The organism is Thermobifida sp. (assembly GCF_017577275.1).
Taxonomy (GTDB): Bacteria; Actinomycetota; Actinomycetes; order Streptosporangiales; family Streptosporangiaceae; genus Thermobifida; species Thermobifida fusca.
Map to the genome: position 1 here is coordinate 57,672 of NZ_PITY01000012.1, position 54,429 is coordinate 112,100.

At 67.5% G+C, this 54,429-nt stretch carries 51 protein-coding genes (1 of these 51 cut by a window edge); 21 read left to right on the forward strand and 30 right to left on the reverse strand.

What is annotated here, in order from left to right:
• The 6 genes from gyrB to dnaA form a co-directional block, all read right to left on the reverse strand.
• Nucleotides 1-1,420: the 5' portion of a DNA topoisomerase (ATP-hydrolyzing) subunit B gene (gene gyrB / locus CW348_RS01460; RefSeq protein WP_016187959.1), read on the reverse strand. Its footprint begins 518 nt before the window's first position; only the first 1,420 of its 1,938 coding nucleotides appear in the window; the start codon lies at nt 1,418-1,420; its stop codon lies off the left edge, out of view.
• A 364-nt stretch (nt 1,421-1,784) separates the two neighbouring features.
• Nucleotides 1,785-2,306 (reverse strand): DUF721 domain-containing protein, encoded by a 522-nt coding sequence (locus CW348_RS01465; protein ID WP_011290454.1) that lies wholly within the window; start codon nt 2,304-2,306, stop codon nt 1,785-1,787.
• Nucleotides 2,296-3,429, reverse strand: coding sequence for a DNA replication/repair protein RecF (gene recF, locus CW348_RS01470; protein WP_011290453.1), 1,134 nt, complete (start codon nt 3,427-3,429; stop codon nt 2,296-2,298). The genes CW348_RS01465 and recF overlap by 11 nt, the downstream gene beginning before the upstream one ends.
• Before the next feature lie 101 nt (nt 3,430-3,530).
• A complete protein-coding gene (gnd, locus tag CW348_RS01475) occupies nt 3,531-4,415 on the reverse strand; it encodes a phosphogluconate dehydrogenase (NAD(+)-dependent, decarboxylating) (RefSeq protein WP_011290452.1) in 885 nt (294 codons plus the stop codon).
• Between the two features lie 59 nt (nt 4,416-4,474).
• Nucleotides 4,475-5,617, reverse strand: a complete 1,143-nt coding sequence (gene dnaN / locus CW348_RS01480) for a DNA polymerase III subunit beta (RefSeq protein WP_011290451.1) — start codon at nt 5,615-5,617, stop codon at nt 4,475-4,477.
• A gap of 757 nt (nt 5,618-6,374) precedes the next feature.
• Nucleotides 6,375-8,222 (reverse strand): chromosomal replication initiator protein DnaA, encoded by a 1,848-nt coding sequence (dnaA, locus tag CW348_RS01485; protein ID WP_016187958.1) that lies wholly within the window; start codon nt 8,220-8,222, stop codon nt 6,375-6,377.
• A 788-nt stretch (nt 8,223-9,010) separates the two neighbouring features.
• Here dnaA and rpmH point away from each other — a divergent pair.
• From rpmH to CW348_RS01525, 8 genes are all read left to right on the forward strand, one after another.
• Nucleotides 9,011-9,154 (forward strand): 50S ribosomal protein L34, encoded by a 144-nt coding sequence (gene rpmH, locus CW348_RS01490; RefSeq protein WP_011293534.1) that lies wholly within the window; start codon nt 9,011-9,013, stop codon nt 9,152-9,154.
• A gap of 85 nt (nt 9,155-9,239) precedes the next feature.
• Nucleotides 9,240-9,683, forward strand: coding sequence for a ribonuclease P protein component (gene rnpA / locus CW348_RS01495; protein ID WP_011293533.1), 444 nt, complete (start codon nt 9,240-9,242; stop codon nt 9,681-9,683).
• Nucleotides 9,680-9,997: a membrane protein insertion efficiency factor YidD gene (gene yidD / locus CW348_RS01500; protein WP_011293532.1), complete on the forward strand. Its 318-nt coding sequence runs from the start codon at nt 9,680-9,682 to the stop codon at nt 9,995-9,997. The genes rnpA and yidD overlap by 4 nt, the downstream gene beginning before the upstream one ends.
• A 25-nt stretch (nt 9,998-10,022) precedes the next feature.
• Entirely contained in the window at nt 10,023-10,949 is a 927-nt protein-coding gene (gene yidC / locus CW348_RS01505) for a membrane protein insertase YidC (RefSeq protein ID WP_104612772.1), read from the forward strand.
• 126 nt (nt 10,950-11,075) lie between these two features.
• The gene (locus tag CW348_RS01510) at nt 11,076-11,615 is read left to right on the forward strand and encodes a R3H domain-containing nucleic acid-binding protein (RefSeq protein WP_011293530.1); all 540 of its coding nucleotides are present in this window, start codon (nt 11,076-11,078) and stop codon (nt 11,613-11,615) included.
• A gap of 262 nt (nt 11,616-11,877) precedes the next feature.
• Entirely contained in the window at nt 11,878-12,591 is a 714-nt protein-coding gene (gene rsmG, locus CW348_RS01515; protein ID WP_011293529.1) for a 16S rRNA (guanine(527)-N(7))-methyltransferase RsmG, read from the forward strand.
• A 211-nt stretch (nt 12,592-12,802) separates the two neighbouring features.
• Entirely contained in the window at nt 12,803-13,636 is an 834-nt protein-coding gene (locus CW348_RS01520; protein ID WP_173668090.1) for a ParA family protein, read from the forward strand.
• Between the two features lie 34 nt (nt 13,637-13,670).
• Nucleotides 13,671-14,627 (forward strand): ParB/RepB/Spo0J family partition protein, encoded by a 957-nt coding sequence (locus CW348_RS01525; RefSeq protein ID WP_173668091.1) that lies wholly within the window; start codon nt 13,671-13,673, stop codon nt 14,625-14,627.
• A 136-nt stretch (nt 14,628-14,763) separates the two neighbouring features.
• Here CW348_RS01525 and trxA read toward each other — a convergent pair whose 3' ends face one another.
• The 7 genes from trxA to CW348_RS01560 all read right to left on the reverse strand — a co-directional run bounded on the left by trxA (nt 14,764) and on the right by CW348_RS01560 (nt 24,096).
• The gene (trxA, locus tag CW348_RS01530; RefSeq protein ID WP_011293526.1) at nt 14,764-15,087 is read right to left on the reverse strand and encodes a thioredoxin; all 324 of its coding nucleotides are present in this window, start codon (nt 15,085-15,087) and stop codon (nt 14,764-14,766) included.
• A gap of 65 nt (nt 15,088-15,152) precedes the next feature.
• On the reverse strand, nt 15,153-16,085 hold the full coding sequence (trxB, locus tag CW348_RS01535) for a thioredoxin-disulfide reductase (protein WP_011293525.1): 933 nt from the start codon (nt 16,083-16,085) through the stop codon (nt 15,153-15,155).
• Nucleotides 16,086-16,264: 179 nt separating this feature from the next.
• A complete protein-coding gene (locus tag CW348_RS01540) occupies nt 16,265-17,113 on the reverse strand; it encodes an anti-sigma factor (protein ID WP_011293524.1) in 849 nt (282 codons plus the stop codon).
• Entirely contained in the window at nt 17,110-17,739 is a 630-nt protein-coding gene (sigM, locus tag CW348_RS01545; RefSeq protein ID WP_016187955.1) for an RNA polymerase sigma factor SigM, read from the reverse strand. Before sigM ends, CW348_RS01540 begins: the two co-directional genes overlap by 4 nt.
• Nucleotides 17,736-19,253: a protein kinase family protein gene (locus tag CW348_RS01550; RefSeq protein ID WP_011293522.1), complete on the reverse strand. Its 1,518-nt coding sequence runs from the start codon at nt 19,251-19,253 to the stop codon at nt 17,736-17,738. Before CW348_RS01550 ends, sigM begins: the two co-directional genes overlap by 4 nt.
• A gap of 543 nt (nt 19,254-19,796) precedes the next feature.
• Nucleotides 19,797-21,539 (reverse strand): murein biosynthesis integral membrane protein MurJ, encoded by a 1,743-nt coding sequence (gene murJ / locus CW348_RS01555; RefSeq protein ID WP_016187953.1) that lies wholly within the window; start codon nt 21,537-21,539, stop codon nt 19,797-19,799.
• Nucleotides 21,540-21,648: 109 nt separating this feature from the next.
• Nucleotides 21,649-24,096: a DUF6049 family protein gene (locus CW348_RS01560; RefSeq protein ID WP_258076864.1), complete on the reverse strand. Its 2,448-nt coding sequence runs from the start codon at nt 24,094-24,096 to the stop codon at nt 21,649-21,651.
• A 358-nt stretch (nt 24,097-24,454) separates the two neighbouring features.
• On the opposite strand from CW348_RS01560, the gene CW348_RS01565 reads away from it, so the two are divergent.
• Entirely contained in the window at nt 24,455-25,963 is a 1,509-nt protein-coding gene (locus CW348_RS01565) for a CCA tRNA nucleotidyltransferase (RefSeq protein WP_169803315.1), read from the forward strand.
• A gap of 45 nt (nt 25,964-26,008) precedes the next feature.
• Here the strand turns inward: CW348_RS01565 and CW348_RS01570 are convergent, their stop codons facing one another.
• From CW348_RS01570 to CW348_RS01590, 5 genes are all read right to left on the reverse strand, one after another.
• Nucleotides 26,009-27,310, reverse strand: coding sequence for an MFS transporter (locus CW348_RS01570; RefSeq protein WP_287462507.1), 1,302 nt, complete (start codon nt 27,308-27,310; stop codon nt 26,009-26,011).
• Nucleotides 27,311-27,329: 19 nt separating this feature from the next.
• Nucleotides 27,330-28,016, reverse strand: coding sequence for a hypothetical protein (locus CW348_RS01575; RefSeq protein ID WP_016187949.1), 687 nt, complete (start codon nt 28,014-28,016; stop codon nt 27,330-27,332).
• Nucleotides 28,017-28,304: 288 nt separating this feature from the next.
• Nucleotides 28,305-29,384 carry an inositol-3-phosphate synthase gene (locus CW348_RS01580; RefSeq protein ID WP_011293516.1) on the reverse strand — a complete coding sequence of 360 codons (1,080 nt, stop codon included), beginning with the start codon at nt 29,382-29,384 and terminating at the stop codon, nt 28,305-28,307.
• 94 nt (nt 29,385-29,478) lie between these two features.
• Nucleotides 29,479-30,042: a PadR family transcriptional regulator gene (locus CW348_RS01585; RefSeq protein WP_011293515.1), complete on the reverse strand. Its 564-nt coding sequence runs from the start codon at nt 30,040-30,042 to the stop codon at nt 29,479-29,481.
• Nucleotides 30,043-30,765: 723 nt separating this feature from the next.
• Nucleotides 30,766-31,212 carry a hypothetical protein gene (locus tag CW348_RS01590; RefSeq protein ID WP_159055917.1) on the reverse strand — a complete coding sequence of 149 codons (447 nt, stop codon included), beginning with the start codon at nt 31,210-31,212 and terminating at the stop codon, nt 30,766-30,768.
• Between the two features lie 195 nt (nt 31,213-31,407).
• On the opposite strand from CW348_RS01590, the gene CW348_RS01595 reads away from it, so the two are divergent.
• From CW348_RS01595 to rplI, 6 genes are all read left to right on the forward strand, one after another.
• On the forward strand, nt 31,408-33,600 hold the full coding sequence (locus CW348_RS01595; RefSeq protein WP_016187948.1) for a transglycosylase domain-containing protein: 2,193 nt from the start codon (nt 31,408-31,410) through the stop codon (nt 33,598-33,600).
• Nucleotides 33,597-34,967, forward strand: coding sequence for a glycosyltransferase family 87 protein (locus CW348_RS01600; protein WP_011293513.1), 1,371 nt, complete (start codon nt 33,597-33,599; stop codon nt 34,965-34,967). Before CW348_RS01595 ends, CW348_RS01600 begins: the two co-directional genes overlap by 4 nt.
• Before the next feature lie 120 nt (nt 34,968-35,087).
• Nucleotides 35,088-35,378 carry a 30S ribosomal protein S6 gene (rpsF, locus tag CW348_RS01605; RefSeq protein ID WP_011293512.1) on the forward strand — a complete coding sequence of 97 codons (291 nt, stop codon included), beginning with the start codon at nt 35,088-35,090 and terminating at the stop codon, nt 35,376-35,378.
• Between the two features lie 49 nt (nt 35,379-35,427).
• The gene (locus CW348_RS01610) at nt 35,428-35,976 is read left to right on the forward strand and encodes a single-stranded DNA-binding protein (protein WP_011293511.1); all 549 of its coding nucleotides are present in this window, start codon (nt 35,428-35,430) and stop codon (nt 35,974-35,976) included.
• A gap of 61 nt (nt 35,977-36,037) precedes the next feature.
• A complete protein-coding gene (gene rpsR, locus CW348_RS01615) occupies nt 36,038-36,274 on the forward strand; it encodes a 30S ribosomal protein S18 (RefSeq protein WP_011293510.1) in 237 nt (78 codons plus the stop codon).
• A gap of 26 nt (nt 36,275-36,300) precedes the next feature.
• Complete coding sequence (gene rplI, locus CW348_RS01620) at nt 36,301-36,747, forward strand: 50S ribosomal protein L9 (RefSeq protein ID WP_011293509.1); 447 nt, start codon at nt 36,301-36,303, stop codon at nt 36,745-36,747.
• Nucleotides 36,748-36,903: 156 nt separating this feature from the next.
• Here rplI and CW348_RS01625 read toward each other — a convergent pair whose 3' ends face one another.
• Genes CW348_RS01625 through CW348_RS01635 form a run of 3 tightly spaced genes read right to left on the reverse strand, consistent with a single transcriptional unit; the run spans nt 36,904 to nt 40,604 of the window.
• Complete coding sequence (locus CW348_RS01625) at nt 36,904-38,259, reverse strand: MATE family efflux transporter (RefSeq protein ID WP_104612774.1); 1,356 nt, start codon at nt 38,257-38,259, stop codon at nt 36,904-36,906.
• A 60-nt stretch (nt 38,260-38,319) separates the two neighbouring features.
• Nucleotides 38,320-39,882, reverse strand: coding sequence for an NAD(P)/FAD-dependent oxidoreductase (locus tag CW348_RS01630; RefSeq protein ID WP_104612775.1), 1,563 nt, complete (start codon nt 39,880-39,882; stop codon nt 38,320-38,322).
• Entirely contained in the window at nt 39,879-40,604 is a 726-nt protein-coding gene (locus CW348_RS01635) for a class I SAM-dependent methyltransferase (protein ID WP_011293506.1), read from the reverse strand. The genes CW348_RS01630 and CW348_RS01635 overlap by 4 nt, the downstream gene beginning before the upstream one ends.
• A gap of 89 nt (nt 40,605-40,693) precedes the next feature.
• On the opposite strand from CW348_RS01635, the gene CW348_RS01640 reads away from it, so the two are divergent.
• Both CW348_RS01640 and CW348_RS01645 read left to right on the forward strand, forming a co-directional pair.
• Nucleotides 40,694-41,875, forward strand: a complete 1,182-nt coding sequence (locus tag CW348_RS01640) for a lycopene cyclase family protein (protein ID WP_011293505.1) — start codon at nt 40,694-40,696, stop codon at nt 41,873-41,875.
• A 115-nt stretch (nt 41,876-41,990) separates the two neighbouring features.
• A complete protein-coding gene (locus tag CW348_RS01645; RefSeq protein ID WP_011293504.1) occupies nt 41,991-42,209 on the forward strand; it encodes a hypothetical protein in 219 nt (72 codons plus the stop codon).
• A 58-nt stretch (nt 42,210-42,267) separates the two neighbouring features.
• Here the strand turns inward: CW348_RS01645 and CW348_RS01650 are convergent, their stop codons facing one another.
• The 5 genes from CW348_RS01650 to CW348_RS01670 all read right to left on the reverse strand — a co-directional run bounded on the left by CW348_RS01650 (nt 42,268) and on the right by CW348_RS01670 (nt 46,485).
• Entirely contained in the window at nt 42,268-42,849 is a 582-nt protein-coding gene (locus tag CW348_RS01650; protein ID WP_011293503.1) for a DUF4352 domain-containing protein, read from the reverse strand.
• 238 nt (nt 42,850-43,087) lie between these two features.
• Nucleotides 43,088-44,467, reverse strand: a complete 1,380-nt coding sequence (locus tag CW348_RS01655; RefSeq protein WP_011293502.1) for an MBL fold metallo-hydrolase — start codon at nt 44,465-44,467, stop codon at nt 43,088-43,090.
• Nucleotides 44,468-44,512: 45 nt separating this feature from the next.
• Nucleotides 44,513-45,298 (reverse strand): sulfite exporter TauE/SafE family protein, encoded by a 786-nt coding sequence (locus CW348_RS01660; protein WP_011293501.1) that lies wholly within the window; start codon nt 45,296-45,298, stop codon nt 44,513-44,515.
• 2 nt (nt 45,299-45,300) lie between these two features.
• The gene (locus CW348_RS01665) at nt 45,301-45,897 is read right to left on the reverse strand and encodes a rhodanese-like domain-containing protein (protein WP_011293500.1); all 597 of its coding nucleotides are present in this window, start codon (nt 45,895-45,897) and stop codon (nt 45,301-45,303) included.
• 312 nt (nt 45,898-46,209) lie between these two features.
• Nucleotides 46,210-46,485 carry a metal-sensitive transcriptional regulator gene (locus CW348_RS01670; RefSeq protein ID WP_011293499.1) on the reverse strand — a complete coding sequence of 92 codons (276 nt, stop codon included), beginning with the start codon at nt 46,483-46,485 and terminating at the stop codon, nt 46,210-46,212.
• Nucleotides 46,486-46,593: 108 nt separating this feature from the next.
• Here CW348_RS01670 and CW348_RS01675 point away from each other — a divergent pair, with 108 nt between their 5' ends.
• Complete coding sequence (locus tag CW348_RS01675; RefSeq protein ID WP_011293498.1) at nt 46,594-47,172, forward strand: hypothetical protein; 579 nt, start codon at nt 46,594-46,596, stop codon at nt 47,170-47,172.
• A 158-nt stretch (nt 47,173-47,330) separates the two neighbouring features.
• On the opposite strand, the gene CW348_RS15910 is transcribed toward CW348_RS01675, so the two are convergent.
• Complete coding sequence (locus CW348_RS15910) at nt 47,331-47,537, reverse strand: zf-HC2 domain-containing protein (protein WP_353801142.1); 207 nt, start codon at nt 47,535-47,537, stop codon at nt 47,331-47,333.
• A gap of 177 nt (nt 47,538-47,714) precedes the next feature.
• On the opposite strand from CW348_RS15910, the gene CW348_RS15915 reads away from it, so the two are divergent.
• From CW348_RS15915 to CW348_RS01690, 3 genes are read left to right on the forward strand one after another with little or no spacing between them, the layout of a single operon-like run.
• Nucleotides 47,715-48,203 (forward strand): SCO family protein, encoded by a 489-nt coding sequence (locus tag CW348_RS15915; protein ID WP_227480963.1) that lies wholly within the window; start codon nt 47,715-47,717, stop codon nt 48,201-48,203.
• Nucleotides 48,204-48,239: 36 nt separating this feature from the next.
• Entirely contained in the window at nt 48,240-48,797 is a 558-nt protein-coding gene (locus CW348_RS01685; protein ID WP_011293496.1) for a copper chaperone PCu(A)C, read from the forward strand.
• A gap of 18 nt (nt 48,798-48,815) precedes the next feature.
• Entirely contained in the window at nt 48,816-50,108 is a 1,293-nt protein-coding gene (locus CW348_RS01690; protein ID WP_011293495.1) for a Dyp-type peroxidase, read from the forward strand.
• A 64-nt stretch (nt 50,109-50,172) separates the two neighbouring features.
• Here the strand turns inward: CW348_RS01690 and CW348_RS01695 are convergent, their stop codons facing one another.
• From CW348_RS01695 to crtI, 3 genes are read right to left on the reverse strand one after another with little or no spacing between them, the layout of a single operon-like run.
• Entirely contained in the window at nt 50,173-51,177 is a 1,005-nt protein-coding gene (locus tag CW348_RS01695) for a DUF5914 domain-containing protein (RefSeq protein WP_104612776.1), read from the reverse strand.
• 2 nt (nt 51,178-51,179) lie between these two features.
• Nucleotides 51,180-52,220 carry a phytoene/squalene synthase family protein gene (locus CW348_RS01700; RefSeq protein ID WP_016187944.1) on the reverse strand — a complete coding sequence of 347 codons (1,041 nt, stop codon included), beginning with the start codon at nt 52,218-52,220 and terminating at the stop codon, nt 51,180-51,182.
• Nucleotides 52,169-53,689 (reverse strand): phytoene desaturase family protein, encoded by a 1,521-nt coding sequence (gene crtI / locus CW348_RS01705; RefSeq protein WP_104612777.1) that lies wholly within the window; start codon nt 53,687-53,689, stop codon nt 52,169-52,171. The genes CW348_RS01700 and crtI overlap by 52 nt, the downstream gene beginning before the upstream one ends.
• Between the last annotated feature and the right edge of the window lie 740 nt (nt 53,690-54,429).

Genomic DNA, 54,429 nt, shown 5'->3' on the forward strand with positions numbered 1-54,429 from the left:
TGATGATCGCCTGGACCTCGTTGTTTTTGAGGATCCGGTCGATGCGGGCTTTCTCGACGTTGAGGATCTTGCCGCGGATGGGGAGGATCGCCTGGTAGTAGGGGTCACGCCCGCCTTTGGCGGAGCCGCCGGCGGAGTCTCCCTCGACGATGTAGACCTCGCAGCGTTCCGGGTCGGTGGACTGGCAGTCTGCGAGCTTGCCGGGCAGTGAGGTGGACTCCAGCAGGGTCTTGCGCCGGGTGAGTTCCCGGGCTTGGCGGGCGGCGATCCGGGCGCGGGCGGCCTGGGTCGCCTTGGTGACGATGTCTTTGGCTTCTCCCGGGTTGCGGTCGAGCCAGTCCCGCAGGTATTCGTGGCAGACCTTTTGGACGAAGGACTTGGCTTCGGTGTTGCCGAGTTTGGTTTTGGTCTGGCCTTCGAACTGGGGGTCGGCGAGTTTCACCGAGACGATGGCGGTGAGGCCTTCCCGGATGTCGTCGCCGGTGAGGTTCTCGTCCTTGTCCCGCAGCAGTTTCTGGTCGCGGGCGTACCGGTTGACGATGGAGGTGAGTGCGGCGCGGAAGCCCTCTTCGTGGGTGCCGCCTTCAGCCGTGTTGATGGTGTTGGCGAAGGTGTGCACCGAGGAGGTGTAGGACTGGTTCCACTGCATCGCGATCTCGACGGCGATCCCGTCGCCGGCTTCTTCGAACGCGATGATGGAGGAGTGGACGGGCTCCTTGGTGGCGTTGAGGTGGCGGACGAAGTCCGACAGCCCGCCTTCGTAGTAGTAGGTCTGGGTGACCGGGGAGTCGCCGACGAATTCGGGACGCTCGTCTCGGATGGTGATGGACAGTCCCTTGTTGAGGAACGCCATCTCCTGGAGCCGCCGGGAGAGCGTCTCGAAGTTGAAGGTGGTGGTTTCGAAGATGGAGCCGTCCGGCCAGAACGTGATCTGGGTGCCGGTCTCGTCGGTGGGCTCCCGCCTGATGAGCTCGGTGACCGGTTTGGTCATCTCGTAGCTCTGGGTCCACAGGTAGCCGTCCCGGCGGACTTCGACTTCGAGCCGGGTGGACAAGGCGTTGACGACGGAGACGCCGACGCCGTGCAGGCCGCCGGAGACCGCGTAGGACTTGCTGTCGAATTTGCCACCCGCGTGCAGGGTGGTGAGGACAAGCTCTACTGCGGGCTTCTTTTCTACTGGGTGCGGGTCGACCGGGATACCCCGTCCGTTGTCGGTGACCCGGACCCCGCCGTCAGCGAGCAATGTGACCTCGATAGCGGTCGCGTATCCGGCGAGCGCCTCGTCCACAGAGTTGTCCACAACCTCTTGGACAAGGTGGTGCAGTCCGCGCTCGCCCGTGGATCCGATGTACATACCGGGGCGTTTGCGTACCGCTTCGAGGCCTTCCAGAACCGTGATTGAACGCGCGTCGTAGGCCAAAGTTGGAAACACCCTCCTGCCCGGGGACGCCGACCATCCGCATGACAACCGGCGGACACACGGCGATCCAGGCGAAACGCGATGCTACGCCCCCGCCAAGACGCTGCTGCGACCCCGATTCCCGGTATCCGCTCCTAGGTGCGGTCTCTGCCGGTGGAGGCGTCCAAGAGAACTGCCTTCATGATACCTTGCGCGAAACCTAAAAGTCGCATCTAAGGCGTCTGGAACGGCCCTGAACGAACGAACGGTGTAGGAGACGAGTCCCCACACATGACCTACCCCGGCGTGAACGCCCCGGTTGAATCAGTGCTGTTGGTTGATGGGTAGGCACGGGTCGTGGCCCGGTGCTGGCGTGGGCGCCGGTTCACCGGACCCGCCACTGGCCTCGTGAGGTCCGGTATCCGCCGGGGCCGTTGACTTTGATGACCCGGACGGCACCGTGGCCGAGCTCTTCGTTGAGCTTGCGTACTAGTTGGGGGGCCATGGCACGGATCTGGGTGGCCCAGGCGGGTGAGTCGACGGCGACGACGAGTTCCCCGTCAGCGTAGCTGCAGGGTCGGACGTGTTCGGCGAGGCGTTCGCCGACGATCCGGGACCAGCGTCCGAAGATGCCGCCGATAGCGACCTGCTCCTGCCAGCCGTGTTCGATGAGCCAGGCGCGGATGGCGTCGCCGAACTGTTGGGGTTCGCCGCGGCTGCGGACCAGGCTGCGCTGGGGTTTGCGGTCCTGTCCTTGGGGGGCGGCGCCGCGGGCTTTGGCTTCGGCGCGGGCTTTAGCGAGGGCTTGGCGGGCGAGTTCCACACCTCGCAGGGGGGTGGGAGGTGTGATGTTCTCCTCAGTCTGGGGAGAGTCGGTGCGTTCCGGGGCGGGGTGCTCACCGTTCACGTTCCACGCTCCCTCCTGTGACCCGGAATCGTGCCCCGGAGAGTTCTTGGGGGACATCGTCGGGTACGGCAGCGGTGACGAGGACTTGTTCCGCGGTGCGGACGTAAGAGGCGAGGCGGCGCCGCCGCTCAGCGTCGAGTTCCGCGAAAACGTCGTCGAGGAGGAGGACGGGGTCGTCGCCGTCGGCGCGGAGCAGTTCGAAGCCGGCGAGCCGCAGCGCGAGGGCGTACGACCAGGATTCGCCTTGGCTGGCATAGCCCTTGGCTGGCAGGTCGTTGAGCCACAGCTGCAGGTCGTCGCGGTGGGGGCCGACGAGGCTGACACCGCGCCGCAGTTCGTCGGGGCGGGCGCGCAGCAGTGCAGCGCGCAGGATTTCCACAAGCTGTGGACGGTTGGTGGTGTCGAGCTCCTCGTCAGTGGCCGAGCAGCGGTAGCGCAGGCTGATCGGGTCTTGGGTGGCGGTGAGTTCGCCGTAGGCTTTCGCGGCCAAGGGCTGGAGTTCCGCAACCAGGGCGAGCCGTGCCGCGAGGAGTTCCGCGCCGATCTGGGCGAGGTGCTCGTCCCACACGTCCAGCGTGGGCAGGTCGCGGCCGCCCCGGTGGTGGAGGTTTTGGGCGGCTGCGGATTTGAGGAGCGCGTTGCGCTGTTTGAGGACGCGTTCGTAGTCGGAGCGCACCCCCGCGTACCGGGGGGCGCGGGCGGTCAGCAGCTCGTCGAGGAAGCGGCGGCGCTCCCCCGGGTCTCCTTTGACCAGGGCCAGGTCTTCGGGGGCGAACAGGACGGTGTGGAGGATGCCGAGGACGTCGCGCATCCGGGTGTTGGGGGAGCGGTTCAGGCGGGCGCGGTTGGCCCGCCCAGGGTTGATCTCCAGCTCGATGAGGGCAGTTTGGCCGTGGCGGACCACGGCCGCGCGGATGACGGCTCGTTGGGCTCCTCGGCGGACGAGGGGAGCGTCGTGGGCCACGCGGTGGCTGCTATGGGTGGCGACGTAGCCGATCGCTTCGACCAGGTTGGTCTTGCCCTGCCCGTTCGGGCCTATGAAGGTGCTGACTCCCGGCTCCAGCTCCAGGTACGCGGCCTCGTAGGACCGGTAGTCGGCCAACTGAAGGTGGGAGACGTGCATGGGGCGGCTCCTGGGGACGCAGACCGGGGTCGCGCGGGCGTGGGCGCGAACCCGGGAGGTGTGGGGCGGCCGTGTCGTCCACAGGCTGTGGACCGCGCAGCCTAGTCGGTGTTCTTCTTGACGACCGCGTGCCCGCCGAACTGGTTGCGGAGTGCGGCGATGACTTTCATCGCCGGGCTGTCCTCCTGCCGGGAGGCGAACCGGGCGTACAGGGCGGCGGTGATAACTGGGGCGGGCACCGCGTGGTCAACGGCGGCTTGCACGGTCCAGCGTCCTTCACCGGAGTCTTCAGCGTATCCGCGCAACTGCTCCAGCTCGGGGTCTTCTTCCAGGGCGCGGACCAGCAGGTCCAGCAGCCAGGAGCGCACCACGGTGCCTTGGCGCCAACTGGCGAGCGTGCCGGGGACGTCTTTGACGATCCCAGAGGCGGCCATGAGCTCGTAGCCTTCGGCGAAGGCCTGCATCATGCCGTATTCGATGCCGTTGTGGACCATCTTGACGAAGTGCCCGGCACCGATTTCCCCGGCGTGGACGAACCCGCTCCCGGCCTCGGGGGTGAGGGCGTCGAAGATCGGCTTGGCGCGGGCCACGTTCTCGGCGCTGCCGCCGACCATGATGCCGTAGCCGTTTTCGCGTCCCCAGATTCCGCCGCTGACTCCCGCATCAAGGTATTCGATGCCGCGGCGGGCGAGTTCGTCGGCGTGCACGCGGTCGTCCCGGTAGTGGGAGTTGCCGCCTTCGATGACGAGGTCGCCCTCGTCGAGGAGGTCGGCGAGCTCCCGGATCGTGTTCCGGGTGGGCTCCCCGGCCGGCACCATCAGCCACACGGTCCGCGGGGCGGACAGTCGTTCCACGAGTTCGGCGATGGAGTCCACGTCGCGCAGCTCGGGGTTGACGTCGTAGCCGATGACCTCGTGCCCCTTGTCGCGCAGCCGTGCGGCCATGTTGCCGCCCATCTTGCCGAGGCCGATCATGCCGAGTTGCATGCTCGTCTTCCCTTACTCGTAGCCAGGTGGGTGGTGTGCGGGTGGCCGGCGCGGGTGGGTCAGTTGGAGATCCGCACAGGCATGATCAGGTACCGGTAGTCCGAGGCGGTGCCGTCGTCTGCGGGCTTGCCGGTGATGATGGCCGGTTTGGTGGAGGTCGTGAACTGCAGGTGGGCCACGTCTGATTCGATCGCGTTGAGCCCGTCGAGCAGGAAGGTGGAGTTGAAGGCGATCTGGATGTCGTCGCCTTCCAGGGTGGCGCTGAGTTCCTCCACAGCCTGGGCTTCTTCTCCGGTGCCGGCTTCGAGCACCAGGCGGTCGCTGGTGAAGGACAGCCGCAGCGGCGTGTTGCGTTCCGCGACCAGCGAGACGCGTTTGACGGCTTCGATGAACTCGTTCTTCTGGACTTCTGCCACCGAGTTGAAGGACTCCGGGAGGAGTTTCCGGTACTTGGGGAACTCCCCTTCCAGGAGCCGGGTGGTGGTGCGTCGGCCGCCGCCTTCGAAGCCGATCATGCCTTCGCCGCCGTTCTCCGCGGTGGACAGGGCGATGGAGATCTGGGCGCCGCCGGTGAGCGACTTGGCGGTGTCGGCGAGGGTTTTGGCGGGGACGAGGGCGACCGCGGACACGTTGGGGTCCTCGGGGGTCCAGGTGAGTTCCCGGACCGCCAGCCGGTAGCGGTCGGTGGAGACGAGGGTCACGGTGGAGCCTTCGATCTCGATGCGCACCCCGGTGAGCATGGGCAGGGTGTCGTCGCGTCCGGCGGCGACGGCCACCTGGCTGACGGCAGCAGCGAAGGTGTCGCTGAGCACGGATCCGGTCAGCGCCGGCATGGCGGGGAGGGTCGGGTAGTCCTCCACAGGGAGGGTGAGGATCGTGAACTTCGCGCTGCCGCAGGAGACGACGACTTTGGCCCCGTCAGTGCTGACTTCCACAGTCTGTGGAGGAAGGTTGCGCACGATCTCGGCGAGCAGCTTGCCCGACACGAGGATCCGTCCCGGTTCGTCGATATCGACGTCGACCGATACCTGGGCGGAGACCTCGTAGTCGAAGCTGGACAGGGTGAGCCGCTGGTGTCCGTCCACGTCGTCGGCGTCCAGCAGCATTCCAGCGAGGACGGGCACCGACGGACGGACCGGCAGAGTACGAGCGGTCCAGGCGACGGCGTCTGCGAGCACGTCGCGTTCGACCCGGAACTTCACGATCGGTCTCTCTTTCCTCGACGACTATGAACCGCCGACCGACGCCCTGGGTCGCACGTGTCGGCGCTTGCGGGTCAACGGACGGGACCGTCCGCGTCGGGATGTCGGTCAGGACATCGGGGGTGAGTTCACCACGGTACCCCTATTCGGGCGCGAGTGTACGACGGTCGAGGCGTCGAGTCGGAGGGGACTCTCCGAGAAGGAGAGTTGTGGACAGAAGTTGGGGCAGCGGGGAGCGTTGTCCACAGAAATCGGCCGAGCCCGTTTACTAAGCCACGAAGATCTCTCTTTGTGGCGCAGTAGTAATAGGGGCTGTGGATACTGTGGACAAACCCTGTTTTCGCAGGTCAGCTCGGTGATTTTTGTCCACAGGAGATGTGGATGGCGGGTGTGGAAAACTCGGCGTCCTGTGGACAGAGCGCGGTTGTCCCCAAGTCATCCCCAGGTTGTCCACAGCTTGTCCACGACTTTACCCACAGATCCCCTCATGGGATGACTGGATGTCGTGGCGGGTTATACACAGCGTATCCCCAGGCTGTCCACAGAAAATTGGGAGTTATCCCCAGAGTTATCCACGGCTTATCCACAGCTTGGGATGTGGTATAGGGCCGCGGGAGGGGCATGGGGAAAACAGGGGGAAAGTCCGGGGCGAACCGCCGCGAAGTGAGTGGTTTCACACCCCTGGGGAGTGCAGTGACCTCCCCCTGACCAGCCCGTGAACGGGCGTCGGGGGTGGCGGTCCACCCCCGACGCCCGTTCACAGATGGTGGTGGTTGTGGTGGGCCTGCTGCTTGATGCGGTTGGTGAGCTCGGTGACCTGGTTGTAGATCGAGCGCCGCTCCGCCATGAGCGAGCGGATCTTGCGGTCCGCGTGCATCACTGTGGTGTGGTCCCGACCGAACTGCTGCCCGATCTTGGGCAGGGACAGGTCGGTCAGCTCCCGGCACAGGTACATGGCGATCTGCCGCGCGGTGACCAGCACCCGTGAGCGGGAAGTGCCGCACAGGTCCTCGGGGGTCAACCCGAAATATGAAGCGGTCTGGGCCATGATTTCGGCGGCCGTAATCTCTGGGACTTCGTCGTTGGGGATCAGGTCCCGCAGCACGATGCTGGTCAGGTGCAGGTCGACCGACTGCCGGTTCAGGCTCGCGAACGCGGTGACCCGGATGAGCGCCCCCTCCAGCTCCCGGATGTTGGTGGAGATCTTGCTGGCGATGAACTCCAGCACCTCCGGGGGAGCGTTGAGTCCCTCCTGGGCGGCCTTCTTCCGCAGGATCGCGATCCGGGTCTCCAACTCCGGGGGCTGGACGTCGGTGATCAGCCCCCATTCGAACCGGTTGCGCAGCCGGTCCTCCAAGGTAACGAGCTGCTTGGGCGGCCGGTCCGAGGAGATGACGATCTGCTTGTTGGAGTTGTGCAGGGTGTTGAAGGTGTGGAAGAACTCCTCCTGCGTCTGCTCCTTGTTCTCCAGGAACTGGATGTCGTCGACCAGGAGGACGTCGATGTCCCGGTAGCGGCGGCGGAACCCGTCCGCTTTGCCGTCCCGGATGGAGTTGATGAATTCGTTGGTGAACTCTTCCGAGCTGACGTAGCGGACCCGCGCGCCCTCGTAGAGCCGCTGGGTGTAGTGGCCGATCGCGTGGAGCAGGTGGGTCTTGCCCAGCCCGGAGCCGCCGTAGACGAACAGCGGGTTGTAGGCCTTGGCGGGGGCCTCGGCTACGGCGACCGCGGCGGCATGCGCGAAGCGGTTGCTGGAGCCGATGACGAACGTGTCGAAGGTGTACTTGGGGTTGAGCTGGTCCGGGCCGCCTGACGTGGGGTTGGTCGACCCGTCCCCCCGCTCGGTCACGCTCAGCGGCGGAGTGACCGGCGGCTGCTCTGCGGAAGGCACGCCAGAGTCGCCGCCGACGTCGTGCGGACGGTTTCCGGCACCGGGGTGGGGGCCGCCTTCCCACGGGCGCGGCGTCTCCCAGCGGTTGGGTTGGTCCCAGTGGGGAGCCGACGTGTCCCAGCTCTGGTAGCGCGGGCCGGTGTCGGACTCGGCGACCGGGGCAGGGGATGCAGGACTGCCGGGGTCGGCCGAGGAGGGGTTCCACCCCGAGGACAGCAGGTCTGGGCCGCGGGAGAACGGCTCGCCCGGCAGCGGGCCCGGCCGTCCCGACGGGGTGAACTGGGGCGCGGTGGGCTGTGGATCAGGCAGCACAGGCTGCTGGGACCACGCCTGCTGCCGCGCCGTGTCGCGAGGCCCGGAGTAGCTGGCCGAGCCCTGGTCGGGAGCCGGGTGCGAGCTGTCTGGGCTGCTGGTGCTCGATGCTTCCTCGGTGGGCGCGGACGGCGGCACCGCGCTGGGATCCACGGTGACAGCGACCCGGATCTCCCGGCCGAGTTCGGCGGAGAGCGCCTGGCTGATGACCGTCCGCAGCCGGGTTTCCAGGATTTCCTTGGCGAATTCGTTGGGGGCGGCGAGCAGTGCGGTGTCCTCGATGAGCCCCAGGGGCCGGGTCTGCGGCAGCCAGGCCCGGTGCTGGGGAGGAAGGCTGTTGTTGTCGAGGTTGTCCAGCACTCTCGACCACACCATCGCGAGGTTGATCTGTCCCTCAGACACGGCGGCCTTCCATGTTTCGCCCCTTCCAGCGGTGTCCTACCGGCCGCGTCCTCGTCCCGTGGCGGGCGGCACGAGTGACACGGCACCCCATTGTGTCGTTCACCACGACGGCTCCCGTCTGTCCACAGCGTCAAGGAGCGACGTGATCAAACTGTGATAGCGAATGGTGTTCTGTGGGTAACTCGGTGTTTTCTGTGGACTCGGTTGTGCATGAGATTCCGTCCTCCCCGCGCCATGCGAACCTTGTCGGGGAACGACAGTCCACAGGATTGGCGAGTTTTCCACAAGTTATCCACTGCGTTATCCACAACCTTTCGCGACGTTGTCCACAGCCTGTGGTTATCCACATTTCCCAGTTGAGACCCTGTGGGTAACGTCGGTGATCATGGCTTTCCCCGTGGGCTGGGAGGGGTGAGACGGCTCTCACGCAGGGACGAGGTTATCCACAGCTTAGGTCCCTGTGTGGGTTATTCGCAGCCTGTGGACAGAGGTTTTCCACAGACCGCGTGGTTCGTGGAAAACTCCGGCGTGGGCGTGTCGCAGCGGCATAGTCGATTTGACCTGCGGAAGCTCAACCCGTATCTTCTTTGTGCTTACGTCGGTATCCGTCCGTGCCGTGGTGCAGAGAAACCGGATCTCCGCCCGTGACTCGCACCACACAGTGCGCGGCGGAGCGGCCGAGCGGGCGATGTTCCAGCTCGTCCCCGCAGCAGCAGGAACACACGGACCGCCGCACGGTCGGCTGGTTCGCGTCGTATGTACTTCCGGAACGCCCCTGGAGTTAAGCAGTGAGCAAGCGTACGTACCAGCCGAACAATCGGCGTCGCGCCAGGACCCACGGTTTCCGGCTGCGCATGCGTACCCGTGCCGGCCGCGCGATCATCGCTGCGCGTCGGCGCAAGGGGCGCAAAGCGCTGACCGTCAGCCACTAGGCGTCAGCAGTCAAACGTGCAACGGACCGGTCTGCCCGCTTAGGCAACCGGTCCGATTGCTGTTGTTCGAGGGTGTTCTGAACCGATGCTGTCTCCACGCAACCGCATGCGGCGTCGCGCCGATTTCGACACCGCCCTGCGTCACGGGCGGCGGGCCGGCCGGAACGCTCTCAGCGTCGCTCTCTTCGTTCCGCAGGACACTCCAGACCAGCCAGGTGGAGACGCACCTCCTCGCGTCGGGTTCAGCGTCAGCAAGGCGGTGGGGAAAGCCGTCGTCCGCAAACGGGTCCAGCGGCGGCTGCGTCACCTCATGCGGGAGCGGGTCGGCTCCCTCCCCGCAGGTAGCCTGCTAGTGGTACGGGCTAAACCCCAAGCCGCGCTTCTCGACTACAGCGAACTGGCCGCCCAGTTGGACAGTGCGCTGCGCGCGGTGACCCGCCCCCGCGGACAGTCGTCACACCGTACCCGCGCTTCGCGCGAGGCCACGTCCGCACACACCACGGCAGTGGGAGAACAGCCGACCCAATGACACGCGACAGACCCACCTTGCTCGCCCGGGTGTTGATTCTGCCGATCCGGGGCTACCAGCGTTGGATCAGTCCGCTCTTTCCACCGGTCTGTCGTTTCTACCCCTCGTGCAGCAGTTACGCGGTCGAGGCACTCCGGGTTCATGGGGCCGGACGAGGACTGTGGTTGACCATCCGCAGACTTGGCAAATGTCATCCGTTCCATCCCGGCGGGCTTGATCCAGTCCCGCCGCGGAGAAACGAGAGTGGCACAGAGATCAGTGACGCGAGGCCTGGCAGCGACGGGGAAGCCTCCCCCGGCGCACCGGGTCTGTGAAGTCAGCGAACAAGGGAGATAGCCGGTGCTGGACTGGCTCTACAACATCGTCGGCCAGGTGCTGGTCTGGATCCATTCCGGTCTCAGCATCTTCCTCGACCCCGACAGCGGGTTGGCGTGGGGACTGTCGATCGTCCTCCTCACCATCCTTGTGCGTGTCCTGATGATTCCGCTGTTCGTCAAACAGATGAACACGCAGCGGAAGCTTCAGGAACTCCAGCCCAAGCTCCTCAAGGTGCGCGAGCGGTACAAGAACGACAAGCAGCGCCTCCAGCAGGAGCAGATCAAGATCTACCAGGAGAGCGGAACCAACCCGCTCATGGGGTGTCTGCCGCTGCTGCTGCAGATGCCGGTCTTCTTCGCCCTGTTCAACGTCCTCCGCCAGATCGCTGAGGGGGAGGCCAAGTTCGGCTTCACCCAGGAGCTGGCGAACAGTGCGCAGAGCGCGCTGATCTTCGGCGCTCCGATCGCCGCGCACTTCACGTCCTCGGCTGACGAGCTGGCCGCCTTCGGGGCTGACCCGATCATGGCCAAGGCGATCATCGCAGTCGCCTGCGTGATCATGGGCACCACGACCTTCCTGACCATGCGCCAGAGCATGAGCCGGACGCTCAAGCAGCCGGGGATGGAAGACAACCCGATGGTGCAGTCGCAGAAGATCATGATGTACATCGCGCCGGCGTTCGGGCTGTTCGGTCTGGCGATGCCGGTCGGTGTCCTGATCTACTGGGTCACCTCCAACCTCTGGACCATGGGCCAGCAGCACTTCCTCTACCGCAAGTTCCCTCCGGTTGCGTCGGACGGTGGGGAGAAGAACAAGGCCGGAGTCTCTGCGACGGGCAAACCCGGATCGACTAAGCGTGGTCAGCAGTCTGAGAAACCGGAACAGCCTAAGATCGAACGTAAGCAGCCGAAGAGGCAGCCAAGGTCCAAGAGGACCGGCGGGAAGTAGATCCGGCGGATCCCCAAGAGATCCTTGTACTTCACTTCCGCTGCGTGGGTGCGTAGGCGAGAGCCCCTGACGCGTATCCGCGCAGCGCACTGCGTACAGGGCCGCGATATAAGGAGAAAGCTTGTCGTGAGCGACAGCAACACCGGAGGCGGGGCGAACTCTGCGGTAGCGGTGGCCGAGAAAGCAGAAGAGACCGCCCCTATTGACATCGAGGCACTCGAGCGGGAAACCGATATTGCCGCCGACTACATCGAGGGCCTCCTCGACATCGCCGATTTCGATGGTGACATCGATATGGATGTCGAAGGAGACCGTCCCCTGGTCTCCGTGGTAGGGGTGACCATCAAGGAACTGGTGGGAGAGCGTGGTGAGGTTCTGGAGGCGCTCCAGGAGCTCACTCGTCTTGCTGTGCACCGGGTCACCGGCACCCGGAGCCGGCTCATGCTCGACATCGGCGGCTATCGCGAATCTCGGCGCAAGGTCCTTCGGAAACTGGGCGCCGAGGTGGCCAGAGAAGTCAAGCGGACCGGCAAACCCAAGAAGCTCACTCCGATGACTCCTTTTGAACGGAAAGTGGTGCACGACGCCGTGGCGGCGGCGGGTCTGCACAGTGAGTCTGAGGGTGAGGAGCCCAACCGTTGCGTGGTGGTTTACCCGGTGGATTGAGCCATAGCACCTCCAGATCGGGTGCTGCATGTTTCACGTGAAACATGCAGCACCCGATTTTTTTTAGGGGAGGATAGAGCAGTACCTGGAGCTGCGGAGACGTCGCCGTGTCAGCGCAGGTGCAGGGGGCGGCCCCAAGAACAGGGCAGAAACCCACATAAGATCAGGTGGGGTGGTCGTTTCGCGGTGGTCAATCCCAGAGACCTTCGGTCGCCACTCCGCTCGTAGCTGCTGACCCGGCTGAAAGCCAAGGTGGTGACTGATGACCGAACATGTCGTCCCGTCCGACGCGGCTCGGGAGTTGTTCGGTGAGACCTTGCCGGTGGCGCAGCGGTACGCCGAGCTGCTCGCAGACGTGGGGGTCGCTCGGGGCCTGATCGGTCCCCGTGAGGTTCCCCGGCTGTGGGAGCGCCACCTGATGAACTGTGCTGTCGTCGAAGAGCTCATCCCCAAGGGCGCCGATGTCATCGACCTTGGTTCCGGTGCTGGACTCCCCGGGGTGGTACTGGCGATCCTGCGCCCTGACCTGTCGGTGACTCTGCTGGAGCCGCTGCTGCGGAGGACCGTCTTCCTCAACGAATGCGTGGAACTCCTCCGCTTGGACAACGTCAGGGTTTACCGTGGACGTGCAGAAGAAGTCCACGCCAAGTTGAGAGCGGATATCGTCACGGCGCGCGCGGTGGCTCCACTGCCCAAACTCATCGGCTGGGCACTGCCGCTCCTCCGGAAGGGGGGAAGCCTGCTCGCGTTGAAGGGGGAGCGAGCCGAGGCTGAACTGGAGGAAGCCCGCCACGAATTGGCTCGACAGCGCCCTAACATCGCAGACGTCATTCGGGTGGGGGGCGGTAAAGTCGATCCAGCTACCACGGTCGTTCGCGTCACGGTCACGACTGCTCTCGAGACCGGAACCAAGGCGGCCCCGTCCAGGTCCCCACGCAAGCCGGGCGGTAGGAAGAAGCGCGGACGAAAGAGGTGAACTCTTCGTGCCCCACAACCAATCCGATGGCGCCCACGTTTCACGTGAAACCTTCTACTACCAGACGAGTGGCGCCGTCTCAGCAGACATCTCCATGTCCGGTGCGCATGTTTCACGTGAAACCGCGCTTGACCGAAGCTCCTCCCCCGCAGTCGACGAAAGTCTCGCTGCGGACTTCGACACCCCGATCGCCCGTGCTGCCCAAGCTGCGATGAGTGTGCGTGGACGTATGGGTGAGACGTGGCCGCGTCCCGAGCGGTGCCGCATCATCAGCGTGGCCAACCAGAAGGGCGGTGTCGGCAAGACGACCACCACGGTGAACCTCGCGGTGGCGCTTGCGATGCACAACAACCGGGTGCTGGTCGTCGACCTCGACCCTCAAGGGAACGCATCCACAGCCCTGGGAATGGAACGTTCCCCCGAGTCCCGTTCCATCTACCATTGCCTGGTTGAGGACGAAGAACTCCGGGCGTTGGAGCGCCCTGTGCCTGGGGTGCCGAATCTGCGGTGCGTTCCAGCCACGATCGACCTGGCTGGCGCGGAGATCGAACTGGTCTCCCTCGTCGCGCGGGAGTCCCGGCTGAAGCGGGCCTTTGAAGCGTACGACGTCAGCGAACTCGACTACATCCTGATCGACTGCCCGCCGTCGCTGGGACTGTTGACCGTCAACGCCATGGTCGCCTGCGAAGAGGTGTTGATCCCCATCCAGTGCGAGTACTACGCGTTGGAAGGGGTGGGGCAGCTGCTGAAGAACATCGAGCTGGTGAAGTCGCACCTCAACCCGGGGCTCTTCATCTCGACGGTTCTCCTCACGATGTACGACGGCCGTACCCGGCTGGCAGCGCAGGTGGCAGAAGAGGTGCGGAGCCACTTCGGGGACGTGGTGCTGCGGACGATGATCCCGCGGAGTGTCCGGGTGTCCGAGGCCCCCAGCTACGGCCAGTCGGTGATGACCTACGACCCGGGATCGTCCGGCGCCATGGCGTACCTGGATGCAGCTCGTGAACTGGCTTTCCGAGCACAGAGCCGGGTGGAGAACCAGTGAAGCGAACCGCTCAGGGAGCTGAAGGGAGACGGCGTTGAGCCAACAGCGGCGCGGTCTTGGCAAGGGGCTGGGAGCGCTCATCCCGCAGGGACCGCCCACATCGGTGCTCGGAGGAGCTGCCCGGCCTGGCGCTCCCGGAGCAGCCCACGAACCCCGGACCATCGACGGAGCCTATCTGGAGGAGATCCCCGTCGACGCGGTGATGCCCAACCCTCGGCAACCGCGACAGTACTTTGACGAGGAGGCACTAGAGGAACTCACCGCGTCCATCGCCGAAGTCGGACTGCTCCAACCCATTGTCGTCCGCAAACTGGACGGGAGCCAGAGCGACAGCACCGCCAAATACCAATTGATCATGGGAGAACGGCGGTGGCGGGCAAGCCAGCGGGCCGGACTGGAGAAGATTCCGGCGATCGTCCGGGAGACCTCCGACGACGATATGCTCCGGGACGCGCTGTTGGAGAACCTGCACCGCCAGGAGCTCAACCCGCTGGAAGAAGCCGCCGCCTACCAGCAGCTCCTCGACGACTTCGGGGTAACCCACGAGGAGCTCGCCAAGCGGCTCGGACGCTCCCGCCCCCACATCAGCAATACGCTCCGGCTGCTCAACCTCTCCCCGGCCGTGCAGCGCAAGGTGGCCGCCCGGGTGATCAGCGCGGGCCACGCCCGGGCACTGCTCGCGGTGGAGGACCCCGAGCTCCAGGACCACCTCGCGCACCGCATCATCACGGAAGGGCTCTCCGTGCGCGCGCTGGAGGAGATCATCGCGCTCGGCGAGATCAAAGCCCCGACGAAGCAGCGCCGGGCGACAGTGCGGCAGCCCTCTCCGGAACTCGAGGAAGTGGCCAACCGGCTCTCTGACGTTTTCGACACCCGGGTGAAGGTCAACATGGGCCGGAACAAGGGGAAGATCGTCGTGGAGTTTGCGACCAAGGAAGACTTGGAGCGGATCCTCGCCACGATGGCCCCCGGGCTGCTCGCCGAGAAGTAATCCGGGCTCAGGAGAGAGACAAGCGGGCCGCGGGAGACAGTGGTGTCGGGTTGCAGCAGCAACCGCGCACCTGCTCTCCCGCGGCCCGCTTGGTGTTTCGTGTTTCACGTGAAACACGGAGCGGAGTGCTGTGGGGTTACAGGAACTCCTCGAGCTCCTTCTCGATGACGCGCTTGGGCTTAGCGCCAACGAGCTGCTTGACCACTTCGCCGTTCTTGTAGAGGTTGAGGGTGGGCAGGCCCATCACCCCGTACTGGCGCACGGTGTCCGGGTTCTGGTCGGCGTTGATCTTGACGACAGTGAGCTTGCCCTCCTGCTCTTCAGCGATCTGCTCCAGCACCGGGGCGATCATCTTGCAGGGAGCGCACCACTCGGCCCAGAAGTCGACCAGGACCGGCAGCTTGCTCTTGAGGACGACCTCCTCGAAGGTGTCGTCGGTGACATTCTGAATGGTGGCCATTCAGCTAGCTCCTCATCGTCGGGGTGGAAAAAGACAATTCGTCACACGGGGCGGATCGCTCGTGCTTATCCGGCCTCTTCGGTCAGGTAGCGTTCCGCGTCCAAGGCCGCAGCACATCCGCTTCCCGCCGCGGTAATAGCTTGACGGTAACGGTGGTCGACCACGTCGCCGCAGGCGAACACACCGGGGATGTTGGTATGGGTGGTGGGCGAGTCGACCTTCAGGTAGCCCTGTTCGTCGAGTTCGAGTTGGCCCTTGAAGAGCTCCACGCGGGGGTCGTGACCGATCGCGATGAACAGTCCGCTGATGTTGAGGGTGCTCTCCTCACCCGTCACCCGGTTGCGCAGTCGAACCGCGTGGACGCGGGTGTCGCCGAGGATCTCAACGACTTCGGTGTTCCAGAGGAACGAGATCTTCTCGTTGGCGAAGGCGCGCTCCTGCATGATCTTGCTGGCGCGCAACTGGTCACGGCGGTGGATCACCGTCACCGAGCGGGCAAACCGGGTGAGGAAGATTGCTTCCTCCATGGCGCTGTCGCCGCCGCCGACCACGGCAATGTCCTGGTCGCGGAAGAAGAATCCGTCGCAGGTAGCGCACCAGGAGGTACCGCGGCCAGAGAACTCCTCTTCACCTGGAACGCCGAGCTTGCGGTAGCCGGAGCCGGTCGCGACGATCACCGCGCGAGCGTAGAAGGTCTGGTCGCCGGCCTTGACCACTTTCGGGTTGGCGGTGAGGTCCACCTCGGTGACGTCTTCCGGAACGAGCTCGGCTCCGAACCGCTCAGCCTGCTTACGCATGTTGTCCATGAGCTCGGGGCCCATGATCCCGTCCGGAAAACCGGGGAAGTTCTCCACCTCGGTGGTGTTCATGAGAGCGCCACCCGCGGTGATGGCGCCTTCAAAGACCAGAGGCTTCAGTTCGGCACGGGCCGCATAGATGGCCGCGGTGTACCCCGCAGGCCCGGAGCCGATGATGATCACATTACGGACGTCACTCACAGTGGTCAGACCCCTTGCGCACTCGTGCTTGTGTTGGACAGGACGCTGTTCACTTCAACCGATGGTAGGCGTCGGCGATTCCCTGGGAGCACGGTGATGCAAGGAGGCCGACCGTCGCCTGTTCCGGTTTCCTCAGCGCAGGGTGGTGCGGCGCAGAAACCGGGTGAGCCACATCACTCTCAGTGATTGGGGAGCGATGCGGTATCCCGTACCGCGGACGTGGGGTCATCCTCTTCCGCGCACCCCGGCTCAACCACGCGGACCGTATAACCGTCCGTCTCGCTGTCAAGAGCCGCCGGAAAGAACATAATCCATGCCGGTTGGCCCTCATACGAGGCGAGGTCCACGAGAGCCGGAGCGCCGTAGGTGTCGCTGAGCGTGTGCGCGCACGACGCAACGTCAGCGGGTACCGCGCTGTCCGGTTCTAGGGAGAGGCTTTCCTCGCCCTCTCCCGTGGTTAGGCTGGCGCGCTCGAGGACCGAGGCCCCCTGGGTGGCGAGATTGTCCGCGGTGTAGTCGGTGCCGCTGGACACCACGGAGATCCGGTAGGGCAGCGCGGCGTGCGGAGAGGAGGCAGGAGGCGGCTCCGCCGCGGTTCCGGGGTCGGCGGGCGGGTCAGCGGTGAAGAGGCCACTGACCGCCGCGGCACCCGCGCCGAGCACGAAGACGGCTGCTGACGCGGCGACCAGGAACGGCATCCAGCGGGCAGGACCGCGTGGCCGGGGCAGCGGCCGCACTTTCGCGGTCTCGTCGATCGACGCCTCGGGGGCGACCGCAGGGCGGGAACGAGCGGCATGCTTCTTCGCCTCGGCCCGCAACGCTTCATCGATGCGGTCGACGAGCCCTTCAGGCATGGGCGGTACCGGGGCGGAGGCCAGGATCTGCGAGACCTCACGCAGCGCGGAGAGCTGAGCGCGAGCCTCCTCCGACTCGGCAAGCCAGGCGCGTACCTGCTCCTCCTTGGCTTTGTCGTTCAGCTCTCCCTCAGCGAAGAGCGCGAGGGTCTCGGGGTCTACGTGAGACGTCACGATCTCCTGCCACCTCCTTTCGGAGATGGGACGTTTGACGAGTCGCTGGGGTTCCTGAGATGGGCGAGATATGGGAGAAGCCTAGCGCGGCCTCGCGCACACCGGCTCTTCACGGTACCCGGAGCGACGTCGAGGATTTTTGCGGCATCCTCGACCCGGTAGCCGAGCATGTCGACGAGGACCAGGGCGAGGCGCTGCTCCACGGGAAGGTACCCCAGGGCAGCGTGGACGTCGAGGGAGGTGTCGCTGCGGCCGGTGGGGTCGGGCGCGGACCGGCCCCGCTCGTTGGAGAGAAGGTCGAGCGCAGTGTCCTCGGTGGGCACGGCGGGGCGGACCATTTTGCGGCGCAGCCGGTCGTGGCAGGCGTTGATGACGATCCGGTGCAGCCACGTGCTGACCATCGCCTCCCCCCGGAAGCGGTGTGCGCTGCGGAAAGCAGAAAGGAAAGCATCCTGCAGCGCGTCGGCGGCCTCTTCCTGGTCGCCTAGAACCCGGATCGCTACTGCCCACAGCCGAGCGTGGTGCCGTTTGACCAGTTCGCTGAAGGCGTGCTCGTCACCCTGATTGTGCCTGAACAGTAGCTCGTTGTCGGGGATCTCCTGAACTGCGTCGGTCACCGTGTTCACTGAATTCCGCGTAGTTCGACCTCGTTGATGGTGCCCCGGTATTTGCCACCGTCCTGGGAAAGAGGGGAGACGAACCAGACCACCACGTACTGTCCGGTAGCGGGTTCGTCCAGCTTAATCGGCACCTTTCCGGTTACTCCAGCGCCCTGCCACACAGGTTTCTCGTCCTCTCCCGGGGCCCCACCGGAGTCGTTGCGCACATACAGCTCGGCGCTGTAGGTGCCGCTGCCGAAGGTGATGTCCACCTCGTGGATCTCCACTTCGGTGCCCATGTCGATAAGCAGGCCGACACCGTCCTTGTAGTTCCCGAAAGCGGCACTGTTGTAGCCCTCGGTGTTCCAGTGGGTTGAGGGATCCCCGTCGATGGTGTTGGGGGCTTTGTCGTCGTGTTCGCTGTTGTCACCCGCGGGAGGCGGGTCAAAACCTGTCGCGCCCACCGGGGTGAGCACAACGAGCTCGGTCTCTTCGCTTTTGTCGCCAGGGACGTCGGCGGTCTGCGTCCCGGAAGTGTCCCGCATCGAGCTGCCGAGCATCCAGGCGCCCATCACCACGGCGACGAAGACCAGGAGTGCCACAGCACCGATGAGGATCCGGTTGGTGAGGGAGCCCTCAGTGGCCTGGGGGGTGCGGTGGCGGGAGGAACGGGAAGTCCGAGGTGTGGACGACGCGGCCGCGGCCACGTCGAGCTGGCCGGAAATGCGGGAGGTGCCCCTGGGCGGTGGCGGCGGAGAGGCCACTTGGGCCATGGGGATAGGAACCACTCGGGGCACGTCGGCCAGGGCGTCGACGAGCTCTTGCGGGGTGCGCAGCGGCGGGTATCCGCTCTCGGGGAAGGCCGCGCGACAGACGATGGTGTTGAGGACGTCGGGAATGCCCGCAACCACTTGGGCGGGTTCGCACGGCCGTCCGGAGACGATCGGGGCGGGACGCAGCGCGGTGGCTTCTGGCCCAGGCCAGTAGCCGGTGAGCGCGGCGTACAGCAGTCGGCCCAGTCCTTGGGCGTCGGTGCCCTGCGGGTCGTCGACGGTGATGTTGTGCAGGGCAGCGTCGAGGCCGAGACCGATCACCTTGACGGCGCCGCCGACGCTCCACACCAGTTTGTCCGGGGTTAACCGCAGGTGGTGGATGCCGACTTGGGCGGCCGCGGCGAGGGCTTCGGCTGCCTCGGCGATGAGGCCCGCGGCGCGTTCAGGTTCCAGGGGCCCGTTGCGCAACAGGTCCGACAGGGTGGTTCCGGAGATCCACTCTTGGACGACATACGGGGTGGGGCCGGACTCGTCGGCGTCGAACACCTGGGTGACGCGGGCGTCGGAGACACGGCTGGCCGCGCGGGCAGCACGGACCACCTCACTGGTACGGCTGAAGCCGTCAGCGAACGTCCAAGCCCCGACGGGGCGCGCGAGTGTTTCGTCGGTCGCCTTCCACAGTGAGGCTCCGCTAGTCTCGCTCACCAATTCGTCCAGTCGATAACGATTGGCGAGCCTCGCGCCGGGCTCAATCATGAAGGTGCTCATACCGGGAGTGACGGACGGGAGGGGTGACGTGAGGCTGACCTCCCTGCTGCCGGGCCATAGCGCCTGTCCCCGACCTCCCTCCGGGCAGCTGAGAAGAAACCGAACTTTAGGGCAGAGTCACGCCGTCCCATGCTAAGACGCTTGACCGTGCCTGTTGGAGGACACGGTCGGGGAACATTGGGAAATATCGTGTGCAAACTGGGACCTCCGTGGGGTGGGGAGGGGCGCGGGGTTTCGGCGATCAGCGCTCGCAACGACGAGCACACACCGTTTCCCCAGCTTGGGTGACTTGCATCACTCTAGTGTGGAGTGGTGGTGGACAAGAGGGGCGGACCGAACCAGCCGGTCTGCGACCACGGTAGAGCCAGACCTGCTGGGAGGGAATAGCCCATCGGTCCGGATCCCGCGAACACCACCACACCGAACACTACGCCGGGAACCGCCCTCGCGCGCAACCACCAAGATCCGCAGTGTGGCGCGTCGCCCGCCCCGGTGCAGCCGGCGGAGGAACTGTCCGCGAAAAATCCCCGTCCACCGCGGCCGTTACCGGCGCAACCGGGACTTGACGAGCTCCATCACCGCGCTCAGCTCATCGATCCGCAGCAGCTTGGCCGCTACCAGGAACACGGGGAGCCCTGCCAGGCAGCCCACCACGGGCGCACCGATGTTGACGGCCAGCCCTGAGACGAACCACGACTGGAACAGAACCAGCACGCCCCAGCCCACAACCACGCTGGGTGCGGTCGCCAGGTAGAGCCGGACCAGCGTGCTGGCGATACGGCGCCCGTCCAAACCGCCCAGCCGGCGGCGGAGGATGAGCCCGCCGAGGAACACTCCCACCAGGAACGAGGACATGAACCCGCCGGCCACGCCAACCACCACGAAGTGCGGCGGCAGCAGCCAGGACGCGGTCAGCGCCAGCACGCCGTGCACGGCGATGTTGGCGATCCCCAGGAACGCGGGGGTGCGGGTGTCGCCCAGCGCGTAGAACACACGCAGCATCAACTGGAAGACGCTGAACGGCAGCAGGCCGAGCGACATCACCATGAGGATGTAACCGATGTTGGCAGCGTCGCTGTCGCCGGTGTTGCCGTGGGCGAACAGCAGCACCGTGATCTCCGTGGCGTACAGCGAGATCGCCAGCGACAGCGGCACCAGGATCAGCGCGGAAACTCGCAGCGTACGGGAGAACCCGGCACGCACCTCGTCCCAACGCTGGTCGGCAGCGAACGCGCTCATCTGCGGCAGCAGCACCGTGATCAACGAGACCGCGATGATCGCGTACGGCAGTTGGAAAAGCTGGTAGGCGTAGCTGTAGGCGGTGAGACCGGCGCCCGCGTCCGCTGACCCGTGCGCATTCGCGGCCACGTTGGCCCCGGTGGCGATCTGGGAGGTGATCACGAAACCCAACTGGGTGGTGAGCGTGTACAGGAACATCCACCCGGCCGTGCGCAGGGCCTCCCCCAGCCCGGAGCCGCGCAGGTCCAGCCGGGGCCGCCACCGGTATCCCGACCGCCACAGCGAGCCCAGCAGCACCACCGTCTGCAGCACCATGCCGCAGCTCGTGCCCGCGCCCAACAGGATCTTGTCGGCGGTGGTCACCGTCTCCACTGTGCTTCCGGTGCCCACCATGAGGAACAGCACCCCGACGGCGATGATCACCAGGTTGTTGAGCACAGGGGCCCATACCGGAGCGCCGAACTTGCCCCGGGTGTTGAGCATGGCGCTGATGAGACCGCTCATCCCGACGAAGAACACCTGGGCGAGCAGGAAACGCGCCAGGTAGACCGACACCTCGGCCTGCGCAGGCAGGAAGTCGCTCGCGTAAAGCTGGATCAGCGGCCGCGCGAGCAGGATCGCCGCCACTGTCACCACCAGCAGCACCAGGACAGCACTGGTGAACAGGCGGTCCTCCGTGGCCTTGCCGCCGTCGGCGTCCCGTTTGCGCCGCCGCACCAGGAACGGCACGATCACGCTCGCCATCAGACCGCCGATGAGCAGGTCGTTGATGATGAACGGGATCGTGTTGGCGACGTTGTAGGCGTCACCGAGCAGCTGTGTGCCCAGCGCTGCAGCGAGCACGACGGTACGGAAGAACCCGGTGACCCGAGACACCATCGTCCCGACCGCCATGACCATGCTGGAGCGCATCATGCCGCCCGGCGTGGCGGTGGAGTCCTGCTCCGCCTGCGGGGCAGCCGAATCGGCGTGGGGGGAAGGGGACCCCGCGTCCTTGGCAGGGCCGCCCGTGTGGTCGTCGCTGGCGCTGCTGATGTCGGTCGCCACCGGCGTGGCTCCTTTCGATAGCGCCGACGGCACGCCCGTCGGCGCCGAGATGTCGTGTGGGAAGGTCTCGTCGAAACAGAAGTTCAGGGTAGAAGACCGCGGCCTCTGGTCAGGAACGGGCCTCTTCAGCGCTCTCCCCATCCTGGTCTGGTTTGACCGGGCCGGGCGGGGAGTGGCTGTCCGTGTCGTCGGCACGCTCCCCGGTGACCGCAGCCAGAGAGTCCTCCTGCGCGGCAGCAGTAGCGTCAATGGCCGCCTGGGTTTTCCGCGCCTGGTCCCGCCGCCATTTACGGACCGCGCGCGGGGCCAACGCAACCACCAGGACCAGGGCGGCGATCCCGCTGATGAGGAGTGCGCCGCTGCCGAGCCCGGTGGCGTTGACCGGGATAGTGGTCGGCTCGTCGGTGATCGGTTCCCCATCAGCATTGTGCAGGCTCAAGTGCAGCACGGTGCGGCCGTTGACCGTGGCGGAGAGCGGCACGTACACGGTGGTCTTGCCGCCGGGGCCGATCTCCATCGACTTGGTGTAGTCGCCGATCGACAGGCGTTCGGAGTTCTCCGAGAAGATCGACAAGTGGACGGTCACCGAATGGTCGCTGAGATCGTTGGCGACCATCACTCCGAGCGTGCCGTTCTTGCTGGCCAGCGTGATGGGGTCGCCGGGGATCACGTGGATTTTGGCTTTGTGCTCCTGAACCGCCTGGTCCACTCGGTCCAGGATGGCCTCGGCGACTTCCGTGTCCTCACGCCACCACGCCGACTCCAACCGCAGCACCGCGGGACGGAACGGGTCCGCGTCCTCGGTGAGCACGCTGTTGAACAGCCGCACTTGGCGGCGGATCTTCCGGATCCGCTCCACATGGTCCGCGGAGAGTTCCGCTTCCGCGGCTTTCTTCGGGTAGGTGAGCCCCTGCCGGTCTTCGGCATCGGCAGCGTCGGCGTCGACGCTGGTGAGAGGCACCGCGGACAGCCACGGCGCCTGCTCGGTGGCGTCGAGCAGGCCGGTGGCGTACGCGGGGTCGGGGTCCCAGTCCTGCGGCGGCGCCAGGATGAGGGTGCGCCGCTTGTCTGGCGCCTCAGCCGCAATCATCGCTGTTTCCGCGACGAACCGCTGCGTGGCCAGCGTGCTGGCCCCGGGCGTGTGGGTGTTGGCGCCGAGGATCCGGGTGAGCCCGCGGTCGACGACGAGCGCAGTGCCTTCCTCCCCGCCGGCGAGCGGCAGCGGGGCTACGCCTCCCGGCGTGTGGCCGAGCCAGTTCTTCGCGGGCATTGCCGACTCGTCGAGGAGGAACGTGGTGGCCCCGTGCGAGTTCAGGAAGTCGCGGGTGGCTTCGTCCATCACCCCGTTGGCGGGCCAGGCGAGTTCAGTGTCGGCTTCGCGGCCCAAGAGCTCCGCTACCGTGGAGCGCCCCAATTCGACCGCGGTCTCCGCGTCCCCGCTCAGGTCGGCGTCGAGCAGGGCGGGCAGGTCGGGGTTGGCATAGGGGACGGCGAGCAGCGGGTCTTCCGCCAGCCACAGGCGGGCGTGCGCGAGCCACACTTGGGCGTCCACGCTGGCCTCGTGCTCTTCGAGGACAGGGCCCGACTCGGTGGCGTTCGTCAGGGACCAGTAGCTGCCCTCCCCGAGCCGGTGGATGTCGTCGAGGAGGGCCGGATCCACCGCCCAGGTGATGGGGACGGGGTCGGCGGGTGAAGGAGTGTCCTCCGGGGTGGGGCCGGGCTGGGTTTCGGTTTCCACGGCCGTGGCGGGGGACGCGGACGGGTCTCCCAGCGGGGAGGCGGTGGCGTCGGCAAGGTCCGTGACCGCGTCCTCCTCCTCGGGCTGGGGAGTGGGCCCGGTGTAGGTGGAGTCGATTTCTCCGTCTTGGGCGCCGATGGTGAGCAGGCGGCCCAGCCGACCGTCTTTGGTGATCTCAGCGGCGAGGTCTGCGGTGAGATAGGTGTCGTCGTCGGCGCGCTGCGGGCGGTCCATCAGCGGCCACACCCAAGCGACCTGGAGCTTCGTCATTTTCTCCGCACCGGTGTAGACGACGAACGTGCGGAGGGTGCCGAGGTCGTCCCCGGATTCGGTGGCGGCGCTGATGGTGAGCGGGTACACCCCGAATCCGCCTTGGAAGTCCAGGTCTTTGACGGTGGTGCGCAGGGTGAAGGAGATCGCGGAGCCGGGCGGCAGGGGCGTGTCGATGGTAGTGGAGGGGCCGGACGCGTACGGTTCGGGGCCTGCGCCGTCGGCGTGCCGGTCCAGGGCGTCCCGCCCGGTCAGCGGGTAGGGGTTGTAGCGCAGGCGGACGGTGATCCCGTCGAGGGTGGCGTCGGTGGTGTTGGTCACCAGTCCTTTGACGGTGACGGTGTCTTTCTTCTTGGCTACCACCGAGGTGATGTCGGAGAGAGCCAGGGAAGGCAGCTCTCGCACGTCGTCGACAGGGAGGATCGTCGCTGTCCCCGGCATCGACTCGGTTACGGCCTGGGCTGGCGGACTGGGCTGGAGCGGGGTCAGTGCCGGAAGCACCGCGAAGGCGGTGGCCACGACCACGCCCAGATGAGCAATTCGACGCACGCCTCTGGGTCTTCCGAATCGTTGGACGGTCGGCTGAAGTCGCCGTACGGGTGGCTCCACAGAATAGAAGAGTCCCCACGGGAGCGCGATGACTCCGGGACAGTACCCGTCAAAGGCGCCGCTGCCGACCGTTGCGGGCCTTGTGGATCAGGGCGGACGCGGCACGCCGCGCGTCACGTCCGAAAACGACGATACCTGTTGTCCCCAAATGGGAACAGTGGGCGCAAGCGTCAGGCCACGAGGCATACGGCATCCTGAGAAGCAAGGGGACGGGCGACAGGGCCGTGGGATACGCCACTGGTGCCCGGTCCGGAAGCAGAGTCGATTCGCCATGGTGGAGTCTGGCCACATAGTCTCTGTGCCTGTGTCGAACAGTGAGTTTCCCGATCGGATCTCGAACTCCCCGACCGTTGAGGCCACGCTGACGGACGAACAGCGCTCGTCAGTCGACCGACTGCTGCGCACGGTCGACCCGGTAGTGACCGAACTGGGTGAGCGGTTCGCCGCGGCGGGGCACGAGTTGGCGATCGTCGGCGGTCCCGTACGCGATGCGCTCCTGGGACGTCCGGTTCACGACATCGACTTGACCACCGACGCGGTGCCCGAACGCGTCCTGGAACTCGTGGACGGCTGGGCCGACGCGGTGTGGACCATCGGTATCGAGTTCGGCACGGTAGGACTGCGCAAGAACGGGCGGCAGGTGGAGATCACCACCTACCGGAGCGAGTCGTACCAGGTCAAGTCGCGTAAGCCGGAAGTCAGCTACGGCACGTCGCTCTACGAGGACCTGGTCCGGCGGGACTTCACGGTCAACGCCATGGCGGTGCGCGTGCCCGGCGGGGAGTTCGTGGACCCGTTCGGAGGCCTCCGGGACCTGGCGGACCGCACGCTGCGCACTCCCGGCAAACCCGAAGACTCCTTCAACGACGACCCCCTGCGGATCATGCGGGGAATCCGGTTCGCCGCCCAGTTGGGGTTCTCAGTCGACGAGAAGGTCGCTGCCGCGATGACCGCGATGGCGGAACGGCTGCGCATCGTCTCCGCTGAGCGGATCCGCGACGAGCTCACCAAACTGATCCTGAGCCCCAACCCGCGGCTCGGCGTGTCCCTGATGACGGACCTGGGGGTGGCCAACTATGTGCTCCCCGAGATCCCGAAACTCAAGCTCACGGTGGACGAGCACCACCGGCACAAGGACGTCTACGAGCACTCGCTGACCGTGCTCGACCAGGCCGTGGACTTGGAACGGGCCCGCGGCATGGAGCCCGACCTGGTGCTGCGGCTGGCCGCACTCCTGCACGACATCGGCAAACCCAAGACCCGGGCTTTCCAGCCGGGCGGCAAGGTCACGTTCCACCACCACGAGGTGGTGGGCGCGTCGATGAGCAAGAACCGGCTGACGGCGCTGCGATTCCCCAAGGACGTGGTCAACGACGTCAGCAAGCTGGTCTCCCTGCACCTGCGGTTCTACGGCTACGGCAAGGGGGAGTGGACCGATTCCGCGGTGCGCCGCTATGCGCGGGACGCCGGCCACCTGCTGTCCCGGCTGCACATCCTGACCCGGGCCGACTGCACGACGCGCAACCGCCGCAAGGCTGCGGCGCTGGCCCGCGCCTACGACGACATTGAACGGCGGATCGAACGGCTGGCGAAGGAAGAGGAGCTGTCGAAGATCCGTCCGGACTTGGACGGCCACGAGATCCAGGAAGTGCTGGGAATCCGGCCGGGCCCGCTGGTCGGGCAAGCATGGCGGTACCTCCTGGAGCTGCGGCTGGAGCACGGCCCGCTCGGCAAGGAGGAGGCGACGAAGGCGCTCCTCCGCTGGGCTGAAGAGCAGGGAATCACCCCGGGCAAGCCGGAGGAGTGACCTGCGGCGGGCATCCCCTGCCCGCGATGCTCCGAGTCGGGTGGGTCAGCCGGCAGTGGCCGGGGACTCTTGCGCCACGGCGCTCCGCCGGGTCACGGCACCCCAGTACAGGGCCATGGCCGCGTAGCTGACGGCCATGGCTGTCACGACCGGGACCGACACCCCTGACGGCGGCACGGTGAGCGCGGCAACCGCCGCAGCAGCGACGAACGCCGCGTTGAAGAGCATGTCGTAGACGGAGAACACCCGGCCCCGGTAGGCGTCGTCGACATACCGCTGTACGAGGGTGTCCACGGTGACCTTGACCCCTTGGGAGACCACCCCCAGGGCGAAGCCCGCCACGGGGAACACGGACGCGTGGAAAGGCAGCCCGAACACGAGCAGAGCCGCGGCCCCGCCGACCAGCAGCACGGCGATCCACGTTCCTGCGCGCATCCGTTCCCGCGCCCACGGGGTGATGACCGCGCCGACCAGGAAGCCGACAGCGGAAGCCGCCATCGTCACGCTGAACGAGGCGACCCCGGCCGTGCCGCCCGCCGTGAACGTGTTGTTGTACAGCAGCAGCGTCATGATCGTGGCAATGCCGTACAGGAACCGGTGGCCAGCGATCGTGGCCAGCCCGTCGCGGGCCCAGCGGCGCTCCCCGATGTGCCGCGCCCCGTCCACCAGTCCGGCTACGACTGTGCGCAGCGCCTCCCGTACGCGAGGAGAGGCGGCTGCCAAGTCGGGGCCCAGCTCGGTACGGCCCAGGGTGAGGGACACCAGCCCGGCCACGGCGAAACCGCAGCCTGCCCCCGCGAGGATCAGCGCAGTGCCCAGCAGGCCGTCCCCACCGACCAGGCGCAGGCCAGCCCCCGCCCCTGCGCCGAGGAACGCGGCCGCTGTGCCGCACGTCGGCGTGACCGCGTTCGCCATGACCAGCCGGTCGTGCGGCACCACGTGGGGCAGGGCAGCGGACAGGGCGGCGAGGAAGAACCGGTTGATGCTGAGGAGCAGCAGCGCCGCGAGCAGGAACGGCGCTCCGTCCCACCCCAACGCGACGAGGACAGCGGTCGCCGCTGCCAGTCCCGCTTTGACCAGTGCGGAGTACAAGAGGACTTGGCGGCGCGCCCAGCGGTCGATGAACACCCCCGCCCACGGTCCCACGATGGAGAACGGGAGGAGCAGCACAGCGAAAGCCGCGGCGACCTCTCCCGCGGTCGTGTGCTGCTCCGGGGAGAAGAAGACGTATCCGGCCAGGCCGGCCTGGTAGACGCCGTCGGAGAACTGCGACGCCAGCCGAGTAGCGAAGAGCCGGCGGAATCGGGGACCGCGCAGCACTTCGCGGAGATCGCCGTGGAAGGACATCCGAACAGGGTAGGCCGGATCAGGACGGGTTCAGTACGCCGTCGGCGGTGCTGATCGACCCGTCGGGCTGCTCGGTGGCCACGCCGACAAGCAACTGGCCGTCTTTCACCACGATGTGCACGTGGCCGGAGGGCGTGCAGGTGCCGTTGCCGTCGTTGGTCGTGGTGTACTGCAGGTCAACGCTGTCGTCGCCGCTGCCGGTCACGAGGAGGCCCCAGGTGCAGGTCCGGCCGTTCGACATGGACAGCTCGGCTTCTGCGGTGCTCTCCCCGCCTTCGATGTGGAGCTCCAGATCCCACCGGGACTCCAGGTTGCCGGACATGTCGTACTGGCTCATGGTGCCCTGCCAGTCCCCGTCCATAGCGTCGGGGAATACGGGGGACGACCCGCTGCCGGTGTCGTCAGCAACCTGGTCGGAGTCCCCGGTGCGGGTGTCCGAGGTGGCGGTGGGACGGTCGTCTGCGGTCCTCGCGGCCGTGCTGTCCGGTGAAGCGTGGGCGGCCGGAGGGTCCGCTGTGTTGTTGTTCAACGCGATGACCGCCACGATCGCCACGATCAGCGCGACAATGGCGACGCCGCTGACGGCGAGCATGATGATGCCCGCAGTGTTCCGGCGTGGCGGTGGAGAAGGAGCAGGGTACTGCGGCGGGTAGGCGCTGTTCTGCCAGTGCGTCCCCTGGCCCTGGGGGTGGTGGGGGTAGTTCACGGACGTGCCGTCCCTTCCAGTCAACTCGGTGGGTGGCGCCTGGTGCCCGGAGTGCTGACGGCACAACGGGAAGGCAGCACGGTCGCGGACGTGTCTTCCGGAACCTGGATAGCAGCGGAGGGTGACGGTCGGCTGCTGTTCTGCTTCTTCCTTCTCTTATGTCGAATGAGATGGTCCCGGAATGTTTTTGGTTCCCTCAGGGCGGGACCGGTGCGCCTACGACAAGCCCATACACGAAAGAACGCCGGGGCAGGCGTCCGCCCCGGCGTGTGCGGTAGGCCGTCGGAGTTAGCGTTCGATCTCTCCGGCGATGAACTTCTCCACTGCTTCGTGCGCTTCGGCGTCCGAGTACTGCACCGGCGGGGACTTCATGAAGTACGAGGACGCTGCCAGGAGCGGGCCGCCGATTCCGCGGTCCTTAGCGATCTTGGCGGCGCGCACGGCGTCGATGATGATGCCCGCGGAGTTCGGAGAGTCCCACACTTCCAGCTTGTATTCCAGGTTCAGCGGGACGTCGCCGAAGGCGCGGCCTTCCAGGCGCACGTACGCCCACTTGCGGTCGTCCAGCCACGGCACGTGGTCGGAGGGGCCGATGTGCACCGAGCGGGCGTTGAGTTCGTGCGGAATCTGCGAGGTGACCGACTGGGTCTTGGAGATCTTCTTGGACTCCAGCCGCTCCCTCTCCAGCATGTTGAGGAAGTCCATGTTGCCGCCGAAGTTGAGCTGGTAGGTGCGGTCGATGATGACACCGCGGTCCTCGAACAGCTTCGACAGCACTCGGTGAGTGATGGTCGCGCCCACCTGCGACTTGATGTCGTCTCCCACGATGGGCACACCCGCGTCGGTGAACTTCTGGGCCCACACCGGGTCCGAAGCGATGAAGACCGGAAGGGCGTTGACGAACGCCACACCCGCGTCGATCGCGCACTGGGCGTAGAAGCGGTTGGCTTCTTCAGAACCGACCGGAAGATAGGAGACCAGCACGTCGGCTTGAGCGGCCTTGAGCGTGGCGACCACGTCGACGGCGTCTTCGGTGGACTCCTCGATGGTCTCCCGGTAGTACTTGCCCAGTCCGTCGAGGGTCGGGCCGCGCTGCACCGTCACCCCGGTCGGCGGGACGTCGCAGATCTTGATCGTGTTGTTCTCGCTAGCGGTGATCGCGTCCGCGAGGTCCTGGCCGACTTTCTTGGCGTCGACGTCGAACGCGGCGACGAACTCGATGTCCCGGATGTGGTACGGACCGAACTCCACGTGCATGAGGCCGGGCACGCGGGATGCCGGATCGGCGTCGCGATAGTAATGGACGCCTTGGACGAGTGAGGCGGCACAGTTGCCCACGCCCACGACGGCTACGCGTACCGAACCCATGGCAGTGGTCTCCTTCTGTCGATTCCGAAATCTTTGAGTGCGTGGGACATGCTTGTCGCGGCGTTGCCGCAGGGCTGGGGTGGTTCGGAAGGAGTCATCCCAATGGTCCCGGCTGAGACGGGGAGAGTGCAGCGAGGCGCTGTTCCCGCGCGATAAGCCCGTCAAGCCAATGGATCTCCCGCTCCACGGACTCGGCTCCGTGGCGGCGCAGTTCCCGCAGATAGTCGTCAGCGGTGTGGGCCAGGCGGGAGCGCAACTCCTTCAGCCGGGTGAGAAGCCGATCGCGGCGACCGTGCAGAATGCGCAGCCGAAGGTCCGATCTGGCGTGCCCGAAGAGGGCGAAGTACACGCCGAAGGACTCGTCGTCGCAGGCCGCTGGGGTGACCTCGTCGAGCATCCCGTGCAGGTGCTGGTGTCCAGCCTCGGTGAGGCGGTACACGATCCGGGTCCGCCCGAATCCGGTCTCCTCGGGGTGCTGGGAGATATGCCCCCGACGCAGCATCCTCTTCAGGCAGGGGTACAGCGACCCGTAGGAGAAGGCCCGGAAGAACCCCAGTTCGGAGTTGAGGCGCTTGCGCAGTCCGTACCCGTGCAACGGGGACTCGTATAACAGGCCGAGGACGGCTAGCTCCAGCACCCTGGCCCGGCGTGCGCTCATCCCTCACCTCCACCCCGGCTGTGTCTTGGACATGGTGAACGCCTCTACCCCGAGCCGGGGAGAGGCACACCTGTCGGCACCCTTTGAGGCGTTCCTGAGTGTATCTGGTTGATATATCGAGCCGATAGGTGAACCCCCCGAGTACCGGATTGAGGAGTGGTGGGGCGAGGCGTCGATAGGTGAGGCGGAAAACCCGATGCTGTCGGGTTTTTCGGCGATTCGCCGCACTCACAGCCGTTTCGTTCTCCGATTGTGGAAAACAGTGCGCGTCCCCGGTGTGGCCAGGTACTCTCAGCCGTGGGTTGTGCTATAGGGCGTTACCGTCCTAACGTAACTTTCGCCCCGATAGGACCATCGCATGCCGTTTGCCGTGGTATCGGTGTTCGCTATGCGTCGGTGGTGCGGCTGGTCCACCGTTCACTGGCAACGCGTGAACGGCCGTAGCAGGGAAAGACCACGTGGTCGTCACGGGCCCCACCCGTGGTGTCATCCACGTGCAGCCGATACAGAGAGGTTCGGGGTTCGGGACGTTCCGAGGTCTTCCCCCGATCAGCCAGTGACGAGGAGGTCAGGCAGCAACCGGTTCAATTCCGCCTCACGAGCGCCTTCGGTCACGCGCCGATCCCCCAGGCGACACCGAGAGCGGGAGAAACGGAACGAGGCTTTCCCGCATGGTCCGGGGGCTGCACTGCCTCTCCCAGAAGTCGACAGGCCGGTCGGCCTTCAATAGACGAACGAGGACGCGTGAGTACCGAAAGACGACGGAGTGCTGGCGGTCGCCGCCGGGCCGATGGCCCGATGGGTGAACCGCGCGGCGACGGCGGTAGGCGTAGCCGCGACGGCTACGCCGCGGACGAGCGCGCCGCGGCGGGTCGCCGTAGGCCGCGGGAGGACGACGGTTTCTGGGCTGACGAGCCCGGGCGCCGTGCCCGCGGGTCGCTGGGCGACTATGAAGATCGGCCGCGCCGCTCTCGGAGCAGAGAGGACTTCGGTGATCGTCCACGTCGTTCCCGTGACCCACGGGACGACTACTTCGACGAGTCCCCGCGCCGCACTCGGGCGCCGCGAGGCGAGGACGAGTACCGTCCGCGGCGGCGGGCCGCTGATGAGACGGCCGTGCTCGGCAGTGGCGGGGCACCGGGTCGCCGGAGGAGCCGAGATTCCGGCCATCCCGAGGACGGGCGTCCAGCGCGTCGCCGACGTGCCGAGGATGAAGGATACAGCGGACGTCGTCGGGCAAGCGCGGCCCACTCGGGGAGTGGCGGCGGACGGCGCCGCCGGTCCTGGGAGGACGAGGACGAGTACGACGAGAGAGGGCCCGTCCGGCGCTTCTTCGCCAAAGCGTGGAAGCCCACGCTCATCACCATGGCGGTGCTGTTCGTCCTCGGGGTCGCGGGGATCGGCATCGCCTACGCCATGGCCCCCTCCCATGAAGACCTTGAGGCCAAAGCCGACGTCAAGCTCGCAGCGAACGTCGTCTACTTCGAGGACGGCAAGACCGAGGCCACCAGGTTCGGGGAAGTCGACCGGGTGCCGGTCGGTATCGAGCAGGTGCCGCAGACCGTGATCGACGGTGTCCTCGCGGCCGAGCACCGCACCTTCTACGAGGACAACGCGATCAACCTGATGGGTCTGCTCCGCGGTCTCGTCTTCGGCGGTACGCAAGGTGGTGGTTCGACCATCACCCAGCAGATGGCCCGGAACTACTACGACTCGCTGACCACCAACGAGTCGTCCACGATCGACCGGTACGTCCGTAAGTTCAACGAGATCCTCATCGCGTTCAAGGTCGAGCAGAGCCTGACGAAGGACGAGATCCTCGAGCAGTACCTCAACACCATTTACTTCGGGCGCGGCATCGGGGTGCAGGCAGCCGCCCAGGGGTACTTCGGCAAGGACGTCAGTGAACTCGACGCCGCTGAGGGTGCGTTCATCGGCACGGTGATCCAGCAGCCGGGCAACTTCGGCACTGCGGTCCCCGACTCCGAGATGTACGAGATCCTCAAGGAGCGGTGGCAGTACACGGTGAACGGCCTCGTCGAGATGCACGAGGAGAACCCCGAGCGCGGTCTTAGCCGCGAAGAGGCCGACAAACTGGAGTTCCCCGACCCGCTGCCGCTCGAAGCCGACGACTCGTACGCGGGCTACCGCGGCTACATCCAGGAGGCGGTCCGCAGCGAGCTGGAGTCCCGCTACGGGCTGACCCCGGAGCAGATTGCGCGCGGCGGCTACCAGGTGACCACTTCGCTCAACGAGAAGTGGATGCAGTACGCCGAGGAAGTCGTCGAGGAGCAGAAAGAACGGACGCTGAACAACACCGGCCAGGAGATCCCGGAGGAGACCCAGTTCGGTATCGCCATGGTCGATACCTCCACCGGTGAGATCAAGGCGTTCTACGGCGGTCCGGACCCCACCCAGTACGCCAACCAGTCTCTGGTGCAGCGGCAGCAAGCCGGCTCCGCGTTCAAGCCGTACGTGCTGGCCACTGCGTTGGAGCAGGGCATCAGCCTGCGGAGCATCTACGACGGCGACAGCCCGAAGGAGTTCCCGGGCCTGGCCCAGCCGGTCAGGAACGACGGCAACCGCAGCTACGGTCCGGTCGACTTGATCCAGTCCACCCGGGACTCGATCAACACCAGCTACGTGCAGTTGGCGATCGAGGTCGGCCCGCAGGCGGTGATCGAGACCGCGCTGGCCGCGGGAATCCCGGAGAAGCAGTTGGAAACGGCCGAGATCGGTCCCAACATCGCGCTGGGCACCATGTCGGTCGCCGCGGTCGACCAGGCGGCCGGGTTCGCGACTTTCGCCAACGGCGGTTACCACATGCCGCAGCACTTGATCGCTAAGGTGGTGGACACCGAGACCGGCGAGGAGCTGCAGCCGAAGGACGCCGACATTCTGGAGTCCGGTGGCACCCGGGCGTTCAGCGCAGAGACGGCGGCCGACGCTACTTACGCGATGCAACAGGTCATCACCGACAACCACAACGCCAAGCTGGACGACGGCCGTCCCATGGCCGGCAAGACCGGTACCTCCAACAACGCCGTGTCCGCGTGGTTTGTGGGCTTTGTGCCGCAGTACTCCACTGCGGTGGGACTGCATCGCACCGACGGCGAACCGCTCGTGCTGCCTGGTGAGGCCAGCATCTACGGTGGTCAAATGCCAGCCCGGTTGTGGAAGGCGTTCATGACCAAGGTGCTGGAGGACGTGCCTCCCGAAGAGTTCCCCCAGCCGGTGTTCGGCGGCGAGGTGCGCAACCACGCACCGACTCCGAGCCCGGATCCTTCGCCTTCGCAGGAGCCGGAGGAGACCGAGGAGCCGACCACCGAGCCGAGCATGCCGCTTCCCTCGTTCACTCCGCCGGGTCGGGGCGACGAGCCGAACTGCGACATCCAGTGGTGGCTGCCGGAGTGCCGCCAGGATGACGAGCCGCCCGGCGACGGGGAGCCGACTTCTCCGCCTGACGAGCCGGGCCAGCCGGGCACCGGGCCTGGCCCCGGCGGTATCGGCGGTCCGGGGTGGAACAGTAACCAGATCGCTTACCGGGGCCGGGAGTGACCTCGTCACCGCACCGGTCTGAGGAGACTGGACTGCAGGGCGCCGACAGCGGGACTGTCGGCGCCCCTGCCGTGTCCGCGCCCCGTCCCGCCGACTGGGTCTGGCTTGTCGTTCTCGGGGTCGGCGGGGCGCTGCTCGGCTACCTCGGCAAGGCCCGCTGCCGGTTCGGTGGGGCGTGGCTGGACGGCACCCAGTACCCGGCGCTGTGCTACACCGACGTCTTCCCGCTCTACTACCGGGACGAGCTCGACACCGGGGCCATCCCCTACCTGGACATCCCGGTGGAGTACCCGGTGCTCACCGGCGGCCTGATGTACGTGCTGTCCCGGGCCGTGTCCTGGCTGCCCGACTCTTTGACCCGCGGATACGGCTACTTCGACGCCACCGCCCTCGTGATGGGCGTGTGCCTGGTGGCCACGGTGGTCTGTGTCGGATGGCTGGTGGGGCGCGGCGGGGTTACGGCGACCCGGCGCGTCTTCCACTCGCGGGCTGCGCTGCGCGCTGGAGCGTTCGTCGCCCTGGTCCCGGCCGCGGTGCTGACTTTCGCGATCAACTGGGACCTGCTCGCTGTGGCGCTCGCCGCCGGCGGACTCGTCTGCTATGCGAAGGACCGGCTGTGGGCGGCCGGGGCGCTAATCGGTCTCGCCGTGGCCGCGAAGTTCTACCCGTTCTTGTTCTTCGGCCCGCTCTTCGTGCTGATGGTTCGCGACCTGGTTCGGGAGCGGGCAGGCCGGGAGGCGGTTGCCCGGTTCGCCGTCCCGCTGGGGGGCGCGCTGCTGGCGTGGGCGGCGGTCAACCTGCCCGTCTACCTGGCCAGTCCTGAAGGGTGGAGCACTTTTTTCACGTTCAGCCAAGAGCGGGGGGCCGACTGGGGGTCGGTCTACTACGTGCTCGGCATGCTGGAGCTCTTCCCTTCCGGTGACCGGGAGATGGTCAACCTGGTGGGCACCACGGCACTGCTGGTCTGCTGCGTGGGGATTGCCGCGCTCACCTGGTTCGCGCCGCGCCGTCCCCCGGTAGAACAGTTGATCTTCCTGGTGGTGGCGGCTTTCCTGCTGACCAACAAGGTGTGGTCGCCGCAGTTCGTGCTGTGGCTGCTGCCGTTGGCTGTGCTCGCCTGGCCCCGCCGCCGCGGTCTGCAGCCGTTCGCGGTGGTGCTGTTCGTGCTCTGGCAGCTCGCCGAGGTCGGCTACATCGTGGGGGTCTGGCACTACCTGTGGGCCCACCAGAACCCGATGATGGGGGTGGGGATCGAGTTCGAGACCTACGCGGTAGCCGTGTTCGGCCGGATGCTTTCCCTGCTTGCCGTGGGTGTACTCGTCGTTGTGGATTCTGTGACGAGCCGGTCCGCTGTCCTTGACAACTGATAGCCTTGAACTCTGTTCGGCTAGGGGAGCCCTCGCGAGCACGGTTCGCGCGCAGGCTCTTGCCCTCCTGCCATGGAAAGACCATGGCCGCAACAGTCCAAAGGAGAGGTACGTACGCCTATGCGTCGTTACGAAGTGATGATCATTCTGGACCCGACCCTTGACGAGCGCACGGTGGCCCCGTCACTGGAGCAGTTCCTTTCGGTCGTGCGCAACGAGGGCGGCTCCGTGGAGAAGGTCGACGTGTGGGGTAAGCGTCGGCTCGCCTACGACATCGGCAAGAACTCCGAGGGCATTTACGCCGTCATCGACCTCACCGCGAAGCCCAGCACGGTCCACGAGCTCGACCGCCAGCTCAACCTGACCGAGGCTGTGCTGCGTACCAAGGTTCTGCGCCCCGAGATTCACTGAGTCTCGTCGGCCGCACAAACTCTCCCGTCTAGGAATCCGGAGCCCAGCAATGGCAGGCGAAACCCAGATCACGATCGTCGGCAACCTGGTCGATGACCCTGAGTTGCGCTTCACCCCGAGCGGGGCCGCGGTCGCGAACTTCCGCGTAGCCTCCACACCGCGCGTCTTTGACCGCCAGACGGGAGAGTGGCGAGATGGCGAGTCCCTCTTCCTCAACTGCTCAGTCTGGCGGCAGTACGCGGAGAACGTGGCCGAAAGCCTCCAGCGCGGTATGCGTGTCATCGTGCAGGGACGGCTCAAGCAGCGTTCGTACGAGACCAAAGAAGGCGAGCGGCGTACCGTCTTCGAGGTCGAGGTTGAAGAAGTGGGTCCCGCACTGCGGCACGCCACCGCCAAGGTGACGAAGACACAGCGTCAAGGCGGAGGTTACGGCGGCGGCTACGGCGGACCCCCGTCGGGCGGCGGCTACGGCGGCCAGGGGGGCGGTTACGGCGGCAACCAGGGTGCCCCGTCCGGTCCTCCAGTGGACGACCCGTGGGCCACCGGCGGCGGAGGGTTCGGTGGCGGTGGAGGCTACTCCGACGAACCGCCGTTCTAAAACATTCCTGTCCCAGCGACCATCCCCGCACCAGCGGGGCTCTTGATCAAGGAGCACCACGATGGCGAAGCCACCAGTCCGCAAACCCAAGAAGAAGGTTTGCGTGTTCTGCCAGGAGAAGATGACCTACGTCGACTACAAGGACACGACTCTCCTGCGCAAGTTCATTTCCGACCGCGGTAAGATCCGCGCCCGCCGCGTCACCGGCAACTGCACGCAGCACCAGCGCGACGTCGCCAAGGCCGTGAAGAACGCCCGCGAAATGGCGCTGCTGCCCTACACGAGCAGCGCCCGCTGACCGAGACCGGACGAGGAGGTACGAACGTGAAGCTCATCCTGACTCACGAAGTCGACGGTCTCGGTTCTCCGGGTGACGTTGTCGAGGTGAAGGACGGCTACGGCCGCAACTACCTGCTGCCGCGCGGGTTCGCCATCAAGTGGACGCGGGGCGCGCAGAAGCAGATCGACTCGATCCGCCGCGCCCGCGCCGCTCGGGAGATCCGCAGCCTGGACGAGGCCAAGCAGATTGCTGAGCAGCTCGGTTCGCTCAAGGTGCGCCTGAACCAGCGCGCCGGCGACAACGGCCGCCTGTTCGGTTCGGTGACCAGCACGGACGTGGCCGAGGCGGTCAAGGCGGCGGGCGGCCCCGAGGTCGACAAGCGTCGGATCCAGATCCGCAACCCGATCAAGTCGGTGGGCGACTACACGGTGGAGATCCGGCTCCACCCCGAGGTGAACGTCTCCCTGCCGATCGAGGTTGTCGGCGTCTGAGTTCCGCGCTCCGAGTCGTTGCCAGGCCCCGGTGCTGGTGCATCGGGGCCTTCTGCTGTGCGGACCCGCCCCGGGCAGGGCCGCGCCCGGCAGTAGATCCAGCGCAGGCTGTGCGGCCGGGGTACGGCGCACGCCGGGCCGGTGCCTGATCGCCGGTTACCGCGGGGATCCGGCCCCGGTGACGAGCCACGCGGTCCCGGAAGCCCGGACGCCCAGGAACACTCCGCGTGCCGCGATCCACACTCCGAAGGCCGACCACAGCAGGACAAGGCCGGTGACGGATCCGGGGACGGCGAAGAGGGGGACCAGGGCAGCGCAGGGCAGGAAGATCAGCATGGTCCACAGGCTCGTCCAGGCCAGGTAGCGCTGGTCTCCAGCGCCCATCAGGATCCCGTCGAGGACCATCACGACCCCGCTCAGCGGCTGCAGCAGCGCGACGACGATCAGCGCGGCGAGGATGAGGTCGCGCACGTGCGGGTCGTCGGTGAACGGGATCCACGCCCAGGGGCGTACCGCGAGGACGAGCACGGTGAAGACGGCGCCGATCATGATCCCCCACTCCACCATTCGGCGGGTGACTTCGCGGGCGCCGGGCACGTCCGAGGCCCCCAGGTAGCGGCCGACAATCGACTGGCCTGCGATGGCGATCGCGTCCAGCGCGAAGACCAGCAGCGACCAGAGTTGGAACACCACTTGGTGGGCGGCGATCTCCGGGTCGCCGAGACGGGCCGCGATCGCGGTGGTGACGACAAGGACTGCGCGAAGCGACACGGTGCGGATGAACAGCGCGAACCCGGAGGCTGCCGCGTCACGCAGCCCGGACCGGGTGGGCGCGAACGAGACACCGTGGCGTTGCGCGGCGCGGACCAGCACCACCAGGTAGATGGCTGCACCGCCGCTCTGCGCGACGACCGTGGCCCACGCGGATCCGGCGATCCCCCAGCCCAGGCCCCACACGAACAGCATGCTCAGCACGATGTTGGCGAGGTTTGCGCTGACCGTCACGAACAGGGGGATGCGGGCGTTCTGCAGGCCGCGCAGCACCCCGGTGCCCGCCATGATGATCAGCAGGCCGGGCAGGCTGAGCAGGCTGATCCGCAGGTAGGTGAGTGCATACGGGGCGACGGTCGGGGAGGCGCCCAAAGCGTCGATGAGGAGGGGGGACAGCGGCCAGCCCAGGGTGATGGCGGTGGCGGCGATGAGGACGGCCAGCCATACTCCGTCGATGCCGTGGCGTAGTCCGAGGGCGATCTGCCCGGCGCCGAACCGGCGGGAGACCGCAGCCGTGGTGCCGTAGGCGAGGAAGATGTACAGGTTGGCGAAGGTCAACAGGATTTGGCTGGCCACGCCCAGGCCGCCGAGTGCCGCGGTGCCGAGACTGCCGACCACCGCGGAGTCGGTGAGGAGGAACAGCGGCTCGGAGACGAGCGCGAAGAACGTGGGAATGGCGAGCCGGAAGATTTCGGTGTCCCGAGGATGCCGGAACGGCGCCGTAGTGCTCAGACGTGCCATTGCGTGGCCACGTTACCTTGTTGCCGCATGCGGGGTGACCAGTGGGGTGGAGGTAGCGGTTCACCCGAGGGCCGACAAGGGCTGTGTCCGCGGTAGCGGGGGCAGCAGGTGCCGGGCGAGGGGGATCCGCCCCTGGTTGGGGACGCTCCACACCACATGGCCGGGCAAGCCCCACAGGCTCAGCAGGGTGTTGGCGGCGAGCAGGCCGCTGGTTGCGGCGCGTTCCATGAGCGCGACGGGAAGGTCGACGCGGACGTGGTCTCCGGCGACGACGAGGAACGGATCGGGGGTGGTGACGGTGAGCCGTCGGGTGAAGTCGCCGGGGGGAAAGAGCGGGCAGTCGGCGCGGAGTTCGGAGCGTTCGTCGACGATGCGCGCCGTCGCGGTCTCCGGGTAGACCTGGTGGAGTTGGGCGACGAGCCGGTCGCGCTCCACGGAGAGCACAGCATCGTCGGGGAGCGCGTAGGCGTGGAGTTCGACGACGGAGCCGCCGGTGCGGGCCGCCCACGCGGCCGCTTGGTCTTCGTAGCGTTCCAGCACGCTGATGTTGTCGAGCGTGGGGTAGCCGCTGGTGCCGAGGAACGCGGGCCGGTCGGCGCGGACGGGCTGGTCGAGCCAGAGTCGGCACACGAGGAAGGGCGGGGCACTGGGCCGTTCGGCGACTTGGGAGCGCCAGGCAGGGCTGCCGAGCCGGGGGGATGCGGCGACGAGGGCGCGCAGTCCGGGCAGGTCGGTGGCGAGTACCACGGCGTCGTATTCAGCGGTCCCGGTCAGCGTGGCCACAGAGTAGCGGCGGGTGTGCCCCGGTTCGATCCGGGTGACCGGGGTGCTGGTGAGGATGGCGGCGCCGTGGGAGCGCAGGTAGTCGGCGAGCGGCTGCCACAGGGCGCGGGGGAAGGGGGCCCGCGGCACGTCGAAGAGCAGTCCTTCGCCGGAGCCGAGGAAGTAGATGTGGAACATGGTGAGCAGTTCGGCCGCGGACAGGGCGCGCGGGTCGGCGAAGAAGCTGCGGGAGAACACTTCGAGCGCCAGGTGGCGGGCGGTGTCGGGGAACCGCAGCCGGTCGAGGAAGTCCAGCGCGTCGACGTGGTCGAATTGCTGGTAGACGTCGGGGACGCGGACGTCGAGGAGGGCGAGGGCCGCGACCAGGTTGACGCGGGCGAGGTCGCGCCAGTGGAAGCTGGGGCTGCGGGCGACGAAGGTGAACGCGTTCCATGGCGGCGTGGTGGGCAGGCCCGCGAACCCGTCGAGGGCTCCGTTGGCGTGGACGAGCGGATAGTCGGGCAGGGGGACGAACCCGGAGAGTCCGGGGTTGGCGCGGCGCAGCAGGGCGCGCAGGTTGTAGTACTGGCGGAAGAACGCGTGGAAGCCGCGGCTCATGGTGACGGTGGAGCCGTCGGTGAGCACCGTGTCCCACCCGGAGAGGCGGCCGCCTAGCTGCGGGTCGCGTTCCAGCACGGTGACGGCTATACCGCGTTCCGCGAGCGCTGTGGCTGCGGCCAGGCCGGCGATGCCGCCGCCGATGACGGCGACGCGGGCGGGTTGTGCTGGTGGGGATCCGACGGGGCGCGGCGGGAGGTGGCGTTGGATGCGCGGGTCGCGGCCGGGAGGCTGCGGGATCATGCGGTCTCCTCTTCGTAGGCGCGGCGGGCGAGGAAGGTGTGGGTGATCCCGGTCTGCCAGCCGGGCAGCGGGAGGACGCGGATGTCGCGCAGGCCTGCGGTGCGCATGCGTGCGGTGAGTTGGCGTACGCCGTCGAATTCCACGACGCCGCGCCACAGGTAGCGGTACAGGTCGGCGCGGCCGGACAGGGCCCAGCCCAGCGGGATGATCACGGACCAGCAGACCGCGGTCCACACGGCGGTGGCGAGGGGCGAGTCGGCGACGGAGTACTCGTGGAGGGCGAGGCGCCCGCCGGGGCGGAGCAGGTCGTGGATGACGGCGAGCGTCCGGTCGGGGTCGGGGCAGTTGCGCAGCAGGTAGGCGGCGAAGACCGCGTCGAACGGTCCGATGCCGGCGAGGGTTTCGGCTCGGGCGTGGTGGAACTGCACGTTGTCGGGCCAGGTTTTGCGGCGGGCTACGGCGAGCATGCCGACAGAGGCGTCAACGGCGAGGATGTCGGCGTGCGGGGCGACGTGGAGGAGCGCGGCGGTGGACGCGCCGGTCCCGCAGCCGAGGTCGAGGATCCGCAGTCCGGCCCCCTTGCGGGGAAGCCGCAGCCGGGCGGCAGAGCGGCGCAGGTGGGCGTGGTAGCCGGGGTTGGCGGCGACGAGGCGGTCGTAGACGGCAGCGGAGCGGTCGAATTCTGCGGTGACCCAGTGCTGTTTCTTGGCCTCGACGGACAACGGCAGTCCCTCTCCCCGGAATAGCGCTTTAAGTAATGGAAAAACTACCCTGCGTTATTCCATGGTGTGGTGCTGTCGGGAGGGGTGTCGTGGAACGAGTGGACGTGGCGATCGTGGGGGCGGGTGCGGCCGGGCTTTCGCTCGCCCACCGGTTGGACCGGGTGCTGCCGCACCGGTCCGTGGTCCTGGTGGAGACCCCGGAGGCGGCGCTCCGGTCTCCCGAACGCACCTGGTGTTTCTGGGAGGAGGAGACCGGGGAGTGGGATGCGGCTGTCTGCCATAGGTGGCACGCGTTGGCCGTGCAGGGGCCGGACGGGACCACGTGGCGGTCCCGCATCCACCCGCTGGTGTACAAGATGATCCGCTCCCGGGACTTCGAAGCCCTGGTGCGGGGCAGTCTGCAGCGGGTCCGTACCCTCCACTGGACGGTCACGGACATTGTCGACGGCCCCGGGGAGGCTGTGCTGCGGCTGCGCGGCGCTGACGGCGCGCAGCGGGAGCTTGCCGCGGGCCTGGTGTTCGATTCCCGGCCGTTGGTGGGCTTACCGGCGGAAGGGGTGACGCTGCTGCAGCATTTCCGGGGCTGGTTCGTCCGCACTGACCGGCCCCGTTTCGATTCTTCCGCGGCGGTGCTGATGGACTTGCGGGTGCCGCAACCGGAGCGGGGGGTCGCTTTCGGCTACCTTCTGCCGTTTGATGCGCGTACCGCGCTCGTGGAGTACACCGAGTTCACGCGGGAGGTGTGCTCGGACGCGGCGTATGACGCAGCGCTGCGCGACTACACCGAGAACCTTCTCCATTTGGGGGTGTTCACGGTCACCGGTGTGGAGCAGGGGGTGATCCCGATGACGAGCGCCCACCTGCCCGAGCGGGTGGGGCACCGCGTGTTCCGAATCGGGACTGCGGGAGGGGCCACCCGTCCTGCCACGGGCTACACCTTTGCCGGGGTGCAGCGGCAGACACGGCGGATTGCGGCGGCGCTTGTGGCGGGTCGGTTTCCGGTCGGCTATTCGGCGTACCCGGCTCGCCACCGGTTTTTCGACGCGGTGCTGCTCCGCGGCCTCGACGAGGGGGTGGTCGACGGCGCGGAGTTCTTCGCCACCCTGTTCCGGAGCAATCCGCTGCCGCGCCTGCTGCGGTTCCTTGACGGGTCGAGCCGCCCGTGGGAGGAGTTGGCGATCGGTTTGGGCACCCCGGTCGCGGACATGTCCACGGCCTTGTGGCGGCAGGTGCGCGCTGGCCGCCGGGTCGCGAGCAGTCTTCCCAGGTGACGTGTCTTCCCGGACCGGGATGCCGTGCTGTGGCGACTCTGTGTCGCAGTCTGGTGTCTCATAGTGGCCTCTATCGGCCAAACAGAAACCTACCTTCCGGTATTAAGGTGGTTCCATGGTGGCGATGATCCTTCCTCCGCAGGAGGATACGACCCCCAGCACTGTGCACACCGTGGACGAACCGTGGGCGGAGGCGGCGGGCGAGCCGACCCTCGGCAGCGAAGGGCTGGCTACGTCAGTCCCGTTCGCGGACACCGTCATGACCAGCCCAGACGACGAAGAAGAAGAGGACGACGGCGGTCCGGAGTGGCTCTGGCCCCCACACCGGATCTAGAACTCGTGTGCGCGGCACGGTCGCCCTGCGGCCGTGCCGTTCCGCAGTCCACACCCCGTCACGGACGGGCTTCCAGGTTGGCGAACACCGCCCCGTAGTCGAGCGTGAGCACGATCTCGTAGAGCCGCGTGTCCGGCGGCGCAGCGAACACGACCGCGGTGTCGGCGGCGTCCCCCGGGCCCAGCAGCAGCGGCTCCGTGGCAGCGGCGACCACCTGCTCGGCTTCCGGGTCGTTGGGGAAGGTTTCCCCCGCCACACTGGCCGCGGTCGCCGCAGAAGGGGCAAAACTCGAAGGCTCGGTGCCGCGGTTGACGACGCGGAGGGTGAACACGTGGTAGGTCATCCCTGCGGGCGCACGCACCTGCTCCCCCGCGCCGCTGGTGAGGATGCCGTCCCCGTCCACGTGCACGCCGGTGACCTGCAACCGCCAGTCCCCCGCAGTGGCGGTCACCCCGCGGAAGTCATCCGGCTCAGGGGTCTTCTCGAAGCGGGGAAGGAACGGGGTGCGCGGGGCTCCGGACACCGACCGGAGGGGAGCCGGGGCCTGCTCAGGAAGAACGTGAACGCCAACGACGAGGAGCGCCCCGAGGACGAGGACAGCGCCGCCTCCCGCAGCAACGGTCCACACGGTTTTCTCCATGGGAAGTCCTCCATCGCGGACTTGTCCTGCTTCCCCGCTTCGAACCCGGTAAAGACCGGCTGCGGCAAAAAAGCAGCAAACCCCGGAGACAGCGGTGGGACGCCGTCTCCGGGGAGGCCGCCCAGGCACGGCAGGCAGACCGGTGAAGCAGCCGTGCCCGGACAGCGCGGTGCAGCGTGGGGCTCGTCGGCGGCGGACCGCCGGAAGCCGGGCGCGGCACCGCTGAGCGGCCGCCGGACTAGACCGTCTGCTGCAGTGCTTCGAACGCCGTGTAGCCGCCGAGCAGGTCGGAGACGTCCGTCAGCCCTTCGGCGCGGAGCAGGCTGGCCGCGACACTGGAGCGGTAGCCGCTGGCGCAGTACACCACGACTGGGCGGTCCTTCGGCACCTCGTCGAGCCGTTTGGGCAGCTCCGCAAGCGGGATGTGCAGAGAGTCGGGGATCGCGCCCTGGTCACGTTCGCCCTGGTTGCGCACGTCCAGCACCACGGGCGGCTCCGCGTCCCGCAGCCGCTCGGTGAGCGCCACCGCGGTCAGGCGCGATGAGCTCTGCATCTCGTCGGGGATGGTGACGAAGACGTTCTCCGGTTCCGGCAGGTAGCCGCGGGCCGTGTCGAAACCGACCCGGGCCAGTCGGACCAGGGTCTCCTCTTCCTGGCCTTCGGGAGCGACGACCAGCAGCGGGGTGCCCGGCTTCAGCACGCTTCCCGCGGTCTCCGCGAACCGGCCGTTCACGGGGATGTTGAGCGCGCCGCGCAGATGGCCGGTCGCGTACTCCTGCGGGTCCCGGGAGTCCACGACCACTGCCCCGGCAGCCCGCTGCGCCAGGAAGTCGTCAGCGGAGAGGGCGACGACGAGTGTGTCGATGTCCAGCACTTCGCGCTGCTTGCGGTTGAGGACCGCGTCGTAGGCGAAGTAGGAGGGAGCGGACGGCTGGCCCGCGGTGACCAGGGAGACGAAGGTCTCCTCGTCCATGGGACGGCACGCGTAGTTGGTGCGCCGCTGCTCACCGATCGTGGACCAGCGCTCGGTGGACAGGTTCTTGCCGCAGGCCGAACCCGCGCCGTGCGCGGGGAAGACCCGCACGTCGTCGTGGAGCCCCATGAGCTTGTGCTGCACCGAGTCGTACAGCATCCGGCCGAGTTCTTCTGCGGTGTAGCCGAGCGAGGCGAGCAGGTCGGGGCGGCCCACGTCGCCGATGAAGAGCGCATCCCCGGTGAGGACCCCGTAGGGGACCGGGTCGTCGGCGTGCTCGTAGACGAGGATGCTGATGGATTCAGGGGTGTGCCCCGGGGTCTCCATGATCTCCAGGACGACGTCGCCGAGGACGATCCGCTCCCCGTCAGCCAGTTTCCGGATGGGGTATTCAGCTTCGGCGCGGCTGCCGTAGCCGATCCATGCCCCGGTGCGTTCCGCCAGTTCCAGGTGGCCGGCGATGAAGTCGGCGTGGAAGTGGGTGTTGATGACCCCTTCGATGGTCAGCCCTTTCTCTTCGGCGTCCGCCAGGTATTCGGTGACGTCGCGCCGCGGGTCGACCACGATGGCCTTCCCCGTGGTTTCGTCAGCGACCATGTAGGACGCGTGGGAGAGGCAGTCCAGGTAGTACTGCGTGAACAGCATGGGCGATTCCTTTCCAGTTGTCGCGGGAGAGCGAGAGAGCTGCGGTTACCAGAGCAGTTCGGGAGCGGTCAGGGATGTTGCGGCGACTCCTGCGGCGACGGCGAGGACGAGGGCGGCGAATCCGCGCCGCAGCGCAGCTGCGGGCAGGCGCGGGGCCAGGGTTCCAGCAGCGAGCGAGGTCGCCATGGCGCTTGCTGCGAAGACTCCGACAGTGGCGACGTCGAGGCCGGTGGGCGTGAGACTGTGGGCGGCGAGTCCGGACACCGAGTTGAGGACGATGACGGCCAGCGAGGTGGCCACCGCCTCGGATTCGGCGAGGCCGAGGCCGAGGCTGAGTGCCGGGACGATGACGAATCCACCGCCGACCCCGAAGAGGCCGGTGAGGAATCCGACGAGAGCGCCCGCCAGCGTCGCCCAGGGCAGGCAGGCGCGCCAGTCCACGGTTCCGGACGCGCCCCGGCAGGCCCCCACCGCAGGGGTGGACTGCCGCAGCATGCGCACGGCCACCACAACCATGAGCGCCGCGAACGCGAGCATCAGCCAGTGGTTGGGCAGGAGCCTGCCTACCGCGCTGCCTCCGAAGGCGGCGGGCAGTCCTGCCAGTCCGAAGACCAGGGCGACCCGCCAGCGGACGAGCCCGGCGCGGATCCGGGTGAGCAGGCCGGTGGCCGACGAGGCGCCGACCACGACCAGGGAGGCTGGGATCGCGGCGGTCAGCGGGAGGCCCACCCCGTAGACCAGGGCAGGCACCGCCAGAATGGACCCGCCTCCGCCGAGGAGTCCGAGAAGCAGCCCGATGAGGGCGCCGAACAGTCCTGCCGCAACAACCACGGTCAGCCTCGTTGCGCGGGAGTGGTGCCGGTGAGCGCGGCCAGCATGGTCGGGGCGTCGCACCGGTCGGTGCGGTTGTAGGGCAGCAGTGCCAGCAGTCGCGCCATCAGGCAGGTGTCGGTGATCGCTGCGAAGGTCAGGCCCGCGCCGATGGCTGCGGCGACCCATTTGAGGGGGTCAAACACGGCGCTGGCGGTGACGAAGACAAGGACGATCAGTCCGGCGACGAGCCGCACTTGGCGTTCCATCGCCCAGCGTCCCCCCGAGCCCCGCTTCAGGGGCGCGCCGGTGCGTTCCCATTCGCTGATGCCGCCTTGGAGGACGCTGACTTGCCGCAGGCCGCTTTCCGCCATGAGTTTGCTGGCCTGGTCGGCGCGCATTCCGGACCGGCATACGAGCACGACCGGGTCGTCGTGGTTGGCGGTGAGTTCGCGCTGGTGCTCGCGGAGCAGGTCGAGCGGCACGTTGTAGGAGCCGGGGATGTGCATTCCGGCGAATTCGCCGGGGGTGCGGACGTCGATGATCCGCACTCGAGGGTTGCGCTCCTGGAGTTCCCGGACCTCTTCTGGGGTCAACGAGACAGGAAGCGAGGTGTCCATTGCAGCCTCTTCTCTTCCTCAGATACGGGCGGGGGTATGTGGAGGGCAAAAAGGGGTGGCGAATCAGCGGGAAGCCGCGGCGCACACCCGCGCTAAGCCAGTCGGCCGGGTCCCGCGGCGGCTGCTGTGCCAGGGGCGCGGGTGGCCCGCCGGTCCGGAAACGGCTGTGCCCGCTCCGGTGGTGCGGCCGGGCCGGTAAGCCCATCCCCACCTCGGCTTTTCCGCACAATCCTCAACACCCCCGGGGGTATACGACAGGCACAAATAAGGGTGACAGGCGGAGCATCGCGCGTGCCAAGGGACGCTCGGGGCTCAGGCCAGTGAGAGAAACAGCTTCTCCCACTCCTCTTCGCTCATCGGCGGCTCTTCCCCGCGCTCCCGCATGGTCTGACAGTGCCGCAGACCACTGGCAACGAGCTTGAACCCGGCCCGGTCGAGCGCGCGCGAGACCGCGGCGAGTTGGGTCAGCACGGCAACGCAGTCCTCGCCCGACTCGATCATCGCGATGACTCCGCCGAGCTGCCCATGCGCACGACGCAGTCTGGTCAGGGCATCGCCCACCAGTTCGGGTTTCATCTCCACTGTCATCACCTCTTCGCCACTCACCATACCCCCACCCGTATCGAAAACGCTAGTCGCCCCTTTACCCCACCCCGAAACAGCCCTGCTCAGAACCGGTGCGACGATAGAAGTGCTGTGCACGGAAGGTCACTCACCACACTGGTCCGCGCCGGGATCTTCGCCGCGGTCTCCGTTGGCGTGTCCGCCAACGGACACGCTGTCCACTCCGGCCACGACGTCCCGCTCACCGGAACCCTGCTCGGCGGCGCGCTGATGCTCGCCATCGGTTGGGCCCTCGCCAAGCGGGAACGCGGCGGCGGCATCATCCTCGGGTGGATGCTGTGGGGACAGCTCGCCCTGCACCTCATCTTCGCGCTGACCGAGGGCGGGACCGGTGCCCACGCCACCCACGCGGCGGCACGTGTGGGGGAAGAGACCGCATCCGATCCCACCCTCGGCATGCTGGCAGCCCACCTCGGCGCAGCACTGGTCTGCGCCCTGTGGCTACGCCGCGGCGAGGCCGCAGCATTCCGGCTTGCCCGCCAACTGCGCACCCTGCTCGCGGGCATGTTCCAGATCGGGGCCGCACCACCGGCCGTGCCATGCCCGCCCTGGGCGGGACAGCACCGGGACAACGGGGCCGTCCCCGCTCCCCGCACGGTGCCGCAGTACGCGGTCAGCCGACGCGGACCACCCCGTCCTCGGCTCAGTTGAAGCCGTCAGCTCCACCAGCAAGGCCGACGCGCCAGCGCCGAGCCTGACCTCCGCGTGCCCCGCAAGGCACCACGCAGACTGACCCGAGGAGAACTACTGTGACCAAACACACCGGGGCGATCCGCGAGAACAGTCCGCTGCAGCGCCGACTCCCCGACCTAGTCGTCGTCCACACCACCGGCCAGCGTGGTCACGCCGACCAACCGCTGCAGCCCACGCGCGGCAGAAAGCCACACACCACACTCCGCGCACTCGCGAAGATGGGCGCGGACCTCTTCCGGGGAGTGATTCGGCTGCTCCCCGTCGATTTCGGCGGAAAGAGCGGTTCGACAGTCGATGCACCTCACAAGACCATCATCGCCCACAACGTCCGTCTTTCCCAGAAACCGGGATATAAGCGCGTCCGAAACTTAAGAGGACGCGGGGCAGCGGCGTGCGCGGCAGCGAGCATCCTCCTCCTCGCCGGATGCGGCCAGACCGGCAGCACGGGCAGCCCGAACACCAGCGAATTCGACTACTACCTCGACCTGGCCGAAACCCCGATGTCCGCCCCGCCCCACGAGTTCCGCACCGTCGACGGCGACCCGTGGGCCTTCACCGACGTCGCAGCAGACCGGCTCACCCTGCTCTACTTCGGCTACACCAGCTGCCCTGACGTGTGCCCCACGACAATGGCCGACATCGCCGACGCGGTCACCCGCCTCGGCGCAGACGGGGAACAGGTCGACGTGGTCATGGTCAGCACCGACCCGGAGCGCGACACCCCCGAACAGATGCGTTCCTGGCTCTCCGGCTTCAACCCGGACTTCCAGGGAGTCATCGGCCCCATCGACGACGTGGTCCAAGCCGCCAAAGCCTACGGCATCCCCGTGGAACCCCCCGAAGAGACTGACGGTAACTACCTCGTCACCCACGGGGAGAGAGTCGCGGTCCTCCGCCCCGGCGGCGACGCCATCGGCTTCTTCGACCCCGGCACCTCCGGGGAACAGATGAGCGCCGTCCTCCCCGAGCTGATCGCAGCACAGCTCTAACCCACGTCCACGCCACGCGTCCGGAGTACTGCGTCCATGAACACGTCCACCACTACGCCACTGCTCGTGCTCGGCACAGCCCTCGCCCTCGTCACCCTGTCCGGCTGCGGCGGCCCGCCAGCCGACCAGCACACCGACAGCCGCGACCACCACGCGACCGCCTCAGCCCCCGACCCCAGCACACCCCCCAAGGGCAGCGCTGAAGCCGGCGACCTCGTTATCGAAGACGCCTGGCTGGCGGAACCCGCCAACCCGTCGATGACCGCCGGCTACCTCACCATCAGCAACACCGGCGACGAGGACATCACCCTCACCGAGGCGGCCACCTCGCTCTCCGACCGGACCGAACTGCACACGGTGGAGACCACGGAAAGCGGCGCCGCGCAGATGGTCCCGGTCGACGACATCCCCATCCCCGCCGGGGAAACCGTCGAACTCGCCTCCGGCGGACTCCACATCATGGTGCTGGACATAGCGGACCCGCCACAGGTCGGCGACACCGCCACCATCACCCTGACCTTCGACAACGGAGAAACCGTCCAGGTTGACGCCCCGGTGCTGGAACGCACCGGAAGCAGCGGCCACCACCATTGACGGAGGGGTGAGCAGGCCATGACCGAACCAGACACGGAGAGGAAAGGCTCCTCCCGCCGAGGATTCCTCGCGGGACTGGGCGCGGCAGCACTCACCGGCGCAGGCATCGGCATGGCGGCAGGAGAAGTCCTCCGCCCCCTGCTGCCCGACTCCGACCCGGCCGCCTCCCCGGAAGCCGAGCAGCGGCTGCGCATGGCAGCCCAACGGGCCGACGCCACCGCAGCGCCCCAACCCGGCATCTCCGGCCCAGCACCCGCGTTCGTTCACGTCATCGCGCTCGACCTGGCGGAAGAAGCCCGTAAGAACCCCGACACCGCCCGCGACAGCGCAGCCGCCGCGCTCCGGTCCTGGACCGAACTAGCGGCCCGCCTGCACGAGGAGAGTCCGCACGACATCGCCGAGGGGGCCGCCTCTGCAGGGCTGCTCCCCGCCTCCCTCATGGTCACCGTCGGCATCGGAGGCTCCCTGCTCTCCGCGATCGACGCGGAAGACCGCCGACCGGACGCGCTCGCCGACCTCCCCGAGTTCTCCACCGACGACCTGCACCCCCGCTGGTGCGGTGGAGACTTCATGCTCCAAGTCGGTGCGGAAGACCCCATGGTGCTCACCGCGGCCGTGGAAGAACTCGTCGCCGCGGCCGCGGATGCGACCGCGGTGCGCTGGTCTCTGCGCGGCTTCCGGCGGACCGCCGCAGCCGCGCGCGACCCCGACGCCACCCCCCGCAACCTCATGGGGCAGATCGACGGCACCGCCAACCCCGCCCAGGACCACCCGCTGTTCGACCGGACCATCACCGCACGGCCGGCCGACAACCCCGCGCACGCCTGGATGGACGGCGGCAGCTACCTGGTCGTGCGACGGATCCGCATGCTCTTGACCGAATGGCGGAAACTGGACGTGGCCGCCCGGGAGCGGGTGATCGGCCGCCGCCTCGACACGGGAGCACCCCTCGGCAGCCGCAACGAGACCGACCCCGTCGTGCTCTCGGCCCGCGACGAGGAAGGGGAACCCCTCATCCCCGAGAACGCACACGTGCGCCTCGCCAGCCCGGAGAACAACCTGGGTGCCCGCATGTTCCGCCGCGGCTACAGCTACGACCAGGGGTGGCGCGACGACGGCGTCCGCGACGCCGGACTGCTCTTCATGGCCTGGCAAGGCGACCCCGCCACCGGGTTCATCCCGGTGCAGCGCAGCCTCGCCGACCAGGGCGACGCCCTCAACCGCTACATCCGGCACGAAGGCAGCGCCCTCTTCGCCGTCCCCGCCGCCCGGGAAGGCCGCTACCTGGGACAGGACCTGATCGAAGGATGACACCGCCGGCCACGGCCCGTCCCCTCGGCGTGCGCCAGGGCGAGCCGTGGCCGGCCAGACCGGGTCAGGACGGCCACCGCCCCGCCGACCGCAGAGCGTAGCGGCGTTCAGCGTAGGCGAGATCGTCCCGCCACAGACGGCGCGCCGCAAACCGCATGAGCGGCCGCACCACAGGAGCCATCCGCCGCGCCACCCCGAACCCGGGCCGCGGCGACGTAGCCACCGTCGCCTCGATCACCGCGGTGCGCGGCACCCCGTTACGGTCCACGCCGAGCGGGGTGGCGTGGGTCTCCACCACACTCCCTGCCCCCTCCCCTTCGAGGATGCGCATGACGATCGTGCGCGGCTCCGGGCAACGGAATTCGGCGCGCACCGGCACCCCCCACCGGCCCGCGACCTTGAACGCTACGTCCACCACGAACCGGTCGTCCGCGTCGGCCACCCCTTCCTCGGGCGCCTCAACCACCCGCAGATCCACAAACGAGTACGGGTGGAACCAGGAGCCGTGCCACGGATCCAACCGGTTGGCGATCACATCCTCCGGCTCACACCGCCCCGCTATGCTCGCCACCGCGGCCAACGTGCGCCGTTCCGGCCGCTCCGGCACGATCGGGGCAGCCAGCGGCTCCTCGCCTCCGACCGCGTCCAACCGCACCCACACCAGCACCCCGTCATCGTGGACAGGGAATGGCGACCACCCGGGAAAGCCTTCCGGCCCCAGCGACAGGCCATGCCACCGGCACACCAGCCGATCCCCGCGGACCGCCCCACGGCACAGCGGCGCTCCCAAGTGGGGACAGGATCCGGGAGCGGCATGCACCACGTTGTCGCGGCTCCGCCACGCTACCACTTCAACCCCCGCCACCATCCGCCCGAACGGCTGCCCCGGACGGATCTCCGTGCTCGCCGCCAGCACGAACCAGTTCCCCGAAGGCCGGGCAAGCGCCCGCTTCAACGCCCCTTCAATCAGAGCGGGCCGTGCCCCCTGCCACGACGGCTCCTGCTGCTCCCACCGGGTCTTCGGCAGTCTGCGCAAGGGAAGCCGCCGCACCCCCATGGATTCAGACATCGTCAATTCCCCCCGTAACTCCGAGCGCCGCTCATCCGCGGCGCCACCCCACTGTTCGCCCGGCGTCCCGACACCGCCCGGCGCAGCATGGCCCGGGCGAAGGCGGGAACCGCTACCTGCACGCGCCGCCACTGCGGCACGGTGCACCGACCGCTCCACACGTCGAAGCCGGATGCTTCGATGACGTCGAGAATCCCCTGGTACAGGGTGAACGCAGTAGCGACGCAGGGACGCGACACCGGGTCGAGCATCGCGATGCCCGGGGCAGCCGTCCGGTAGATCTCCCGGTTCAACGCCACCAGGTGGGCGAGCGCGTCCCGCACCCGCGGATGCCCGCGCCGGTGAGCACGGCACCACAACAGCAGGTCCCGGTCCACCCCGTAGCGGGCCAGGATGTCCGCGGGCAGGTAGACCCGCCCCCGGTCCAGGTCTTCAGCCACATCCCGCAGGAAGTTGGTCAACTGGAACGCCTCGCCGAGCGCTGCCGCATGCGGGGCAGCCCGCGGCAGCGGGACCACGGTGCCGAGCACCGGCAGCACTTGGAGCCCGATCACCGCGGCCGAGCCGTACATGTAGCCGCGCAGGTCTTCGAAGCTCGCATAGTCGGTGGTGGACAGGTCCATCCGCATGGACCGCAGGAACGCCGTGAACAGTTCGGCGCCGATCTCGTACCGCCGCGCGGTGTCCGCCACAGCGCGCACCACCGGGTGGACGTCCTCTCCCCCCGCCAGGGCAGCGGTCAGCTCGGTGCCGACTTCGGACAGCAGGGCAGCCCGCGCCTCCACGGGGAGGGCGGTGCGTGGCGCGTCGATGACGTCGTCCACCCAGCGCGCGAAGCCGTAGAGGGCGTGGATCGCGGGCCTCCGCTGCGGGGGGAGGGTGAGCGTGGCCAGATAGTAGGTGCGCCCGTGGTGGGCGTGCAGCGTCCGGCAGTGCAGGTAGGCCGCGCACAGCTGGGGGTCGGTGATGCCCGCGGCCCGCAGTTCCCGCTTCACCGCCGTCTCCCCGAACCGGTGATCGTGGACCGCGTGGGCGAGGTGCACCCGGTGATCCGTGCCGCGGCGAGCTTCCCCGAGATGAGGACCGTCGGCAGGCCCACCCCCGGAGTGGTCCCGCATCCCGCCAAGACCGCGTTGGCGATCCCCGACACGAGGTTGCGCGGCCGGAACGGACCGGTCTGGAAGAGGGTGTGCGCGGTAGCGAACGGGGTGCCGAACGCGTGCCCCATGTGCGACCAGTCGTGCGGGGTGACGAGCCGTTCGACGCGCACAGACTCGGAGAATCCGGTGAGGCCGCGGTCCTCCAGGACTGCTCCGAGCTGCTCCCGGTAGCGAGGGCCGAAGGACACCCAGTCGATCCGCCCAGTGCGCAGATTCGGGCAGGGCGCGACCATGGAGAGCAGGTGCCGCCCAGGCGGGGCCAGGCTGCGGTCGGTCACGGTCGGCTGCGTCACCAGGAGCGAAGGGTCGCTCATCGGTTTCCCCAACCGGGTGATCTCGGTGAAAGTACGCCGCCACGCCGTGCCGAACAGGAGGGTGTGGTGGTCGAGCACCGGCCAGGTGCGGTCGGTGCCCGCGTGGAGGACGACCGCGGAGGGAGCGAACTGGAGGGGGACGATCCGCCACGGGGTCCGGCCGAGGAGACGGTAGGCCAAGGGCAGGTCCACGGTGACGACCACGGCGTCGCAGGGCACCCGTTCCCCGTCGGCAAGCACCACGGCACGCACTCGGTTGCCGCGCCGTTCCAGCCGGGTGACAGTCCTTCCGTAGTGCAGTTCCGCCCCGGCTTTGGTGGCTGCGGCGGTCAGGGCTTCTCCCAGGGAACGCATGCCGCCGCGCGGGAAGTAGACGCCGGCGACGGTGTCCATGTACGCGATGACCGCGTAAGCGGCGAGGGCGCGGTGCGGTGGTACCCCCGCGTACAGGGACTGGAACGAGAAGATGCGGCGCAGCCGCTCGTCGCGGACGAACCGGCCTACCGCCGCGGAGAGGCTCCGGAAACCGCCGAGGGCGGCCAGCCGGACAAGCTCGGGGGAGAGGAGCGTGAACGGGGAGTCGAAGTTCGTGTCGATGAACCGGGCCATCTCCAGCTCGTACAGTTCCCGCAGCCAGGCGCGTAGCCGCAGGTACCCCTTGGCGTCGTGTGATCCGCACACGCGAGCGACCTCGTCGGCCATAGCGTCCGCGTCGGTGTGGACGTTGAGCACCGATCCGTCGGGGAAGACGGCACGGTACGCGGGGGAGAGCTGGACCAGGTCGAGGCGGTCGCTGAGGGATTCGCCTACCGCGGCCAGTGCCTCGTCGAGCAGGTCGGGCATGGTGAGCACGGTCGGACCGGTGTCGATGTGGAAGCCGTCCAGGTCGAGCTGTCCCGCCCGGCCGCCCGGGTACTCCTCACGCTCAAAGACGGTGACCCGGCGTCCCGCACCGAGCAGGTGCAGGGTTGCGGCGAGCCCGGACAGGCCTGCCCCCACCACGACGACGTGGTCCGTCGGGCCGCTCACGGTACGCATGAAGCCTCCCCAGCGAGGTGACAGGCGTCGGACCTGGTGGACCGCCGCACACAGTCGATGCTTTATGTGCTCAGAATTTCACTCTAAGTAATCAAGATGGGGATGGTGGGGAGGCGGGAGGTAAGAGTCGGGGAGAAGAAGCAGCAAGGCCGGGAGCGTCGCCCTGCACAACGTCCTGGGCGGACAGGGGTAGCCCTCTCCCTGCTGGCCTGTGGGAATATCCACGGACTTGTCGCTGTTGGACGCCTGGCGAAGACACCCGCTCAGGCTTACTGTGACCCGCATCACTGGGGTTTAAGTTGTCGTGACTTGACTGAGTGGGTAAGTTCTTTGAAGTGTCTCGAGGGACCTCTGGCCCTGGCCAGGGGGAGAGGCACTCTTCTCAGGGCGAACCGGACACCGCTCTGGTGGACGGGCCCACCTCCCAATGGTCTTCGGCGCCGATTCTTTCTGGCATAATTCACTGCGCCGCGAAGAATTGGCGGCGACTTTCCGTTCTGGCTTTATCGGAAAAGCTTCGGAAACACCAATTTGGTGGTCTCGAAGAAAGCCGGTAAAGTAAAGAACGAACCGGGGCGGATCCGGGGTTTTCGGTGAGGTCCTGGTTGGGGTTTGTGCCGCATCCGGGGAAGAGCCCGTGTGGGTTTGTAGACGGTTGGCGGTTGTTTCTTGAGAACTCAACAGCGCGTGGTTGTTTCTTGACAGCCGGGTTTGTGTGGTTTTTGGCTCCTTCCTGCCCC

Excerpts from the sequence above, each read along its gene's own strand:
- recF (WP_011290453.1), bottom strand. The coding sequence starts at position 3,429 with ATGCACGTCTCCCACCTTCAGTTGGCCGACTACCGGTCCTACGAGGCC.
- gnd (WP_011290452.1), bottom strand. The coding sequence starts at position 4,415 with ATGCAACTCGGCATGATCGGCCTCGGCAAGATGGGCGGCAACATGGCC.
- rnpA (WP_011293533.1), top strand. The coding sequence starts at position 9,240 with ATGCTGTCTCCACGCAACCGCATGCGGCGTCGCGCCGATTTCGACACC.
- yidD (WP_011293532.1), top strand. The coding sequence starts at position 9,680 with ATGACACGCGACAGACCCACCTTGCTCGCCCGGGTGTTGATTCTGCCG.
- rsmG (WP_011293529.1), top strand. The coding sequence starts at position 11,878 with ATGACCGAACATGTCGTCCCGTCCGACGCGGCTCGGGAGTTGTTCGGT.
- CW348_RS01520 (WP_173668090.1), top strand. The coding sequence starts at position 12,803 with ATGAGTGTGCGTGGACGTATGGGTGAGACGTGGCCGCGTCCCGAGCGG.
- trxA (WP_011293526.1), bottom strand. The coding sequence starts at position 15,087 with ATGGCCACCATTCAGAATGTCACCGACGACACCTTCGAGGAGGTCGTC.
- CW348_RS01550 (WP_011293522.1), bottom strand. The coding sequence starts at position 19,253 with ATGAGCACCTTCATGATTGAGCCCGGCGCGAGGCTCGCCAATCGTTAT.
- CW348_RS01570 (WP_287462507.1), bottom strand. The coding sequence starts at position 27,310 with ATGTCCTTCCACGGCGATCTCCGCGAAGTGCTGCGCGGTCCCCGATTC.
- CW348_RS01580 (WP_011293516.1), bottom strand. The coding sequence starts at position 29,384 with ATGGGTTCGGTACGCGTAGCCGTCGTGGGCGTGGGCAACTGTGCCGCC.
- CW348_RS01585 (WP_011293515.1), bottom strand. The coding sequence starts at position 30,042 with ATGAGCGCACGCCGGGCCAGGGTGCTGGAGCTAGCCGTCCTCGGCCTG.
- CW348_RS01590 (WP_159055917.1), bottom strand. The coding sequence starts at position 31,212 with ATGGCCGGAATCTCGGCTCCTCCGGCGACCCGGTGCCCCGCCACTGCC.
- CW348_RS01595 (WP_016187948.1), top strand. The coding sequence starts at position 31,408 with ATGGCGGTGCTGTTCGTCCTCGGGGTCGCGGGGATCGGCATCGCCTAC.
- rpsF (WP_011293512.1), top strand. The coding sequence starts at position 35,088 with ATGCGTCGTTACGAAGTGATGATCATTCTGGACCCGACCCTTGACGAG.
- CW348_RS01610 (WP_011293511.1), top strand. The coding sequence starts at position 35,428 with ATGGCAGGCGAAACCCAGATCACGATCGTCGGCAACCTGGTCGATGAC.
- rpsR (WP_011293510.1), top strand. The coding sequence starts at position 36,038 with ATGGCGAAGCCACCAGTCCGCAAACCCAAGAAGAAGGTTTGCGTGTTC.
- CW348_RS01625 (WP_104612774.1), bottom strand. The coding sequence starts at position 38,259 with ATGGCACGTCTGAGCACTACGGCGCCGTTCCGGCATCCTCGGGACACC.
- CW348_RS01630 (WP_104612775.1), bottom strand. The coding sequence starts at position 39,882 with ATGATCCCGCAGCCTCCCGGCCGCGACCCGCGCATCCAACGCCACCTC.
- CW348_RS01645 (WP_011293504.1), top strand. The coding sequence starts at position 41,991 with ATGGTGGCGATGATCCTTCCTCCGCAGGAGGATACGACCCCCAGCACT.
- CW348_RS01650 (WP_011293503.1), bottom strand. The coding sequence starts at position 42,849 with ATGGAGAAAACCGTGTGGACCGTTGCTGCGGGAGGCGGCGCTGTCCTC.
- CW348_RS01655 (WP_011293502.1), bottom strand. The coding sequence starts at position 44,467 with ATGCTGTTCACGCAGTACTACCTGGACTGCCTCTCCCACGCGTCCTAC.
- CW348_RS01665 (WP_011293500.1), bottom strand. The coding sequence starts at position 45,897 with ATGGACACCTCGCTTCCTGTCTCGTTGACCCCAGAAGAGGTCCGGGAA.
- CW348_RS01670 (WP_011293499.1), bottom strand. The coding sequence starts at position 46,485 with ATGACAGTGGAGATGAAACCCGAACTGGTGGGCGATGCCCTGACCAGA.
- CW348_RS15915 (WP_227480963.1), top strand. The coding sequence starts at position 47,715 with ATGTCCGCCCCGCCCCACGAGTTCCGCACCGTCGACGGCGACCCGTGG.
- CW348_RS01685 (WP_011293496.1), top strand. The coding sequence starts at position 48,240 with ATGAACACGTCCACCACTACGCCACTGCTCGTGCTCGGCACAGCCCTC.
- CW348_RS01690 (WP_011293495.1), top strand. The coding sequence starts at position 48,816 with ATGACCGAACCAGACACGGAGAGGAAAGGCTCCTCCCGCCGAGGATTC.
- CW348_RS01695 (WP_104612776.1), bottom strand. The coding sequence starts at position 51,177 with ATGTCTGAATCCATGGGGGTGCGGCGGCTTCCCTTGCGCAGACTGCCG.
- crtI (WP_104612777.1), bottom strand. The coding sequence starts at position 53,689 with ATGCGTACCGTGAGCGGCCCGACGGACCACGTCGTCGTGGTGGGGGCA.